Raw genomic sequence first — 57,671 nt, forward strand, 5'->3', positions numbered from 1 at the left:
TGGCACCTGGACCCTGGATGTCACCAAGACCGAACTGCCTGACGGTGACTACACCGTCACCGCCACCGTCACTGACCTGGCCGGCAACAGCGACTCGGCCAAGCAAGACATCGTTATCGATACAACCTACGGTAACGACGGTAACGATGACGGCGACACCATCACGGCGCCAACCGTCACCATCACTGACAGCACCACCGAGACGCCGGATAACGATGACCGCATCACCGGCACCGAGACCGCGACCCTCACCCTCAACCTGGGTGAAGGCGTCACCAACGGCCTGAACGCCGTGACCTCGCTGACCATTACTGACGGCAGCGGCAGCAACAGCCTCACCCTGACGCTGAGCCAGAGCGGCGGCGTTTGGACGGCGACTGACGGCACCAACACCTACACCGTGACCGGCACCGGCCCGTACACCATTGAAGGCGTCGATGTCAGCGGCCTGAACGACGGCACCCTCACCGTGAACGCGGACTTCACCGACCAGGACGGCAACACAGCGCAAGACAGCGATGACGTGGTCAAAGATACAACCTACGGAGATGGCGATTCTTCACCTGAAGTGATCATTACTGATACGACCAAAGAACCAGTCAATGACGACCTCATTACAGCAGGCGAACAAGCTGACATTCTTTTGAAGTTTGCTACTGGCGTGACAAATGGTTCTGTCACTGTTGTTATCAGTGATCAAGATGGCACCACTGACGATATAGTTTTCACTGTGACACTTGAAAATGGTGTGGCCAAATATGATGGTAATGTGTTGGATAACCACGGTGGCTACTTCAAGGTACCAAACTTTAATGTTTCATCGTTAACTAATGGCACTCTCACTGCTAATGCCACATTTGTCGACCAAGATAAAAATATGGAAAAAGACGATGATGACGTTCTTAAAAACGTACAAGTCGAAGTCCAACAGGAAGTCGTAAAACTCAGTGATGAAGGACTTGCGTCAGTAGAAACACAAGATGATGTTGCGTTGGGTGTTGTAGATGGCACTGATAATGGTAACGATATAACAATTAATGGCGTAATCGACCTGAATATTCCAGACACTACTGACTACACAGTTGAATTAACTAAAACAGATTCACAAGGCATCACATTTAAACTTGATGACAATGGGAACCTTACTGGGTATCAGGGTGATACTGCGGTTATTTCAATATCACTTGATGGTTTTAATTACACAATTACACTTCTCGCGCCGATCACACATATCAATCAAGGTGAGGATGTTTTAGAAAACATCCAGATCCCTATCAAATTGACTGGTCCTGATGGAAAAGAGATTGCGCAAGATAGTTCAGCCCACATCAACATCTCGATTGATGATGACATGGCCAAAATAACTGCTGACTCTGAGGCAGTTACGGCAGAAATCGTCAACCCAAACTCTACATTTACAGATGTAGTTGAACTCAAAAATAGTGGTCATAATGGTCAACTTCATTCCTCTTTAACAGTCTCAAGTGGTGATATCAATATCAGATTAACCGCGACTGACAAGTCAGGTTCAGAAGCAAATATCAAACTTACGGGGCAAGGCCTAGGAGTTATCTCAAATCATCAAACCCATGGTAATGACAATGAAATAGAGTCCGATGAAGGGCTATCTGAAACTGTCATTGGTAAATTAGATGAAACTGCTCACTCTATTACCTTGCAGCTTGGTGATTTTAACGATGGTGGTTCTCAAGACGATCCAGAGACGGGCGTTATAACGTTCTTCAAAAATGGCATTCCTGTCGCGTCTTATGCTTTTGAAGAAAACGATGATGGTGTCTTCCATTTTAATGTTCCCTCAGGCTTTGATGAGTTTCATCTAACTCCAACTGAAGTTTGCGACGACGACTCTGACTTTACTCTAGTCGGCATTGCTGTAGGTGACGAAGCTTTGGATGGTCTTGCCAATGCAAGCGGTAAGATTGATATTTCTTATGGCGCTGACGGAAAAGGCACTTCACCAGAAATTGAATCCATAGATCCTAATCCTAATTATGTATTTATCGAAAATACTGACGGCAGTTGGACAATTGCTCCGAAAGGATCTGATGCTTTATCGCCGCTGGAGTTGGGTAGCCTTACTCTTAATGAAGACGGAAGCTGGCAGTTTGTCCAATATGGGCCAATGAAGCATGATTTCGTATTCAATGTGAAAGCATCTGACGGTGATGGTGATGAAAGTACAATCAGCATCACTGTCACACCGGCTCACATTAACGGAAGTGTTATTATTGAAGGAGCTGGCGGCATTAACTCCGTCTATTTACCTAACGGATATGTAACTTCATCTGATGGTAGTACCACACCTGGTCTCCATACACCTAATAAAGAAACGCCATCTGTTATCGTAAATGGCAACATACTGGCTGGAGACAACAAACCTGTAACAGATGGAAATGACTTCGTTGCGACGGGTGGAGACAATGACCACGTAGAAGGTGGAGCAGGAAATGACACCATCTACCTAGGTAGAGGCTCACTTAATACAAACGACAACACCCCCAAACCTGACGCATCACAATTTGTCACTATATCCGAAGCAGAGTTGTTTCAAGGCGGCAATGAAAGCAATACGTTAAGTAAGTTCCAGTCTCCTGCTTGGGCAGATGCAGCACATGGAGGTGATGGCAATGATCGTATTTTTGGTCAAGAACACACAGACCTATTGTCCGGTGGCATGGGGAACGACCAATTATTTGGTGGTTCAGAGGAAGATTTCCTCCGGGGCGGTTCAGGTAACGACATCCTAGATGGTGGGACTGAAAATGACTGGTTAAGAGGGGAAGGAGGCAATGACACTTTAACGGGCGGCACAGGTAAAGATACTTATGTCTGGGGCAGCGGTGATGCAGATCTCGATGATACTTGGGTTGATACCATCACCGACTTCAACATTTCCGAAGGCGATACGCTAAACCTTGGCGATTTGTTGCAAGCCGATTCTATTGTTACTGCAACTGATCATAATGGCTCGATGGTTATCAGCATCGACATAGATGGGAATGGTGATATTGAACAACACATTGTTCTGGATGGTGTAACTGTCGACAACGGAAACATTGTTATCAATACAAGCAATGGTGATTTAACCATTACTGATTCTGATAGCACAGTTAACTCGACGAACTATACGATCGTTATGCCTGACGACCAGTAAAATCCCAAACGGGCCCAGCCTCCGCTAGGCCCGTTTTTTGCTTTTAATTTTTGCACGTTTATTTTTTGACTTTTTAAGAGAGAAATAGGTGACTGACGCAGCGATTGCCGAACGCAAGCCGCAGCAGTGGCGCATTAGTGCGTCTACTCAAGCGGTAGATGACCCGTTGTTAGATTGTTTGGTCTTTTTGACTGAGCACTATGGTTCGCCGTGCTCGGGGGATGCCTTAACAGCAGGTCTACCGATGACAGACGCCCTGCTGACACCGGATTTATTTCCTCAGGCTGCAGCCCGTGCAGGGCTGACGGCCAAACTTTCCCGCAGGCAATTAAAAGCACTACCAAAGCTTTTATTGCCCTGCATACTTCTTTTGACCGACAAAAAAGCGTGTATTCTTCGTGAGATAAATACCAAAGAAGGTACAGCGTTAATCCAAACTTCTGAAACTGGAGGCGAGGAAGAAATCTCCTTAGCAGATCTGGAAGCCATGTATACAGGCTATGCGTTTTTGGTTAAACGCCAGTACCGTGGTGACAACAGCATCGATCTGCACCTTCACGACACCAAAATCCATTGGTTCTGGCAGACCGTTAAGGATGCCTCGCCCATTTATCGCGATGCGCTGATTGCCTCTGTACTGGTCAATATTTTCGCGTTGGTTTCACCTCTGTTTGTTATGAATGTCTACGACAAAGTGGTACCTAACCTTGCGTTTGAATCACTTTGGGTACTGGCAACCGGTGCGCTGATAGCCTTTAGCTTTGACTTTCTAATGAAAAAGATGCGCTCTTACCTGATTGATATTGCAGGTAAGAAAGTCGATATCATTGTGTCTTCTCGTCTGTTCGCTCGCCTTATGGGGATCCCACTTGAGAAGCGAGCAAAAAGTGTCGGCGGTATGGCGAAGCAGCTTGGTGAATTTGACGGCATCAGAGATATGCTGACCTCTGCCACCATCACCACTTTAGTAGATTTGCCGTTCGCGCTCTTCTTCCTGTTTGTGATTTATATCTTCGCTGGTGATTTGGCAGCTGTCCCTATCGTCGCTGGCATTCTTATTATCGGCTATGCCCTGCTGGTTCAGCCAAAGCTCAAAGCCGCTATTGAAGAATCAAACAAATATGCCAGCCAAAAGCATGGCCATTTGATTGAAAGTCTCTCGGCACTGGAAGGCATCAAAGCCAATGTCGCGGAAGGCATAGTTCAAAAGAGCTGGCAACAGATGACCGCTCACACGGCAAACTGGAACCTCAAGGTGAAACAAATCACCAACTCAGTTTCCTACTTTGCCTCTTTTATTGTGCAGGTCACCTCTGTTGCGGTTGTTGTCCTCGGTGTTTATCGCGTCGCAGACGCGCAAATTACCATGGGTGGGATTATCGCAGCGGTCATGCTTTCAAGCCGAGCCGTGTCGCCAATGGCGCAACTGGCAGGTCTCATGAGCCGCTGGAATCAGACACAATCCGGTATGCGTCAGCTCAATGCCATGATGGATCAGGAAGATGAGTTTGCGGACAAGGGCCACTTGGTTAGCCGCAAGCGCCTCAAAGGTGATATCTACGCAGACAATATTGGTTTTAGCTACCCAGAGTCAGAAAAACCAACCCTCCACCCCACCAGCCTGACCATCAACGCTGGCGAGAAAATTGCCATTCTGGGTAAGAACGGCACAGGTAAAAGTACCCTTATCCGAATGCTATCAGGCCTTTATCAGCCAACGGCAGGTAGCTTGCGATTTGATGGTATCGATGCCAAGCAAATTCACCCAGCAGATCTGCGTCGCAATGTGGGCTATCTGGCGCAGGATGTAACGTTATTCCACGGTACGATACGTGAAAATATCATGTTTGGTACAAGACAGGTGACAGAACACCAGTTAATCCGTGCCACACAATTATCTGGTGTAGGGATATTTACCTCTCAGGACAGTGAAGGACTTGATAAGCAGGTGGGTGAACGTGGTGAAGCCCTCTCCCGTGGTCAGCGACAATCGGTCGCACTGGCTCGTGCTCTGCTCAATGACCCACCCCTACTCATCATGGACGAGCCAACCGCCAGCCTTGATGCCCATGCGGAAAACCAATTTATTCATGCCATGAAGTTCGCGTCGAAAGACCGCACTTTGGTCATGATCACCCACAAGATGGCGCTGCTTCAGTTGGTTGACCGTGTGATTGTGATGGACAAAGGCCGCATTGTCATGGATGGGCCAAGGGATAAAGTGCTTGAGCGTCTAAACGCCAACGGAGGAGGTCAAAATGACTAACGCACTAAAGCGTGATGACATTGAAATGACCGATGACGTCTATGGTGCCATGCTGACAGACGCGCCCGTGCGTTACCGTCTTGTTATCTGGGGCGTGTTTGCTTTCTTTGCTGCCATTATCGCCTGGGCGGCGTTTGCTTCTTTAGACCGTATCACCCGTGGTGAAGGCAAGGTTATTCCTTCCTCTCAGGTTCAGCTCATTCAAAGCTTGGATGGCGGTATTTTACAAGCCATGTATGTGCAAGAAGGGCAGTTAGTCAAACAAGGCGAGCCCCTAGCCCGCATTGACGATACCCGCTTCCGCTCTGACTTTGCGCAGCAAGAGGAAGAAGTCTCCAGCCTACGTGCCAACATCATCCGTATGCGCTCAGAGCTTCGCAGCATTGAGCTGTCTCCTACCGCGCCAAATTGGCGGGAACAAATTGCCATCACCCTGTCTCCGCTTGAGTTTCCTTCCGAGCTTAAAGAGTCAGAGCCTGCGCTTATTGAAGGGCAGCGTCAGGAATACGAAGGCCGTTTATTGGATCTGAAAAACCGCCTGGAGATTCTGGCTCGCCAAATTTTGCAAAAACAGCAAGAGAGTCAGGAGGTTGAATCCAAAATTCGCACATTGTCAGACAGTTTTGGCCTGATAAAGCGTGAACTCAAAATTACTATTCCTCTGGCGAAAAAAGGCATCGTTTCAGAAGTCGATTTGCTCAAACTTGAGCGCCAGGTCAATGATCTTAAAGGCGAGTTGGACTCCCTTCGCCTCATGCAGCCGAAAATCAAAGCGACGGTCGATGAAGCCATTTTGAAACGTCGTGAAGCGGTGCTTGCATTCAGCAATGAAACCCGCTCAAAGATGAGTGAGTTGGAAACCCGTCTTTCCCGCTTAAGCCAAGCCCAGGTAGGCGCACAGGATAAAGTAGACAAAGCGGTTATCACCGCGCCGGTTACCGGCACTATTAAAACCATTCATATCAATACCCTTGGCGGCGTCGTTCAGCCGGGTGTTGATTTGATAGAAATCGTCCCTGCCGAGGATCAGCTTCTCATCGAAGCCAAGATCGCACCGAAGGATATCGCGTTCCTGTACGCGGGCCTGCCTTCCGTTGTTAAGGTAACGGCATACGATTTCACGCGCTATGGCGGCCTCAACGGCACGTTAGAGCACATCAGCGCGGACACCACGCAGGACGAAGAAGGTAACAGTTTTTATTTGGTTAGGATCCGGACAGAGAAATCAAGTCTGGAGAAAAAGGATGGCAGTGAACTGCCGATCATTCCGGGCATGTTGACCTCTGTCGACATCATTACCGGTAAACGGACAGTTCTCGAGTATTTGCTGAATCCCATATTGAGAGCAAAAGAGTCAGCGCTCCGAGAGCGTTGATAATAATAACAAGGAGAGAGTAATGAAAAACAGTGTTGGCCATTCGCTCAGAAGAAGTGTCACCGCATTGGCAGTTGCGGCGACGTTACTTCCTGCAGCGGCTGCCGCTCAATCACTTGAGCAGGCAGTAGCAACAGCACTGGATACCAACCCGCAAATCAGGCAAGCATTTAATCGCTTTAAAGCAAGCGAAGAGCAAGTTAATCAAGCCAGTGCGGGCTACTATCCAACCATCGACTTTGATGCAGGTATTGGCCGTGAATGGACAGAAAGTCCATCGACTAGACGAGACTCTGTAATCTACGGGGTCGATGAAGAAGTCGAAATGACTCGACGGGAAATCGGTGTGTCGCTTCGTCAGGTGCTTTTCAGCGGCTTTCAAACAACAAACGAAGTCAAACGTACCGAATTTGAAGCCAGCGCTGAACAGTGGACCCTATACGCCACCGCAGAAGACTTAGCACTAGAAGTCTCGCGTGCTTATCTCGAGTTCTTACGCGCAGAGCAAATAGTAGGGCTCGCACAACATAACTTGGAAAGCCATCAGGTTATCTATGAGCAGGTCAAACAGAAAACAGATTCTGGTCTGGGCTCAACCGCGGACTTGTCTCAAGTCACCGGTCGACTGGCCCGCGCCCACTCGAACCTGATCTCAGCACAGAACAACCTCTCTGATGCCAGAATTTCTTACCAGCGCATCGTTAACCGCGCACCAGAAGACACTCGCATTCCCGTGCCGGATGCTGTGATGCTGCCAACCTCTTTGGAATCAGCAATGGAAATGGCGAAAGCTGCCCATCCAACATTAAAGGCTGCTGGCAACGACATCAATGCAGCGAAAGCGCAACGCGCCGCAGCGAAAGGGAATTACTATCCAGAAGTCACCTTTGACCTGTCGGCCAGCTGGGATGACAACTTAGATGGTAACGACGGTACTTCTTTAAGTGGTGGTCCTGATGTTGGTGGAAACAATGATGAAATTCTGGCCATGGTTCGCGTCAACTACAACCTGTTCTCTGGTGGCTCAGACAAAGCCCGTCAGCGTGAAGCGGCATACAACATCAATGAATCCAAAGCCGTTCAACTCAATGCCTATCGTGATATTGAAGAAGGCACCACCTTGGCTTGGAATGCCCGTGTTTTCCTGAAACAACAAATGCAATACCTCCGCCAGCACGTTGAAGCGGCAACTGAAACACGAAATGCCTATGAAGATCAGTTCAAACTGGGTCAACGCACACTGATTGATGTGTTGGACTCAGAAAACGAGTTGTTCCAGGCACGTCGTGAATACCTCACGGCAGAGTACGACGATCTCATTGCCCAATACAGACTACTGAACGCGACAGGGCAATTGTTGGCATCGCTACGTGTTACCACCCCTGAAGTTTGGAAAGGTGACGAAAGCTATGAAGGAGGGGTTCAGTAATGAAAAAGACACTCGCTATTCTTGCGGTGCTGCTTTTGGCAGGCTGCAGCTCAAAAGACATTGTGACCATGCAGGACGAATCACCACAAGTGAACGATCTTCGCGATCTTGACTATGACGGCGTGATCAAAGCCCGTGAAAAGTGCGATGAAACCTTACGTGGGGCAGCAGTTGATAACGATGGCTGCCCTCGCGATAAGACAGTCAAGCAAAGCTTTCGTCTGAATGTGACCTTCCCGAATGACTCTTCGGATTTGCGCCCAAGCAACTATGCCAAGCTAGAGCAGTTGGCGGATTTTCTGAATGATCAAAAAAATGCCACCGTCACCATTGAAGGTCATGCGAGTAAAGTTGGAAACCCAGCTTACAACCTAACGCTTTCTCAGCGTCGCGCAGATGCCGTTGCCAAAGCATTGGTCAACGACTTCGGCATCGATGCATCCCGTGTTGATGCCATTGGCTACGGTGACACAGTGCCATTGATCGATGAAGACTCTGAATATGCACATGATGTAAACCGACGTGTCATGGCCACCCTTTCAGGTAGCTACAGCACCACGGACATGCGCTGGACTATTTTCACAGCCAATTGATGGGTAAAGGCCGGCAGCCCATGCTGGCCTGCACTTACTGTGTATTAATTAGAGATTCACTATGTTTACACGACGCTCGCCACTGGTTGGGGTTTACCTGTCGGCCATTTTGTTGGTCTCACTGTCGCTACTCTCCATGCTGTCAAACGGCATTAGTCAACAACGACAACAGTTGACCCGATATGCTGATACTGTCGAAAGCCAGTTGACCCAGGTGCTGCCTACCTTGGTGGCTTATTACGACACAGATGCGATTTCTCGTATCACTGAGGCAACTCTTTCATCTGAATTGACCCAGATAACATTGACCGACCAGATCACCGCTGAACAAGGTCTTTGGTCCAGGGAAGACGCCGTTGTCCAAACTACCTTCTGGTTTGAAAAACTGGATTCAGTGCAGCCTATCAAGCGGGTTATTCAACTGCACCACGATGGTTCAGAAGTGGCGACATTAACCCTCTCGTTTTCCCCACACTTAGCCAATCAGCAAATTGCTCATGACTTCAATCAAAGCGCACTGACATTGAGTGCTGCGATTGCTGCATTGCTGGCCATTTTCACACTAGCGTTCAACCGTGGAAAGAGAGCCGTAGCATGCGTCACTAAAACACTGAATAGCCTGGCAGAACAAGACTTCACATCCTCTCAGTCAAAGCAACGCTCTGGCGTGAAGTCGTTGGATGCCGCACTGGATAACCTTTCTTCCCACATCCAGCGAATGATCCAATCTCTCCACAAAGAGCTGAAAACACTGAACAACAGCATGATGTATGATGCTGCTTCCGGCCTACCAAACCGTCAGTTTTTTATCCACCAGCTCAACAGCTGGATGGGTGATGATGAAAATGTACCAGGTGCTGTTGTGATCGCTAATATGGGTTGGCTGGACACCATCTATCGCCGCTATGGCTATGTCGCTCGCGATGAAACCTGGCGCCTGCTGTCCACTTCATTGCAATCAGCTTTCAGTGCCTTCCCCAATGTGTGCGTGGCACGCATCAGCGAAACGGAAATTGCACTGCTCCTTCCAGAGTGCAGCGAAGAGCAGAGCCGCAATAGTCTTCACATTCTTATCAGTACCCTCAACAACGAAGTGAATATGGCTGGGTTTGATACCAATGAGGGTTTCCACATTGGTGTGGTACATGGTCATGGTTTGCCAGGAGCGAAGCTGATGTCATTAGCTGACAACGCCCTGCAACGCGCTATCAAGCAACATGATGTGTTTGTGTTTAACCGTGGTTCAGAAGAGCAGGTTATTGACCGCGAAACCTGGCGTTCGTTGCTCAATGGGGCATTGAAAAATAAGGCTGTCCGCCTGTTATCCCAGCCCGTATATCGTTTTTCCGGTGACACAACAGAACCATTACACCAAGAAGTCTTTACTCAAGCGCACATTGAAGGAACCTGGCAATCTGGCGGAAGGCTGATGCCTTATATCCAGTTGTTTGAGAAAGGGGTTGAGTTTGATCGTGTGGTAGTGGAGCAGCTGGTCAAACTTCACAAGGAAGCACCCATTTCCCAACCTTTTGCCTTAAACCTGACAGATGAAAGTCTGAAAAACAGGCTGTTCATCAGTTGGCTTCAAGACTTGCTGAAAAGTGAACTGCCAGCCGATAAGATCTGTTTTGAGATCAGCGAAGCCAGTGCGAGGAATAATCTCACGGCTTGCATCAGCTTTAGCGAGGCAATGCGAAAAGGCGGTGCCACAATAGGCATCGATCACTTCGGGCGCTATTTGCAGGAGGTCGAATATCTGTCTGCATTGAAGCCAAGTTACGTGAAGCTGGACCAGGCATTCAGTCAGAACCAGAACGCACAGAACCGAGTATTTACCGAAACACTGGCTAACATTGCTGAATCAAAAAACATCATTGTGATTGCCACTGGCGTAAAAGACGATGAAAGCAAATCGAAGATAAATGCCGATTTCATCGATGCTTACCAAGGGTTTATTCACCCACCAGCGCCAATCAGCCAACCCGAACAAACCACATAAACAAGAAAACCCGCAATAGCGGGTTTTCTTTTAAGGGCGTCTGACCGATTTATTCAAACCAGTAGCTCATAATGAGTGCATCTTCTCTGCCAGATACTGTCGGGTAATAATCATAGCGGCGGTCAAACTCGTTAAAACCGAGTGCTTCATAAAGTCTGATGGCCGCTTGATTGCTCTCACGTACTTCCAACCAGGCTTCTTCCCCACCCGCTTCGCGCATGCAATCAAGAAATGCCTGAAGTAGATGCTTGCCATACCCCTTTCCCTGACATTCTGGAGAAACAGCAATATTTAACAAGGATGCTTCGCCTGCCACACATTGGGCAAAGAAGTAACCAATCAATTGATTATTAAGAACCAATACGCGGTTGCAGCCAAATTTGGTTTCGGGTTTTCTTAGCAGGCTTTCAGCCCAGGGGTGGCTATGAGCAGTTTGCTCAATACGCACGACTTCGTCCAGCCATTGGCCGTCCATCGGAAGAATTTCAGGATTCATATTGCTTTATCTGCTGCCAAAGCTGTTTTTTGGCGAGTTGATCATTATCGAGGGCGGACAATGAGGGAGAGATTAAACGTTTTACACCCTCAATTTCTGCTTCTTGGCTACCAGCAAACCAACACCACTCCAACTGGTGTTCACCAAGTAAATTAACTGCCTGCGGCGGAAGATAAAGTGCCTGCTCGACAGATAATTTCATGCTGGCAAGCACTTTACTGAATAGCCAGGCTTCCTGCTCAGTCGGCTTGGATTCACACACCAGTAACAGCTTACAATCATCAGGCAAAGAAACAGGCTGAGGAGACACTCCGGGATAACACTCGGGGCGTCTCACATCCCATACTGTGATCCCCATCTCCTTGAGCCTCTGTAAATCGTTCATGTCTGCCTCAATTACTCTGCTGTGTGAACAAATGCTATCAAAACTAAGGGAGAACAACACAAAGAAAAAGAGCTGCCGCTGCAACCCTTAACGCTTTGGGTTGGATCAAAATGACTTACAGCGCATCAAACTCTGGGCAGTAAGCCACTTCATCACTGGCTTGCTCGAATGCACCTTGAGCAAATTCAAACGCCATGAAGGCTTCTGCCGGTACATCCCATTTGCAACGAAGACCGAAGTCGGCTGCTGGCTTAAAGCCAAATCGGCTGTAGTAAGCTGGGTCACCCAGCACCACACAAGCGGGATAACCAAATTCGTTCAGTGTATCAAAGCCTTCACGAACCAGCTGAGCCGCAATGCCCTGTTGGCGATAATCAGGGTGCACACACAACGGAGCTAAACCCTGAACGCCAGTATCAGTCTCTCCGACTTGTACAGGGCTGAACATAAGGTGTCCCACCACTTCACCGTCATCGTTACAGGCAACCAGTGACAAGGTGTTATGACCATTCTCACGCAGCGCACGCACCAAAGCCGCTTCCGCTTCAGTCGGGAATACGTTTTTCAGCAATCTATCGATGGCCAGCTGATCAGCCAGCGCTTCAGATCTTATGAGCATATTGGGCCTCGTTGACATTGGGTGTCGATTGTAGCCCTTTTTGTACGAAGTCTGCCAATGTAAATAGAGCCTGGCGCAATGCAGAAGGCAGTGAATCCAAGTCGACGCTGTCCATCAGGTTTTTCACTTCCAGACCCAGCTCAGTGTCACCCTCGATCAGTAATCGACGTTGGAAGAACAGAGTATCTGGATCTTCCTTTCGAGCGGCAATCAGGATCAGGTCGTTAATATCGCCACTAAAACGCACATCGGCATTTTCAATGTCACTGCGCACCACCAGCTTGTCATCGGCAAAACTGATGAAGCTCTTCAAATCAATGTCGCGCACATGCACTTCAAGCCAGCGGTTTTCAAGAAACTCGAATTCACCATCATCCAGAGCTTCGTGAAAAACACGCTTCAGGGTTTCGAGCATGACTTTTTGCTGAACCGAAGCAGGAACAAGCTTTACAGGAAAGCGCAGAAATCCAGGTGCCTGTTGCACCAGCGTTGAATGGAGTTTGTCGAACAAAGTGATGTTCCAATATGAATGGGCCGAAAGTATTCGCCATTGTATGACACTGCTCGCGTGTTTTTTCATGCCTTGAGTCAAAAAAACAAAGCTCTTCCCCATAAAGGTTTAACGTTGAGCTCTCACATTATATAGTGTTGTCTCAATAATGGAGTTGAATTTGGATATAGCTTCACTAGCTACGATGTATGGTGCCTAAATGCCCGTTGAGCAGTTGACCTATTGGTTTTCACGTCTTACTCAAAACAGTCCGTTTCTCTTTGCCGTTCTCGATAAACATCACCAATACCTCTGGGTGAGCCAGCGCTATTGTGAAATCAGCGGACTGGATCAGGACGAGCTGGTAGGAAAACAGGATCGCGAAATCCTTGGCGCCAGTTTTTATGATGCGCTAAAGCCTCACTACGAACGTGCCTTCGGCGGCGAAGCCTCTGAAGGAGAAATCGTCCTGAACGATGGCATTCATGACTCCAGCTTTCATTTCAGCGTGACGCCCCTCACCAACAGCGAGTGGGCAGACGGCGCAGTCATTTTCCATGCGGCAGACACCTCGGAAAGACAGGTTTTGACCAGCGCGCTCGAATCTTCAGAAAGCCGATTCAATAACCTTTGCCAACTCGTTGGTGAAGGTTGCTGTGTACTGGACGACGGTGTGGTTCTGAGCGCCAATCAGCATGCAGTGAAACTGCTTGGCTTTGACAACCAGAACGAGATTCTTGGTGAAGACATCGAAAACCTGCTGGTGCCACCGGTGAAAGGCCAATCTGTCGTCGCCTCCCTGACCTCGCTGAAATCGGGGCAACAACTGGTATGCCAGACTAAAGGAACCGGCGACAGTCAAACCATCAATGTGTCTTATGGCTCAGTGAGTCTGCTGGGGGGCAGCGGTGCGATCATTACGCTTTCCCGCACCACAGCCGTCTCTGACCACAAACAGACGATTGAGAAGCTGGCACAATTTGACGCCTTAACGGGTCTTTACAACCGTCACGGTTTCTCTCGACGTCTGGAACAGCTCATCAAAAGCACTACGCCGCTTTTGATGTTTTACCTTGATGTCGACAACTTCAAAAACATCAATGACTCTCTTGGTCATCATATTGGCGATCGCGTGTTGCAGGACATTGCACAACGTCTTCGTAAGCAACTACCGGCCGATACCATTCTTGGACACCTTGGTGGTGATGAATTCGCCATTTTGCTTCCAGAACAAAGCAGCGATGAAGTGGCTGAAGAGCTTTCGCAGAAAGTGGTCGACGTGATCAGTCAGCCGTTCGACCTCTACCATTCAGCAAGTACCTCGCCTGCTCTATCGGCATGGTGAAATTCCCTGGTGACGGTAAAGATGCCCGCAGCTTGCTCCAGAACGCAGACACTGCGATGTACGAGGCAAAAGAGCAAGGTCGCAACCGTGTGGTGACTTACAACCAGCACATGAACAAAGAAGCGCGCATGCGTCTTTGGCTGGAAATAGAACTTCAAAAAGCGCTACAAAACAATGGACTGGAAGTCTGGTATCAACCTAAGGTGAACGCCAAAGACTACACCATTAATGGAGCAGAAGCGCTGGTGCGTTGGAAGCACCCGGTGGAAGGGTACATCAGTCCAGGGCGCTTTATTCCGGTTGCTGAACGCTCTGGCATGATTGAACTGCTGGGTCGCAATGTGATGCGCGAAGTGTTCCAGACTGTCCGCCGCTGGCAGAACATGAAAGTACTGCCGGGCCGAGTGGCCATTAACCTGTCACCTCAGCAGTTCCGTAACCCGAACCTGACCTCGCACATGAAAAAGCTGCAGGCCGCGACCCAAACCGATCCGTCGCTCATAACCTTTGAGCTAACAGAGAGTGCGGTGATGAATGACGGTGAGCACGCTATCCAGATGCTCAACGCCATCAAAGATCTCGGCTTCTCACTGTCGATTGACGATTTTGGTACCGGTTACTCATCGCTGTCTTATCTCGCCAAGTTCCCATTGGATGAGATTAAGATTGACCGCGCCTTTATCTGCGACATGGAGACCTTCCCCAAGCAGGTCACCTTGATTGAGAACATCATCAATCTTGGCCGCTCGCTAAATATGTCCGTAGTGGCTGAAGGTGTCGAATCCGGTAAGCAAGCCAGCGTGCTTGCAAACCTGAAGTGCGACACGATTCAAGGGTTCCATTTCTACAAGCCCATGCCTCGGGCTGAGTTTGAAGCTTTATTGATCAACAACCGAAAAGCAAAAATTGCTTCGTGACGAATGAGTAAGAGGTGCCATCGGCACCTCTTTTCTTTCCCTCTTATCCGTTTGTTGGCACTAACCTGCCTTATATCAAAATCCCACTCCCCAACTCTCCCTACAATTCAGGGTTTATCGAAATACGAATAACCAGCCTGATGCTGACCACGCGATGTGGGGAGAAATATGGAATTGCTTTGCCCGGCAGGTAACCTTCCTGCCCTGAAAACCGCCATCGATAATGGTGCGGATGCGGTATATATTGGCTTTAAAGATGGTACCAATGCCCGTCACTTTGCCGGTCTGAACTTTGATGGTAAGAAGCTGGAAAAAGCCGTTTCTTACGTTCATGACCGACAGAAACATATCCATGTTGCGTTGAATACTTTCGCGCACCCAGATGGCTTCCAACGCTGGACAGACGCCGTAGATGCGGCCGTGGATCTGGGCGTTGACGCGCTGATCATCGCCGACCTCGCCGTGCTTGATTACGCCGCCACTAAACACCCTGATATGGAAATCCATCTCTCGGTGCAAGCGTCAGCCACCAATAGTGCCGCCATCCAGTTCTATAAAGATCATTTCAATGTGAAGCGCGTTGTGCTGCCACGCGTGCTGTCCATGCATCAGGTGAAGCAGTTGGCTCGCACCACAGACGTGGATTTGGAAGTGTTTGCCTTCGGTAGCCTTTGCATCATGTCAGAAGGTCGCTGCTACCTGTCGTCATACCTGACCGGTGAATCGCCTAACACTGTTGGTGCATGCTCACCGGCCAAATACGTCCGCTGGCAAGAAACCACAGAAGGCCTAGAATCACGCCTGAATGACATTTTGATCGATCGCTATAAAGCGGGCGAAAACGCAGGTTATCCGACGCTGTGTAAAGGCCGCTTCGTCACTGACGGTGAGCCTTTCCATGCATTGGAAGAACCCACCAGCCTCAACACCCTATCGATTCTGCCTGAACTGTTTGAAGCGAATATCGCGTCAGTGAAAATCGAAGGTCGTCAGCGCAGCCCTGCCTATGTTGAGCAGGTGACCCGCACATGGCGTCAGGCAATCGACAGCTATCAACGCAATCCGGACAGTTATCAGGTGCTGCCTCAATGGAATCAGTGCCTGGACAGTGTTTCAGAAGGTGCGCAAACCACCCTTGGCGCTTATCACCGTAAATGGCAGTAAAGGAGACTCCTATGAAATACTCACTTGGCCCACTCCTCTACTTCTGGCCAAAAAGCGATGTAGAAACCTTCTATCAAAAAGCGGTGAGCAGTGATGCGGATATCGTCTATCTCGGTGAAACCGTGTGCTCCAAGCGACGTGAGATGCGTCCTGCAGACTGGATGAACTTGGGCCGTGAACTGGCAACCAGTGGCAAACAAGTCGTGCTTTCTACTATGGCGCTGCTTGAAGCACCAAGCGAAGTGAAAGTAATGCAGACCTATATCGACAATGGCGAATTCATTGTTGAAGCCAATGATGTCTCCGCCATCCAACTGGCGCACGAAAAAGGCATCCCTTTTGTCGCGGGTCCGGCACTTAACCTTTACAACGCGCAAGCACTTCAAGTGATGCTGAAAAAAGGTATGACCCGCTGGTGTATGCCTGTTGAGTTGTCACGAGAATGGCTGCACAAAGTGCTGACAGAAGCCGAAGCAATGGGCATTCGCAATCAGTTTGAAGTGGAAGTCTTCTCTTACGGCAACCTGCCTCTGGCCTATTCCGCACGCTGCTTCAGCGCACGTGCTGAGAACCGTCCAAAGGATAAATGCGAAACCTGCTGCATCAACTATCCGCAAGGTCTTGAAGTAAAAAGTCAGGAAGGCCAGTCTGTGTTCACCCTAAACGGTATCCAAACTCAATCTGGCTACTGTTATGACCTAAGTGCAGATATGGCTTCGATGGAAGGCCTGGTGGATGTTGTACGTATCAGTCCGCAAAACGACGCAACGCTTGATGTGCTTGCCGGCTTTAAACGTGGCGAGTCAGGCTTTGCACCGAAAAGTCATTTCTGCAATGGCTACTGGCACAGCATTGAAGGGATGGCGACACAACCTTAAGCCGCCTGAAAAACGAAAAAAGCCGCTAAAGCGGCTTTTTCTTTGTCTAAAACCCATCATGAAGATGGCGGATGACTCAGATCGTAAGCGATACGGCTCAACTCCAACATGGAGTAGCGGTGTTCAACGAAGTCATACACATTGCCAGACATTGCCAGCTTATAAAGGGCCACAGCGGAATTAATATCACCCTGCGCCTGATAGCGTTTGGCAAGATAGAAGTAACCTTCGCAGAGTCGTTCTGCAAGCTGAGCATTATCCGTACTGGTGTTCATCACCTCACGGAAGAAAGCTTCTTCACTGATATCATTTAGGTACATTCTTGCCAGCAACCAGCCCCAATCAAGCTTATCTGATCGGTCATAGCGCGCTCTCAGACCCTGCTGCGCTTTTTCCGGGCCATCTTTTTCTAGCTCAGCAAGATACAGCCACAATGCGCGGTAGGCGTCATTCTCGTTATCGTTGTAGTGCTTGAGTAGATCGCGGACAGCCAGTTCGTAACGGCCGCCGTAATACAAAGCAATACCGCGGTTTCGCTCAGCAAACTGGTGCTGCTCGTTCAGTTCAAGGCTGGAGTCGAAAGCTTCATAGGCGGCGTCATACATACCACTTTGGGTAAAGTAGACACCCAGAATGTTAAATACATCCGGCTGAGCAGGGTTATAGGAAAGTGAACGGTTAAAATCCAGACGAGCCAAGTCTCGAAGACCCAGACTGTCATTAATCAGGCCACGCTCGTAGAAAAGCTGCGCCCTGTCTTTTTCGGTTAAGTCATCACGCAGTAAAATTTGGTCGATACGCGCCAGCTGCACTTCCTGCTGCGTGGTTGGCTGCAGTGGCACCGCCATTGGCAGCATATGCCAAGGCTGGCTGTTGTTCACTGAGTTGCCCGAAGTCACACAGCCTGATAACAGCAGTGCAGAGCCTAGAACCGTCAGTGGCAGCCAGTTAAGTTTTCGCATTAGCGCTTCTCTCCTGAAAAACAAAAAGGGGGCATTGCCCCCTTTGTTATACCGTGTTTCACGCTAAAGCGTAAACCGTTATGCGTCAGCTTCTGGTTGTGCGTCAGTTTCTGAAGCTTCCGGCGCTTGCTCTACCGCTTCTTTCATTGACAGGCGGATACGACCCTGACGGTCGATTTCCAGAACCTTAACCTGTACTTCCTGACCCATTTCAACGTAGTCAGACACCTTCTCGATGCGCTTATCAGCAACTTGAGAAATGTGTACCAGGCCTTCTTTGGTGCCGATAACAGACACGAAGCAACCGAAGTCTACGATACGGGTAACTTTACCAGTGTAGATACGACCTACTTCCACTTCTGCAGTCAGCGCTTCGATACGCGCGATAGCCGCTTTCGCTTTCTCGCCGTCGGTTGCTGCGATCTTCACAGTACCGTCGTCTTCAATTTCGATAGTGGTTTCAGTTTCTTCAGTCAGCGCACGGATAACCGCACCGCCTTTACCGATAACATCTTTGATCTTCTCTGGGTTGATCTTGATGGTATGGATACGTGGTGCGAACTCAGAGATATCATCACGTGCAGAAGAGATAGCCTGATCCATTACGCTCAGGATGTGCAGACGCGCACCTTTTGCTTGATTCAGAGCGATCTGCATGATCTCTTTGGTGATACCTTCGATCTTGATGTCCATCTGCAGTGCAGTCACACCGTCGTCAGTACCCGCAACTTTGAAATCCATGTCGCCCAGGTGGTCTTCGTCACCCAGGATGTCAGACAGAACAACAAAATCTTCGCCTTCTTTCACAAGACCCATCGCGATACCCGCAACAGATTTCTTGATTGGCACACCTGCGTCCATCAGCGCCAGCGATGAACCACAAACAGAAGCCATTGAAGAAGAACCGTTAGATTCAGTGATTTCAGATACTACGCGAACTGTGTACGGGAACTCTTCCTGAGATGGCATCACTGACTGGATACCACGCTTCGCCAGTTTACCGTGGCCGATTTCGCGACGCTTAGGAGAGCCAACAAAGCCGGTCTCACCTACACAGTATGGAGGGAAGTTGTAATGGAACAGGAAGTTATCCGTTGTTTCACCAGTGATTGAGTCGATGATTTGCGCATCGCGCTGAGTACCCAGAGTTGCCGTTACCAGCGCCTGAGTTTCACCACGGGTGAACAGTGAAGAACCGTGGGTACGCGGCAGAACGCCAGTACGAACGTCCAGCGCACGAACCATGTCTTTCTCACGGCCGTCGATACGTGGTTCACCAGCAATGATGCGGCTACGTACTACGTTCTTCTCAAGGCTGTAAAGCATGCCTTGGATTTCGCGTGCGTCCAGCGTCTCGTCTTGCTCAAGCAGTTGCTCTTTTACGCTTGACTTGATTTCGCCAACACGGTCGTAACGCGCCATTTTCTCAGTGATTTGGTACGCTTCGATGAATTGTGCCTCAGCCAGTTCAGCAACACGCGCTTTCAGCTCAGTGTTTACTTCCGGAGCAGTCCAATCCCAAGCTGGAGTAGCAACTTCTGCTGCGAACTCGTTGATAGCTTGAATAACCACTTGCTGTTGATCGTGACCGAACACAACCGCTTGCAGCATTTGCTCTTCAGACAGACGGTCAGCTTCTGATTCAACCATCAGAACTGCGCCTTCAGTACCAGCAACAACCAGATCCAGACGGCTGTTCTCAAGCTCAGTGTTGCTTGGGTTCAGTACCAACTCATCGTTGATGAAACCAACGCGTGCAGCACCGATTGGGCCGTTGAATGGGATGCCAGAAATCGCCAGCGCCGCAGAAGTACCAATCATGGTCACGATGTCTGGGCTAACGTTCGGGTTTACAGAAACCACAGTCGCGATAACCTGCACTTCGTTTTTGAAGTTGTCAGGGAACAGCGGACGGATTGGACGGTCGATCAGACGCGCAGTCAGGGTCTCACCTTCAGAAGGACGACCTTCGCGCTTGAAGAAACCACCTGGGATTTTACCTGCCGCGTAAGTACGCTCTTGGTAGTTAACAGTCAGTGGGAAGAAGTCTTGACCTTCAACCGCTTCTTTTTTACCAACAACAGAAACGAATACCGAAGTATCGTCCATGCTAACCATAACTGCAGCAGTCGCCTGGCGAGCCATTACGCCAGTTTCCAAAGTCACGGTGTGGTTACCGTACTGGAACGTTTTTACGATTGGATTCACGAGAGATTCCTTGTAGTTGTGCGCGAATACGCGCGGTTTTACTTTTCTTTCAAAGGTCTCACCAATCGCGACTAATGAGAAAGTTTTCGCCTTGGCTGGAAAGCTTTCTCAATAGTCGCGACCTGATGGTCGACTTCGTTGACTGTGAGTCCGATGAAAGCGCCAACATTATACACGGCTACACGATGAACGGTAACGTGAGACCGTAAGTTTCGTGCGTAAATGCCACAAAAATCTACGGATGTTGAAGGTTTATCCACAATTGCCCTTTTAAGCATTGTGAGGGAAGCGCACCGAAGGCTAAGCCTAGTCGAAGGGAGGAGGTTTCGGGGAGCAAAAACGAGAAAAGGAGCCACAAGGGCTCCTTTTCGGAATGCGATACTTAAAAGCCAGAGGCTTATTAGCGGCGCAGACCCAGACGCTTGATCAGATCCAGGTAACGGTCAGCATCTTTACCTTTCAGGTAGTCAAGAAGCTTACGACGGCGAGAAACCATGCGCAGCAGACCGCGACGGCTGTGGTGGTCACCTTTGTGCTCAGCGAAGTGGCCTTGCAGGTGGTTGATAGAAGCAGTCAGCAGAGCTACTTGTACTTCTGGAGAACCAGTGTCGTTTGCGCCTTGCGCGTATTCAGCAACGATTGCTGCTTTAGTTTCTGCATTCAGAGACATAGTCTTTTCCTAAATGTAAAAGGTTTTAATTTGTGTCAGCCAATCTCTGATTCAGCCGACACCCGAGGCGGCGAATTCTACAGCGATTCCCAACATAAGGCAACCGCTGCAGGCTTCATCACGCCATAAATTTATACGTCGTGCGTACGCACCAAACGGCGCGGCTTCAACATGCCTTCAGCATCGATTTCACCGACACCGATAAAGGTATTGTCTTCACCCATGGTCACACGGACGACTTCGCCTTCAGCTGGCGCATTGGGGATTTGAACCGCCTGACCTTGCAGTGCGTAACTCGCCACCACTGGCAGCAGGTTCACTTCACGCAAATCCTGTACAGCAGTATCCAATGGCAGAAGCAGTGGATCCAGCAGCTCACGCGGCTGAATGTCTTGCTCGCGCGCTTGTTCAAGCAGTGCTTCCAGCTGCTCAAGCGTCACCATTTTCTCATATGGATAGCCTGAAACGCCGGTACGGCGCAGCATAGTCACGTGCGCACCACAGCCCAGCATCTCGCCCAGATCGTCAACGATAGTGCGGATGTAAGTGCCCTTCGAGCAATGGACTTCCATCTCGACTTCCTGGCCTTCAAAGCGCAGCAGCGAGATTTCGTACACAGTGATCTTACGGGCTTCACGCGGTACTTCAATGCCTTTGCGTGCGTATTCGTACAGCGGCTTACCCTCGTACTTCAATGCCGAAAACATAGAAGGAACCTGCATGGTTTCACCGCGGAACGACGCAATGCTGCGCTCCAGATCACCCATGTTCACTTTCACTTCACGGGTTTCAACCACTTCACCGTCAGAGTCTGAGGTGTTCGTGCGCTCGCCAAGCTTGGCAATCACACGGTAGCGCTTGTCAGAATCGAGAAGGAACTGCGAGAACTTGGTCGCTTCACCGAAGCAAATTGGCAGCATACCGGTTGCCAATGGATCCAACGCACCGGTATGGCCTGCTTTTTCAGCGAAGTAGATGTTTTTTACTTTCTGTAGTGCGGAGTTCGATGTAATGCCTGTCGGCTTATCCAGCAGGATAATGCCGTCGACAGGGCGTCCGCGACGACGAGGACGGCGACCCATTACTCTTCTTCTCCGTTTTCATCCACACGGCGCTCTTCGTCTGATTTCACGGCTTGAGAAACCAAGTTGGAGATACGCATACCTTCGGTCAGTGATTCATCAAAGAAGAAAGTAATTTCAGGAGTGACACGCAGACGAATCGCTTTGCCCAGCAGGCTTCGGATGTAGCCAGTTGCTTCTTGAAGCGCTTCCAGACCGCCTTGCGGGGTTTGCTCACCCATCGTCAGGAAAGTCACGAATACTTTTGCGTAAGCCAGGTCCCGGGACACTTCGACGCCGGAAACTGTGACCATACCAATGCGTGGGTCTTTAATTTCGCGTTGCAGGATCAGGGCAATTTCTTTTTGCAGCTGCTGCGACACGCGTTGAGTGCGGCTAAATTCTTTTGCCATAACGCTCTTCTCTCATAAGAAATGGGGGGAAAGCGCTGAGCACTTCCCCCCATGGTGTTTATAAACAACCTGTTACAGTCGGTTATTATTCGATAGTACGTTTCACTTCGACGATTTCGAACACTTCGATTTGGTCGCCTACACGTACATCGTTGTAGTTCTTAACGCCGATACCACACTCGTAACCTTTCGCCACTTCTTGTACGTCGTCTTTGAAGCGACGCAGTGACTCAAGTTCACCTTCGTAGATAACCACGTTATCGCGCAGTACGCGGATTGGGTTGTTACGCTTGATGGTACCTTCAGTAACCATACAGCCTGCAATTGCGCCCAGTTTCGGTGATTTAAACACGTCACGTACTTCTGCCAGACCCATGATTTCTTGTTTGAACTCAGGTGCCAGCATGCCGCTCATCGCTTGTTTAACTTCGTCAATCAGTGCATAAATCACTAGTAGTAACGAAGATCCAGGCTTTCAGTGTCGATGGTCTTACGTGCAGATGCATCAGCACGTACGTTAAAGCCAACCAGAATCGCGTTCGATGCTGCTGCCAGTACTGCGTCAGTTTCAGTGATTGCGCCCACACCAGAGCCAACAATCTTCACTTTCACTTCGTCAGTAGACAGTTTCACCAGTGAGTCAGCAATCGCTTCAACCGAACCTTGTACGTCTGCTTTCAGAACGATGTTCAGTTCAGACACTTCGCCTTCAGCCATGTTAGAGAACATGTTCTCCAGCTTCGCTTTCTGCTGGCGAGCCAGTTTCACGTCGCGGAACTTGCCTTGGCGGTACAGTGCAACTTCACGTGCTTTACGCTCGTCACGTACAACAGTTGCTTCGTCACCCGCTTGAGGAACACCTGACAGACCCAGTATCTCCACAGGGATAGAAGGACCTGCTTCTTCAATCTCTTTACCGTTCTCGTCGCGCATCGCACGAACACGACCATATTCCAGGCCACACAGAACGATATCGCCACGCTTCAGTGTACCTTCCTGAACCAGAACAGTTGCTACCGGACCACGGCCTTTATCCAGACGTGATTCAACAACCACACCACTCGCCATGCCGTCGCGTACTGCTTCAAGTTCCAGAACTTCTGATTGCAGCAGGATAGCTTCCAGCAGCGCATCAATGTTCAGACCTTGCTTCGCAGAAACGTGAACAAACATGTTCTCGCCGCCCCAGTCTTCCGGGATAACGTTGTGCTGTGCCAGCTCATTCTTCACTTGATCTGGGTTAGCCGCTTCTTTATCGATCTTGTTCACTGCAACAATCAGAGGAACTTCAGCCGCTTTCGCGTGCTGGATTGCCTCGATAGTCTGTGGCATTACGCCATCGTCTGCAGCAACAACAAGAACAACGATGTCCGTTGCTTTCGCACCACGAGCACGCATAGACGTAAACGCTGCGTGTCCAGGAGTATCCAGGAAGGTGATCATGCCATTGTCGGTTTCAACGTGGTATGCACCAATGTGCTGGGTAATACCACCCGCTTCGCCCGATGCAACGTGCGCTTTACGGATGTAGTCCAGCAGCGACGTCTTACCGTGGTCAACGTGACCCATGATAGTAACAACTGGCGCGCGTGGTTCACGAACCGCATCACCGTCACGATCTGACAGTACTGCTTCTTCCAGCTCGTTTTCTTTGCGAAGAACAACCTTATGGCCCATTTCTTCAGCAACCAGTTGTGCGGTTTCCTGATCAATAACCTGGTTGATGGTTGCCATAGCACCCATCTTCATCATGGCCTTGATCACTTCCGTCGCTTTAACCGCCATCTTGTTAGCCAGTTCAGCAACAGTGATGGTTTCACCGATTTCTACGTCACGGTTAACTTTCTGCGCAGGTCGTTGGAAGCCGTGCTGCATAGAGGTTGGCTTAGCCATACGGCCTTTGATCTTTCCACCCTTACCACCGCGTGGACGAGAAGATGAAGAGTCATCTTTCTCTTGTGCAGACTTTTTCTTCTTACGACGACGTGGTGCAGCTTCTTGACGGCGATCTGCCTCATCTTCTGCTTCACGTGCGTATTTCGACGTCGTGGTGTGGTGATCAGCTGTTTCCATTACTTCAACAGCAGCTGCGTCTTGTTGACTCCAGCGCTCTTCGTTCAATTCTGCCATTTTGCGTGCCTCTTCTAGCTGGCGCTGACTTTCTTCTTCAGCTTTACGCTTGGCTTCCTCTTCCTGGCGACGCTTGAGTTCATCAGCTTCTTTCTTTGCTTGCGCCTCAGCTGCTTCACGAGCTGCGGTTTCTTCCGCAGTTTCGTTCGAAGCTTTTGCTTTCTCAGCCGCAATACGTGCTTTTTCTTCTGCTTCGCGCTTGGCCTTCTCTTTAGCCTCACGTTTCGCTTTCTCTTCAGCTTCACGTTTCGCTACTTCTTCAGCTTCACGACGTGCCTTTTCCTCGGCTTCGCGTTGTGCTGCTTCTTCAGCTTCACGTTGTGCAGCTTCCTGAGCTACACGCTGTTCTTCCAGTTCACTGCGCTTCACGTAGGTGCGCTTTTTGCGCACTTCTACCTGAACATCCTTACTCTTTCCGCCAGCACCTGAAACACTCAATGTGCTGCGTTTTTTGCGCTGTAACGTCAGTCGAGTTGGAGCGCTACCATCATCACCATGCTCACGCTTAAGGTGAGACAGTAAGGTTTGTTTCTCATCTTGGCTTACATTGTCGTCTGCCGATTTCTGAATGCCTGCATCTTGAAATTGCTTCAGCAAACGTTCTACCGGCGTGTCAATTTCGCTCGCCAGTGCTTTAACTGTAACCTCTGACATTCTGCTCCTCCTTTGCTGCGCTTAAGCTTCGTCGCTGAACCAGCAAATATTGCGCGCAGCCATAATCAGCTCGCCCGCTTTAACTTCATCCATTCCCTCGATATCCAGAAGATCATCTGTGCCTTGGTCAGCCAGATCTTCCAGAGTGCAAACGCCTTTCGACGCCAGGCGGAACGCCATTTCACGCTCCAAACCTTCCAGACCAAGCAAGTCTTCTGCCGGTTCTGCACCATCAAGGATTTCTTCTTTTGCCAACGCAATAGTGGTCAGTGCTTCTTTCGCACGGTTACGCAATTCATCAACGGTGTCTTCATCCAGACCATTGATTTCCAGTAGCTCTGCTGCTGGTACGTAAGCCACTTCTTCCAGCGTCGTGAAACCTTCTTCAACCAGCACTGCAGCGAAGTCTTCATCGATGTCCAGATGTTTGCTGAACAGTTCGATAGACTGACCTGCTTCTTCCTGGTGTTTCTTCTGAAGATCTTCCACGGTCATTACGTTCAATTCCCAGCCTGTCAGCTGAGACGCCAAACGTACGTTTTGACCGTTACGGCCGATAGCCTGTGCCAGATTGTCAGCTTCAACAGCGATATCCATCGTGTGGGTGTCTTCATCCACAATGATGGAAGCAACGTCTGCTGGTGCCATTGCGTTGATAACGAATTGCGCTGGGTTATCGTCCCACAGCACGATGTCGATACGTTCGCCGCCCAACTCACCAGATACTGCCTGTACACGCGCACCACGCATACCCACACACGCACCTACTGGGTCGATACGCTTGTCGTTGGTTTTCACCGCGATTTTTGCACGAGAGCCCGGGTCACGAGCCGCGCCCATCACTTCGATCATCTCTTCGCCGATTTCTGGCACTTCAATGCGGAACAGTTCGATCAGCATTTCTGGCTTTGAACGGGTCATGAAAAGCTGGAAACCGCGCGCTTCTGGGCGTACAGCATACAGCAAACCACGAACGCGGTCGCCTGGGCGGAAGTTTTCACGTGGCAGTTGATCGTCACGCTGGATTGCCGCTTCTGCGTTGTTACCCAGGTCAACGATAATCACATCGCGGTTAACTTTCTTAACCACACCGGTGATCAGCTCACCTTCGTTGTCCATGAACTGCTCAACCACTTGAGCACGCTCTGCTTCACGTACTTTCTGCACGATCACTTGCTTAGCAGTTTGGGTTGTGATGCGGTCGAACGTCACTGATTCGATTTCATCTTCAACGAAACCACCCAGATCCAGTGTCTCATCTTCAAATTGTGCCGCTTCCAACGTGATTTCACGGGTCGGTAGCGCCACTTCTTCTACCACCAACCAGCGGCGGAAGGTGTCAAACTCACCAGTTTTACGATCGATAGCAACACGTACATCGATGTCAGCTTCGTATTTTTTCTTTGTAGCTGTAGCCAGCGCCGTTTCCAGTGCTTCAAAAATGCGCTCACGTGGAACTGCTTTTTCGTTGGATACCGCTTCTACGACAGCCAAGATTTCTTTGTTCATGAACTAATGCCTCATTTAACCTTAAAATGAAGGAACCAGGTTGGCCTTGGCGATATTGCTCAGGGCGAACGCTTCTTCGTTGCCATCGACCTTGATGGTGACGGTTTCGCCTTCGACAGAAAGAATTTCACCTTTCCACTTGCGGCGGTTCTGCATGGCCATCTTCAGCACAATGTTCACTTCGTGGCCAACAAAGCGCTGATAATGTTCTGCTTTAAACAGTGGTCGCTCCAAGCCAGGAGACGACACTTCCAGGTTGTAAGCCACTGTAATTGGATCTTCGACGTCCATTACTGCACTAACCTGGCGGCTAACTTCAGCACAGTCTTCAACTGTGATGCCGTTTTCGTGATCAATATAGATACGAAGGGTGGAGTGTTGTCCCGCACGAACAAACTCGAGCCCGACCAGTTCGTAATCTAATGCCTCTACAGGCGCTTCAAGCAAGGCGTGAAGCTGTTTCTCTAGTCCGGTCATACAAACCCCAGAAATAAAAAAAGGGCCTAAAAGCCCAGTTATCCATCCGAATGGTCATCTTCAGATAACAAAAACCCCGAATGTCGGGGTTTAATGTAACTGGACCCTGATGTCATGATTTCTCATGACCAGTGACTGTTTTGGTCTCTATAAACAATCACCTCAAAGTGGTTGCGGGGGCCGGATTTGAACCGACGACCTTCGGGTTATGAGCCCGACGAGCTACCAAGCTGCTCCACCCCGCGTCCGAACGGCGCACATTATATCGTCGCCTCATGCACTAATTCAAGTGCGATGGCCTTATTCAGGACTTTTAAATTGGTGCTGAGAGCGGGACTTGAACCCGCACGCCTGTTAAGGCACTGCCCCCTCAAGACAGCGTGTCTACCAATTCCACCACCTCAGCGAAAGGTATTAGTTCGGGATGTCGCTGTTGTTACCAGCAGCTGGCACATCACCTGACTGGATCTGTTCCACTGGAACACTCAAGTCATCATATTCTCCGCCGGCATTGGTCTGCTTTGCAGTCAGATTACCTAGTACTAGGCTGAGAATAAAAAATATCGTCGCGAAGATCGCGGTCATTCGGGTGAGGAAGTTTCCAGAGCCGCCAGAGCCAAACACAGTGTTTGATGCCCCAGCCCCAAATGAGGCTCCCATATCTGCGCCTTTACCTTGTTGAACCAGAACCAGGCCAATAACAGCAAGTGCGGCCAACAGATAAATCACAAGTAGAATTTCGTACATGGGTTCCACCTATGTTCCAAATTGTTGAGCCAGATGACCATTTCAAGCTCACCAGCGCAACTCCCATCATTGGGAGCGGGAGAATACTAACGAATGCCAGCAGGTGAAACAAGTGAAAAATGCAAAAAAACAGCACTTTTCATTTCGTTTGCACATCTTGTAACCAACCGGACACTCCCGCCCCATAACTATCCTTGTAAGGACTTTGAAATTAGCAGTTTGCTTTCACTGCATCTGCAATTTCTAATGCGTAGGCTTTTACGTCTTCCGCATTTTCGCCTTCCACCATAACGCGGATCAGCGGTTCAGTACCAGACTTACGCAACAACACGCGACCTGTCTCGCCAAGTTTGGCTTCTACAGACGCTTTCGCTGACAGCACGGCGTCGGACTCCAGAGGATCGCTGTCACCACTAAAACGCACGTTTTCTAGTACTTGTGGGAACATGCTCATGCCATCGCACAACTCTTTCAGCGACATGCCAGTACCGACAACACTTGCCAACACTTGCAACGCCGCAACAATCGCATCTCCGGTCGTCACTTTATCCAGCAAAATAACATGACCTGAGTTTTCCGCACCGATCGTCCATCCGTTTTCCAACAGCTTTTCCATCACATAGCGGTCGCCCACTTTGGCTCGGGTAAATGGAATGCCAAGATTTTTCAGTGCCACTTCCATGCCCATGTTGGTCATCAACGTGCCCACTACCCCGCCTTTCAGTTCACCGCGGCGCAGTGACTCTCGGGCGATGATATAAGCGATCTGATCACCATCAACTTTGTTACCCTCATGGTCAACCATGATGACTCGGTCACCGTCACCATCGAAGGCGATACCCAGCATAGCTTGCTCTTCTACTACACGAGCCTGAAGCGCACGTACATCAGTTGCACCTACTTTATCGTTGATATTGGTACCATTCGGCTCAACACCCATTGCGATGACATCTGCACCCAGCTCTTTAAACACGGAGGGTGCAATGTGGTAGGTCGCACCGTGGGCACAATCGATAACAATCTTCATACCCTTAAGGTTCATCTCGGAAGGGAAAGTGCCTTTACAGAATTCGATATAACGGCCTGCAGCATCGACAATACGTTTCGCCTTACCCAACTGCGCCGACTCTACACAGGTCAGTGGCTTTTCAAGCTCGGCTTCAATCGCAAGCTCGATTGCATCCGGCAGTTTGGTTCCTTCTGAAGAGAAGAACTTGATGCCGTTATCGTAATAAGGGTTGTGTGAAGCTGAAATCACAATCCCCGCTTCAGCGCGAAACGTTTGCGTTAGGTAGGCAATGGCAGGAGTTGGCATTGGCCCTGTAAAAGCAGCCTGCAGTCCCGCAGCTGAGAGTCCTGCTTCCAACGCTGATTCCAGCATGTAGCCAGAAATACGCGTGTCTTTACCAATCAGTACTTTCTTGGTGCCCTGCTGGCTCAGTACGCGACCCGCCGCCCAGCCAAGCTTAAGGATGAAATCAGGCGTGATTGGGAATTGGCCCACTTTACCGCGGACACCGTCAGTGCCGAAGTACTTACGTTCTGTCATTGTGTATCTCCAAATAAACCAGCTGCTTCTCGCATTGTATTCACAACACGGACGACATCAGAGGTTTCAGCCACGTCATGAACGCGGATGATTTGAGCCCCTTTCATCGCAGCTATGGTGGCGCAAGCTAAGCTCCCCCCGAGAATCTCGGTCGGGGATTTTTCTAATAATTTAAAAATCATAGACTTTCGTGACATTCCCGCCAGAACTGGCAGGCCAAATTGATGAAAGTCATCCAGCTTTGCTAGGAGCTGGTAGTTATGTGTCAGTGTTTTCCCGAAGCCAAATCCGGGGTCGAGAATGATTTTTTCCCGCGCGATCCCAACATGTTCACAGGCCGAAATACGACCTTCAAAGAAGGTGAAAATATCGCCAAGCAGATCATCATAGGTAGGATTGGTTTGCATGGTGCGCGGTTGCCCCTGCATGTGCATCAAACAAACTGGTACGTTGGCTTTAGCCGCTTCTTCCAAAGCCAGCGGCTCTTGAAGTGCACGGACGTCGTTGATGATATCAGCACCGGAGGCTACTGCTTCACGCATGACTGCTGCTTTACTGGTATCTATGGATATACAGCAGTCAAAGCGAGAACGAATAGCTTCAATAGCAGGAATCACACGTTCCAACTCGTCCTCCAAGGAAACGTCTGCGGCCCCAGGACGGGTCGATTCACCACCGATATCGAGTATGGTTGCACCCGCTTTCAACATAGCTTCTGCATGCTTTAGCGCTGTATCCAGTCGATTGAATTTTCCACCGTCAGAAAACGAATCCGGTGTCACATTGAGGATTCCCATTACCTGTGGTGAAGACAGATCGAGAGTTTTGTTTTTGCTGACGAGTTTCATATGAAGGCTTTGTTCGGGAAGATAATTTTCTACAGATAAAAGAAAAACCCCGAGTTATCCCGGGGTTTTGTCGGTATGAGTCACCAATTACGCTTCCGACTTGCCGTCTGGGTCGACTGACTTATTGCCAGACTCGACATCATCAGAGGAAGGAGGAACGTCAGATGTTTTCGCTTCAGCACTTGGCTTGGTCGGTGTATTGTCTGAACTGTCGTCAGCTGACCAGCCCGCTGGCTCTCGCACTGGGCGACGCGCCATCAGGTCATCAATTTGCGCCGCATCAATAGTTTCGTACTTCATCAGCGCATCTTTCATGGCATGCATGATGTCCATGTTTTCTTCGATGATCTTACGGGCACGCAGGTAGTTGCGGTCAATCAGTTCACGAATTTCACCATCGATAAGACGAGCTGTCTCATCAGACATGTGCTTGCTCTGTGTCACTGAGCGACCCAGGAACACTTCACCTTCGTCTTCTGCATACAGCAGTGGACCTAATTTCTCAGAGAAGCCCCATTGAGTCACCATCTTACGGGCGATATCTGTCGCTCGCTCGATGTCGTTAGATGCACCGGTAGACACTTTGTCTACACCGTAAATGAGCTCTTCAGCCAGTCGGCCACCGTACAGGCTTGAAATCATCGACTCCAAGTGTTGACGGGACATACTGACACGGTCTTGCTCGGGCAGGTACATGGTTACACCCAGCGCACGTCCACGTGGGATGATAGAGACCTTGTACACAGGATCGTGCTCAGGCACCAGACGACCAACAACAGCGTGACCCGCTTCGTGGTATGCCGTTGATTCTTTGGTCTCTTCAGACATCACCATAGACTTGCGCTCTGCGCCCATCATAATTTTGTCTTTCGCCAGTTCAAACTCAACCATTGAAACAACGCGCTTGTTACCACGCGCAGCAAACAGTGCTGCTTCGTTGACAAGATTAGCCAGATCTGCACCCGAGAAACCTGGGGTACCACGAGCAATCAGTGAAGCTTCAACATCACTGCCCAATGGCACTTTACGCATGTGAACTTTCAGGATCTGCTCACGACCACGAACATCTGGCAAACCAACAACAACTTGGCGGTCGAAACGGCCAGGACGCAACAATGCAGGGTCAAGAACGTCTGGACGGTTAGTCGCTGCAATAACAATGATGCCTTCGTTACCTTCAAAGCCATCCATTTCAACCAGCATTTGGTTCAGGGTTTGCTCACGCTCATCGTGACCACCGCCCAAACCAGCACCACGCTGGCGACCGACTGCGTCGATCTCATCAATGAAGATGATACATGGTGATGCCTTCTTCGCTTGTTCGAACATGTCACGCACACGCGATGCACCCACACCCACGAACATTTCAACGAAGTCAGAACCAGAAATGGTGAAGAAAGGTACTTTTGCCTCACCGGCAATAGCTTTTGCCAGCAGAGTTTTACCTGTACCTGGAGGACCAACCATCAGGACACCGGTCGGAATCTTACCGCCCAGCTTCTGGAAACGGCTTGGGTCGCGCAGGTAATCAACCAGCTCTTTGACGTCTTCTTTTGCTTCGTCACAACCAGCAACGTCTGCGAAAGTCGTTTTGATTTGCTCTTCGCTCATCATGCGCGCTTTTGACTTACCAAAAGACATCGCACCTTTGCCACCGCCGCCTTGCATCTGGCGCATGAAGAAAATCCACACCCCGATAAGCAGCAGCATTGGGAACCAAGAGATGAAGATAGACGCAAGAATGCTTGGTTCTTCAGGCGGTGTACCACGTACCTGAACTTTCGCGTTGATCAGATCGTCAAGAAGCTTAGGGTCTTGAAGTACAGGCATATACGTGACATAGCCAGTGCCATCACGACGTGTCACTTTCAGTTCGCGGTTATCGAACTGTACATCCTGTATTTTATCCTGTCCTATCTCTTGGACGAACGTTGTGTAGTCGACTTGACGGCCAGCACTGTCGCCTGGTCCAAAACTTTGGAACACAGACATCAATACAACAGCGATAACCAGCCATAAAATCAAGTTTTTTGCCATGTCACTCAAGGTGTTAGCCCCGCAAAAACTATATTAATAATGGTAGAGTACTACAGTTTATACCCTGTAGCCACAATGTAGACCTCACGCGAGCGCGCACGGGAGGAATCAGGTTTGCGGATTTTCACCGCTTTAAACATCTTACGCACTTCGGCCAAGTACTGATCAAAGCCTTCACCTTGGAAAACCTTAACAATAAATGAACCATTCGGTGCCAAGACTTCACGACACATATCCAATGCAAGCTCAACAAGATACATGGCTCGTGGTTGGTCAGACGCTAAATTACCGCTCATGTTAGGTGCCATGTCTGACATCACCACATCCACCATGTCCGGTTGGATACGGTCAAGTAACGCATTCAGCACCGCTTCTTCACGGAAATCGCCTTGCAAGAAGGCCACGCCTGGAAGCGAGTCCATAGGCAGAATATCACAGGCAATCACCTGTCCACTATCACCGACTTGCTCTACTGCGTATTGAGACCAACCGCCAGGAGCGGCACCCAAATCCACAATCGTCATGCCCGGTTTTAGCAGTTTATCCTTACCCTGGATTTCATCGAGCTTAAAAATGGCTCGGGAACGAAAGCCTTTTTTCTGGGCCTCTTGAACATATTTATCATCAAAATGTTCTTTCAACCAGCGACCAGAGCTCGCTGAGTGTTTCTTTTTGCTCATGTTTTACCTAGCCCACAATACTGCCACAAATTTCTTGCGGTCGATTCAGGGGGATATTTGTTCAGTTTGGATAGAGATGGCGGTAGAATGTCACGTTTTCAACCCCGATAAAACAATAAATCGAGTCATCAATGAATCTAAGCACAAAACAAAAACAGTATCTGAAAGGTCTTGCACACAACCTGAAGCCGGTTGTACTCATGGGTGCGAATGGCCTGACAGAAGCCGTGCTTGCTGAGATTGAAATCGCTCTCGATCATCACGAATTGATCAAGGTGAAAGTGGCATCAGAAGATCGCGACACTAAGAACCTGATTGTAGACGCAATCGTTCGTGAAACTAAAGCAGAGAAAGTACAGGTTATCGGTAAAGTTCTGGTTCTGTACCGTCAAAGCGAAGAGCGCAAGATCGAATTGCCACGCAAATAAAAAAGGCCGCTTAGCGGCCTTTTTTACGTATAGTGCCTGTAACAATCGCTAACATTTTTATCGACGGCAGGCATCCAACCTTTAAACGTATTCTACGCTATCAATCTCAAACTCTTTCACACCGCCCGGCACAGTGATTGACACTTCATCACCTTCTTCTTTACCGATAAGGCCACGTGCAATTGGTGAGTTGATAGAAATCAGGTTCTGCTTGATGTCCGCCTCGTCGTCACCCACGATTTGGTAAGTCACCTCATCATCAGTGTTGCAGTCAATCAGCGTTACAGTAGAACCGAAGATAACTTTGCCGTTGTTTGGCATCTTCGCAATGTCGATCACCTGAGCGACAGAAAGCTTGTACTCGATATCACGGATTTGTGCTTCACAAATGCCTTGCTCTTCGCGAGCCGCGTGGTACTCCGCATTCTCTTTCAGGTCACCAAGTTCGCGAGCTTCTGCAATCGCTTGAGTAATAAGCGGACGGCGTTTCAACAGGCGATCCAGCTCTTCTCTCAATTGCTGTTCGCCACGCACAGTCATTGGTACTTTATCCATAAATGACATTACCTCTGTGACCAAAACCATATGTTTTGGCAAAAACAAAGCCACGCCCAGACGGAGTTTGAGCGCAGCCAACGAATTACTTTCATCTCAGTGTAAACAAGTTATCTGTTCAGGTCACCAACGATTTGAAAGCCTAGCTTCCCAAAATCGTGAGCGGAAAAGCTGAAACATACTTTAGAGCGCAATTCCCAAACGCATGTCACATATTAAACCAACAACTTAGAGATTTATTTCGCAATTAAATATAAAAAATTCTAAATCACCCAGCACCCAATGAACTTTACGAAGAAGCCATAAACAACTGTTATTAAAGATATTTCCAATCCATACTCACATAAAAAACAGTGTTTTCTATTTGTTTTTTGATTGTTTTACTAACAGTCCCAAATCGGGAGCGGTTACAAACAAGGCATCGCGACGTTTGGAGATAACGTCACGAAAATCAAATTCATATAAAGGACAACGTAATGAACAAAAAGTTGATTGCTCTTGCTGTAGCTGCTGTAGCTTCTACCTCTGTTTCTGCTGCTGAAATTTTTAACGACGGCACTTCTTCTATGGCTATCGGCGGCCGTGCGGAAGCTCGTGCAGCTATCAAAGATGGCGACATGACTGACAACAGCCGCGTACGTATCAACGTTCTGGGTACTACTCAAATCGCTGAAGGTGCATACGGTGTTGGTTTCTTCGAGCGTGAGTTCAAGTCTAACGAATCTAAAGATGAAAACCGCTACATTTACGCTGGTATCGGTACTGAGTTCGGCCTGGTAACTTACGGCCTGAATGACGGCTCTTTGGGCATGATCACAGACTTCACTGATATCATGTCTTACCACGGCGCTGGTGCGAGCTCTAAAATCGACGTTGCTGACCGTACAGACAACAACATTGCATATGTTGGTGAGTTTGGTGGTCTGACTGTTAAAGCTAACTACGTTGGCGAAAACGACTCTGTAGAGAAAGGTTACTCTCTGGGTGCGGTTTACGCGATGGACAACGGTCTGGCAATGGGTCTGGGTTATGCTGACCAAGACACCAATGCTAAGCTGACTGAAAGCCAAATCGAAGCAGCTATCTCTTACTCAATCAACAACATCTACGTTGCAGCGCTGTACAAAGATGGCGAAGAGAAACTGTCTGGCGCAAAAACTGACCTGACTGGTTACGAACTGGCTGCTGCTTACAAAATGGGTAACACCAAGTTCACTACGACTTACAACAACGCTGAATCTAAAGCTGGCTCAACTAAGTCAGACACTTACGACTCTATCGCTGTTGACGCAACTCACTACTTCAACGACAACTTCCGCACTTACGTTTCTTACAACTTCAATCTACTGAATGAAAACGAAGTTGATACTAAGAAAGATGCAGAAGACGAGCTGGTATTCGGCCTGCGTTACGACTTCTAATTCTCTGTTAAGTTAAAGACTTAATATTGAATATCAAAACGCCTACCTACGTGTAGGCGTTTTTTGTACCATACTGGATCTGCCTTCCTTGCCGGAGAATTCATGGTGCGCCTTCTTACTCTGCTATTTTTCATCTCGCTTTCTTTCTCAACTCAAGCCGTTCCGCTCAATAAAATTCAGGCAATGCTCCCCGCAGGTAGCCAATTGGCACTCTCTGTCCATGATGCCAATTCAGGCTCTGAAATTGTGTCAGTTGACGACGACATCCTTCTACCACCAGCCAGTACCCAGAAGGTGGTCACTGCGCTTGCAGCCAGCCTCTACCTCCCTAAAGACTTTGCCTTTGAAACCAAAGTTGAACAGGCTGGCAATGACGTCGTATTTACCTTTTCAGGTGATCCCACTTTAACGCGAAAAGACCTCCAGCTTATGGTTAGCGCCCTCAAAGCAAAAGGCGTGAAGCGGATCAGAGGCGATGTCTGGCTGGATGGGACTGTGTTTGCTGGCTACGAGCGAGCAGTAGGATGGCCGTGGGATATTCTGGGCGTTTGTTATAGTGCCCCTTCCAGCGCAGTTGCTTTGGAGAGAAACTGTGTTCAAGGCTCGATATACAGTGAAAAAAATCAAAAAGTCACCCGGGTCTTTGTCCCTGAACACCAGCCTGTACAAGTCAAGACTGACGCGCTCGCCGTGACCAAAAGCGAGCAGGAAGCCAATCTATGTGATTTGGAACTTCATTACGACAATAACAACCAGTACTTGCTGAGTGGATGCTTACAACATCGCTCTAACCCACTCCCCCTCAAATTTGCCGTTCAGAATCCACAAAAATATGTCGAAGATGTATTGGCTTCAGAGCTGAAAAGCGCCGCTATCAAATTGGATGGAAAGATTCGACTGGGCGCAATCAAGGGTAACCGCACTTTGCTAGCAAGACACACGTCGGATTCGCGGGATGCTCTCCTAAAAGTCATGCTGAAGCGCTCTGATAACTTGTTGGCCGACAACCTTTTAAAAACCATGGGGCACCGTTATTACGGTCAACCTGGCACCTTTGCAAACGGCGCAGCAGCGGTGAAAGCGATTTTGCAGGAGGAGGCAGGGCTGGATTTAACCCATGCAGTGATAGTTGATGGTTCTGGTTTGTCACGTAACAACCGCATGACGGCTTCTCAGCTGATGAACGTCATGCATTACGTTTATGAAAACCCGAGTCTCGGCGTGCTTTCCATGCTGCCTGTTTCAGGCGTCGATGGCACGCTAAAATACCGCTCCAGCGTACGCCATGCTCCCTTAAAGCAAAGACTCTCAGCAAAAACAGGCTCGTTATATGGCAGTTATAACCTCGCTGGCGTGCTTAAAAACGAGCAAGGTAAAGATATCTTGGTCGTGCAATTAGTGACGAACTATCACATCCCAAAATCGGATGACAGGCCAGCCAATGTCGCCAGCCCGATCACTCAATTTGAACGGGAACTTTATCAGGCTCTTCTTACGTCAAGCCTAACCACGCGTTAACAGTAACGAAATAGATTGCCATCCCACTGATATCGACCACAGAGGCTAGCACAGGGCTGACCAACACTGCAGGATCAAGCTTGAGCTTTCTTGCTACCAAAGGCAGCACTCCACCAAGGGTGGTCGAAATTGTTACTTGAATGCTCAATGCCAGGCCTATGGCTATGGCGATATCAATTAAGGTCATGCCTGCTGGCAGCGCCCTGTCATCACTGAATAACATGACCCTTGCCATGATGACGACCGCCAATGCGATAGCGATGATCGCCGCGATCCTCACTTCTTTCCACATCACGAGCAGCCATTGTCCCGGCCTGACTTCATTCATCGCCAACGCCCTCACCACCAGCGTCGCAGCTTGAGAACCAGCATTACCACCGGCAGCGGCAATGACGGGCATATAGATAGCCAGTAACACAAGCTGGCTCAATGTATCCTCGTAGTGCGAGATGATAAGTCCCGAAACAATACCAAGCAGTGCTAATCCGACAATCCAACCAATCCGTTGACGGACATGGCTCAATACCGAGTTAGTCAAGTAGTTGCCATCAGGCTCTGCTTCTGAACTGATAAGCCCAAGTCCAGTGGCAATTTGCCTCACACGCACTACCTCCCCAGTTTCAGCCAAGTCATCAAGTAGCTGTCGAACCAACGCCAGCGGACACTGATTTAATACTGCAATTGCTCACTGACAGGCATTACAGAGAGCAAGCGAACACGCTCATTGTTTTCATAGAAATAAAAAGCGCTTCTTGCTGCTTCAATTTCTCTCGCAGCAAAAGTGCTTGGCTGGTTTCCCAGCGAAGTAGCGTTCATTACCGCCATAGCGAACCTCCCGATTGGCTAGGTGTAACGACCATAGAGAAGCGACTGATTTAATTCGAAAACGTGCAGAAGCCTTTTAAAGACATACGAATACAGTCAGCTTTCTCACTCAGAATTGTCGGGAAGCACAGGGAATAAAAAGGAGCTTTAAAACGGAGCATTCCAACCGGACGGTCGAAACGCGAAATGATCACGAATGTTACCGTCTGGGAATACAGGCTTCCCTTGCAACTCGGAGGCTGGTCGATAACGTTCATGGTTTTCTCCAATTCAGTCGCAGCATTGCGACCCGTAAATTCTAAGTGGAACGCACACGAACTCAACTAAAAACAAGGCAAAAAATATCAAGGGCAAAAAACTAAAAACATAAAAAAGCCCGCCATTAAGGCGGGCAAGGAGGTTATCGTAACGGTCGGCTTACTGCCGACTCATTAGTCGCCCCTCACAACTCAAAGCGCTAGCTCCGAATCGTTCGGGGCCGTTTTGTTAATTATTTACCGTACTTTTCTGCCACGCGTGCGTGCAGTTCTTGTACTGAGTTCACCTTCGACAGGTCAGCTGCAGCGTGCGCCATGCAGGTTGCGAATGCCGCATTTAGCGTAGTGGTGTAGTTCACCTTCTCTGCCAGTGCACCGCGACGCAATACCTTCGAGTCTTCAATCGCTTGACGACCTTCGGTGGTATTGATGATGTAGCTGTACTCACCGTTCTTGATACGGTCAAGAATGTGAGGACGACCTTCGTGTACTTTGTTCACCAGGCGTGGGTTGATGCCCGCTTCGCCAAGAACAACCGCAGTACCGTGAGTCGCATCCAGCTCGAAGCCCAGCTTGATCAGCTTGGCTGCCAGGTCAACAACACGTTGTTTGTCGTTGTTACGAACAGACAGCAGTGCGCGACCTTGCTCAGTGTAAGTTTTGCCACAGCCAAGATCTGCTTTCGCAAACGCTTCTGCAAACGTGTCGCCCACACCCATGACTTCACCGGTTGAACGCATTTCAGGGCCAAGCAGTGGGTCAACGCCAGGGAACTTGTTGAATGGCAGAACCACTTCTTTCACTGAATAGTAAGGAGGAATGATTTCCTGAGTGAAACCCTGTGACTCCAGAGACTGACCCGCCATCACACGAGCAGCAATCTTCGCCAGTGGTGCGCCGGTCGCTTTTGATACGAAAGGTACCGTACGTGCTGCACGTGGGTTTACCTCAATCAGGTAAACTTCGCCCTCTTTCACTGCAAACTGAGTGTTCATCAGGCCACGAACGCCCAGCTCAAAGGCCAGCTTCTCAACCTGACGGCGCATCTCGTCCTGAATATCTTGGCTCAGGGTGTAAGCAGGCAATGAACATGCCGAGTCACCAGAGTGAACACCCGCTTGTTCGATGTGCTCCATGATACCACCGATAACCACGCGCTCGCCGTCGCAAATCGCATCGATATCAACTTCCGTTGCGTCATCCAGGAAACGATCCAGCAATACTGGTGATTCGTTAGATACGCTTACCGCTTCATTGAAGTAACGGCGCAGGTCGCTTTCGTCGTAAACGATCTCCATTGCGCGGCCGCCCAGTACATAAGAAGGGCGAACCACCAGCGGATAACCGATTTCACGGGATTTCTCGACCGCTTGCTCGATAGTTGTCACAGTCGCATTTTCAGGTTGCTTCAGACCCAAGCGCTCAACCGCCGCTTGGAAGCGCTCACGGTCTTCCGCACGGTCGATAGCATCAGGGCTGGTACCGATGATTGGCACACCTGCTGCTTCCAGCGCACGTGCCAGTTTCAGAGGCGTTTGGCCACCGTACTGAACGATAACGCCTTTTGGCTTTTCAACACGCGCAATGGCCAGTACGTCTTCCAGTGTTACCGGCTCAAAGTACAGACGGTCTGAGGTGTCATAGTCAGTCGAAACCGTCTCAGGGTTACAGTTAACCATGATGGTTTCGTAGCCATCTTCACGCAGTGCCAATGACGCGTGTACACAGCAGTAGTCGAATTCGATACCCTGACCGATACGGTTTGGACCGCCGCCCAGAACCATGATCTTGTCTTTGTCTGAAGGGTTCGCTTCACACTCTTCATCGTAAGATGAGTACATGTACGCCGTGTCAGAAGAAAATTCTGCTGCACAGGTATCAACACGCTTGTAAACAGGGTGAATGTCATACTGGTCGCGCAGTTTGCGGATTTCGCTTTCACTCACACCCAGCAGTTTGCTCAGGCGCGCATCAGAGAAACCTTTGCGCTTCAGCTTGCGCAGCACTTTCGCATTCAAGCCAGCAAAGCCGCCTTCTTTGATTTCTGCTTCCAGCTTCACAATCTCTTCGATTTGAACCAGGAACCAGCGATCGATGTTTGTGAGTTTGAATACGCCGTCTACGGACATGCCCGCACGGAATGCATCTGCGATATACCAAATACGTTCTGCGCCTGCATCTTTCAGCTCGTGGCGGATTTTGGTCAGTGCATCTGGCTCATCCAGGTCAACCATTTCGTCGAAACCGGTCGCACCAACTTCCAGGCCACGCAGCGCTTTGTGCAGTGACTCCTGTTGGTTACGGCCGATAGCCATGACTTCACCCACAGATTTCATCTGGGTAGTCAGGCGGTCATTTGCGCCCGCAAATTTTTCGAAGTTGAAGCGTGGGATCTTGGTAACCACATAGTCGATGGTCGGTTCGAAAGACGCTGGCGTTGCACCGCCAGTGATGTCGTTCATCAGCTCATCAAGGGTGAAACCCACTGCCAGTTTTGCTGCTACTTTTGCAATCGGGAAACCCGTTGCTTTCGATGCCAGTGCAGAAGAACGCGATACGCGTGGGTTCATCTCGATGATAACCATACGGCCATCTTTCGGGTTGATACCGAACTGAACGTTAGAGCCACCGGTTTCAACGCCGATTTCACGCAGAACCGCCAGCGATGCATTACGCATCAGTTGGTATTCTTTGTCAGTCAGGGTTTGCGCAGGAGCCACCGTGATAGAGTCACCGGTGTGGATGCCCATGGCATCGAAGTTCTCGATAGAGCACACGATGATGCAGTTGTCCGCTTTGTCGCGAACCACTTCCATTTCGTACTCTTTCCAACCGATCAGCGATTCATCAATCAGCAGTTCGTTGGTTGGCGATAGGTCCAGACCACGGCGACAGATTTCGTCGAACTCTTCTTTGTTATACGCGATACCGCCACCGGTACCACCCATAGTGAACGACGGACGGATGATACATGGGAAGCCCACCATATCGAGGACTTTGTAAGCCTCTTCCATGCTCTTCGCCGTATCAGCGCGTGGACATTCCAGGCCGATAGACTTCATGGCTTTGTCGAAGCGTGAACGGTCTTCCGCTTTATCAATCGCGTCCGCCGTTGCACCAATCATCTCCACGCCAAACTCAGCCAGTACGCCGTGTTTTTCCAGATCCAGTGCACAGTTCAGTGCTGTCTGGCCCCCCATGGTAGGCAGAACTGCATCTGGGCGCTCTTTAGCAATGATGTTGCGCACCACTTCCCACTGGATTGGCTCGATGTAAGTCGCATCAGCCATTTCTGGGTCGGTCATGATGGTGGCTGGGTTAGAGTTCACCAGAATGACGCGGTAGCCTTCTTCACGCAGCGCTTTACACGCCTGTGCACCTGAATAGTCGAACTCACACGCCTGACCGATAACAATCGGGCCTGCGCCAAGGATAAGAATACTTTGAATATCTGTACGTTTTGGCATTCTCTGCTACTCCGGATTACGCGCTGTGTTGCTTGATCAGTTCAATAAAGTGGTCGAAAAGCGGTGCCGCATCATGCGGACCTGGGCTCGCTTCAGGGTGACCCTGGAAGCTGAATGCTGGCTTATCCGTGCGGTGGATGCCTTGCAGTGAGCCGTCGAACAGAGATTTGTGCGTCGCGCGCAGGTTAGCTGGCAGCGTCTCTTCGTCTGCTGCAAAGCCGTGGTTCTGGCTGGTGATCATCACGACATTGCGGTCCAAGTCTTTAACCGGGTGGTTCGCGCCATGGTGACCAAACTTCATTTTCACAGTTTGTGCACCTGATGCCAGAGCAAGGATTTGGTGGCCCAGACAGATACCGAAAATTGGCAAGCCTTTGTCCAGGAACGCTTTAGTCGCTTCAATCGCGTACTCACATGGTGCCGGGTCACCAGGGCCGTTTGACAAGAACACACCGTCTGGATTCATTGCCAGCACGTCTTCTGCTGATGTCTGAGCTGGAACCACAGTCAAGCGGCAGCCGCGGTCAACCAACATACGCAGAATGTTACGTTTCGCACCGAAGTCGTAAGCCACTACGTGATAAGGCAGTTCGCTGTCATCTTTCGCTTCTGGTAGACCACCTTCCAGCGTCCATGAGCCTTGTTTCCACTCGTACGCTTCAGCTGTCGTCACTTCTTTCGCCAAATCCATGCCTTTCAGACCAGGGAATTCTTTGGCTTTTGCCAGTGCCAGCGCTTCATCGATGTTGTCGCCCGCAACGATGCAGCCATTCTGAGCGCCTTTTTCACGCAGCAAACGGGTCAGTTTACGGGTGTCGATGTCAGCGATGCCAACGATGTTTTGGGATTTCAGATAATCAGAAAGGGATTGCTGATTACGGAAGTTAGAAGCGATAAGAGGGAGGTCGCGGATTACCAGGCCTTGAGCATGGATTTTTGAGGATTCTTCGTCTTCGGTATTAGTACCGGTATTGCCAATGTGGGGATAAGTGAGAGTAACGATTTGCTGGGAATAGGAAGGGTCGGTGAGAATTTCTTGGTACCCCGTCATCGAGGTATTGAAAACAACTTCACCAACAGCGGTTCCATCAGCACCAATGGATTCACCGTGGAATACAGTCCCGTCTTCCAGGACTAAGAGCGCAGACTTGCTCAAGACAACCTCCAAATCAATAAAGATGCAGAAAAACTATATAATCTTGCATCAAAGCATTCCATACAAGTGCCAAAAATCACTAAAGCTGAATTTTGACAAATTGCGCGCATTCTAGAGATCGATTCACAAGCTGTCAATAAGTGGCAAAAAAAAGAATATTACTTATGGTCTATAACTGAGGTTTTGACTACCAAGCAGTTAAAAGTGAGGGTTATCTGAGGATTTCACGCAAAATTATGTAGAACAGGTTAACACTTTCTCTGCGGCGTAGCATTTGAGGCAAATAAAGCAGTCAGGTCGAGACGCAACCGTTTTTATCAGCAAGGTTTAGATAGTATTTTATAGGCTTAATAAAGAAAACAAGAATAACATCAAATTAAAAGCAGTTAAGTGACGGGAATTTTGTAATCTGCGACCATTTAAATAAAATCGTCGTTTATTAAGAAAAACTATGCAGCATACAGAGAGACACTGCATAGTTATATGAATACGTATTGACTGGAAAAACGAGTGATTTACAGGGTGTCCAGCTCAAGCACGTCTTGCATGGTGTAGAAACCCGCATCTTTTGCTGCCAGCCATACCGCTGCGCGAACCGCTCCATTGGCGAAGGTCATACGGTTAGATGCTTTATGGGTAATTTCCACACGCTCACCAATGTCTGCAAACATCGCAGTATGCTCACCAACAATGTCACCCGCACGGATAGTCGCAAACCCAATCTCATCCCGGGTACGCTCACCAGTGATACCTTCACGGGCATACACAGCAACATCACTCAGCTTATTACCCATGGCACCCGCGATGGCTTCACCCATACCAATAGCGGTTCCTGATGGAGCATCCACTTTATGTCTGTGGTGCGCTTCAACGATTTCAATGTCACAGTAACCGCCCATCACCTTGGCGGCTTTCTCGAGCAGCTTGAAAACCAGGTTCACACCCACGCTGTAGTTTGGCGCCATGACGATACCAACATCGGTCGCCGCATCAATCTGTGCGCGCTGCTCTTCGCTAAAGCCAGTCGTACCAATCACCAGTCGCTTACCATGAGCGCGGCAAAGCTCAATGTTTGCCAACGTCGCTACTGGTGCGGTGAAGTCAATGATGACATCAAATTGATCGGCCACTTTCGCCAAATCATCAACGATTGCTACATCGCGCTTACCAATACCTGCCAGTTCACCTGCGTCGGTACCAATCAAGCTCGACTCAGGACGCTCACTTGCTGCAGCCAGAACCGCGCCTTCCATCGCGTCAGTCGCTTGAATAAGCTGTCGGCCCATGCGTCCGGCAGCGCCCGCAATTGCAATGCGAACCATCTGTTTCCCCTTTTAACTTCCTGTCATCACGCCATTTTGTGCGCGTTATGTTCGTAACTGGATAACCACTCTACCCTTTTCGCCGCGTGATGTGAATCAACCTCTGCGCGGTCAATCGCGGGAATGGCGGCGTAAAAAAGGGAGCCTTCGCTCCCTTCTGGTCATATCGATCAATGCACTTCTTTTACTTGAAGCTCTCGTGGCACTTCAAAGAACATGTTCTCTTCACGACCATTGAGTTCTTCCACCGAAGTACCGCCCAACTCTTCAATACGGGCGATAATGAGGTTCACTAACTCTTCCGGCGCGGAAGCACCAGCCGTAATTCCGACTTTGGATTTTCCGTCAAACCATTCCGCTTTCACGTCTTCAGCGCAATCGGTGAGATAACCAGGAGTCCCCAGTTTCTCACTCAGTTCACGCAGACGGTTTGAGTTCGAGCTGTTCTTCGAGCCCACAACGACTAGGACGTCACACTGGGTCGCGAGATCGCGAACGGCATCCTGGCGGTTTTGCGTTGCGTAACAGATGTCATCTTTACGTGGGCCCTGAATGTCCGGGAAGACTTTGCGCAACGTCTCAATGACTTCTGCTGTCTCATCCACAGACAAGGTCGTTTGGCTGACGAAATGAAGGTTTGATGGATCTTTCACGTCCAGCTTGTAAACATCTTCCGGCTTCTCCACCAGATACATGCCTCCAGTTTCGCTGGCGTACTGTCCCATAGTACCTTCCACTTCTGGATGACCGGCATGGCCAATCAACACCACTTCCATATTACGGCGGCTAGCACGTGCCACTTCCATATGAACTTTGGTCACCAATGGGCAAGTTGCATCAAACACGGTCAACGCACGGGCTTTCGCTTCATTTCGCACTGCCTGAGACACACCGTGCGCAGAGAAAATCACAATGCTGTCGTCTGGCACTTCACTGAGTTCTTCAACAAATACCGCACCGCGTGCTTTCAAGCCTTCCACGACAAAGCGGTTGTGTACCACTTCATGACGCACATAAATCGGTGGCTGGTAGAGTTCAAGAGCACGTTCAACGATGCTGATCGCGCGATCAACACCGGCACAAAAACCACGAGGGTTAGCTAGCATGACTTTCATGGAATAGCCTTTTTAAGCAACACTGACAATTTCAACGTCAAAGATAACACGGTGTCCCGCCAGTGGGTGATTGAAATCCACTGTCACAGATTCACCCGCCACTTCTGTGATTAAACCCGGGATCTCCTGACCGCCTGGGCCTGAGAAGGCGATGATGGTGCCTTCTTCTGCTGGTGCATCACCCGCAAACAAGCTTCTGTCCATGTGCTGGACGTTGTCTGGGTTTGGTTGACCAAAGGCATCTTCAGGTTCAAGCGTGAAGCTTGCAGACTCACCTTCAGTTAATCCCAACAGACATTTTTCGAAGTTCTCCGTCAGACTGCCATCGCCCATCACCAGTTTGGCTGGCTTACCAGAGGTTTTCGTGCTGTCGGCCACAGAGCCATCTTCGAGTTTGATAGTGAAGTGCATGATGACTTCACTGTTTGCAATAATTTGCGCCATTAACTCACATCCTTTGTTGGCGGGCAATTTACCAAAAGCAACAGAGCCCTTAAATCCCCAATTTAACTTGGGTTATCAAGGTATTTATACGACTTGGCGCCGACCACAGAGCAGTCAGCGCCAATGATTATCTCTTCGTCGCATAGCGCGAAGGTTATTCAGCTTCAGCTTGAGGCTTTTTTGATGCGATGATGCTATCCAGCACAATCAGAACCGCACCAATCACAATCCCCGTATCAGCAAGGTTGAACGCTGGCCAGTGGTAGTTGCCGACGTAGAAATCAAGAAAGTCGACCACATAGCCATGTACCAATCGGTCAAACAAGTTACCGATAGCGCCGCCAATGACCAAAGCATACGCAACATTCAGTATACGGTTCGTCGAGGGTGTTTGGCGCATCCAGTAAACCAGCATGCCGGAGACACCCAATGCGATGGCAGCAAAAAACCAACGTTGCCAGCCACCTGCATCGCTCAGAAAGCTGAACGCGGCGCCGTAGTTATGAACATAAAGCAGGTTAAAAAATGGCAGTACCTCGATGCGGTTCGACCAGCCGTAACCCATGGTATTCATCACCAGCAATTTGCTGCCGATATCCAGAACGAACACCAGCAGCGCCAGCCATAGCCAGCGCAGTCCTGATTGTTTCGCTGTCAGATCTTTCATCCAGCTTTCCTATCGTTGCCTGTTACGCGAACTGGCGCTTTTCGCCTTCGCCATCGATGTTGCTCACACAACGGCCACAAATCGCTTCATGACCTTCGATGGTGCCAACATCCGCAACATGGTGCCAGCAACGATCGCACTTCTCTGCGTCAGATTTAGCAACAGCAACAGACAGACCTTCAACGTCAGTCGCTACCGCCGCTTCTGGTGCTGCATCAGTAGCAACGACCTCAGCTTTTGAAGTCAGCAGCACGAAGCGCAGTTCATCGCCCATTGCCTGCAGCTTGGCTGCAAACTCAGGTTTCGCGTAAAGCGTCACTTCTGCTTCCAGAGAACCACCGATCGTTTTCTCGTTACGAGCAGCTTCCAGAACCTTATTCACTGCGCCGCGCACGCGAAGCAGTTCAGCCCAGAATGCGTTGTTCAGTTGCTCGTCTTCACCCAGACCGAACAGACCGTCATACCATACTTCGGTGAAAACGAACTTGTTACGGTTGCCTGGCATCTCGTTCCAGATTTCATCTGCGGTGAACGACATGATTGGCGCCATCCAACGAACCAGTGCTTCCACGATATGGAACAGCGCAGTTTGACAGCTGCGGTGTGCGTGACCACCTGCTTTCGCGGTGTACTGACGGTCTTTAATGATGTCCAGATAGAATGAGCCCATCTCAACCGAACAGAACTGCATCAGACGTTGCGTAACAGCGTGGAAGTTACACTCTTCAAACGCTTTCACGATCTCTTCCTGAGCTTCCAGTGCTTTGCCCACTGCCCAGCGGTCTGCAACCACCAGATCTTCCGCTGCCACCATATCTGTTTCAGGGTTGAAGCCGTTCAGGTTCGCCAGCAGGAAGCGCGCAGTGTTACGGATACGACGGTATGCGTCTGCACTGCGCTTCAGGATTTCGTCAGAAACTGTCATCTCACCGGTGTAGTCAGTCGATGCCACCCACAGACGCAGGATGTCGCCACCCAGCTTGTTCATCACGTCCTGAGGGGAAACCACGTTACCGATAGACTTCGACATCTTGCGGCCTTGGCCGTCAACAGTGAAGCCGTGCGTCAGAACCTGCTTGTAAGGGGCGTGGTTCTTGATCGCTACAGAGGTCATCAGTGAAGACTGGAACCAACCACGGTGTTGGTCAGAACCTTCCAGATACATATCTGCTTCATGGCCTGCAAACTCTTCACGCTGGTTAACCACTGCATAGTGCGTCGCACCTGAGTCGAACCATACGTCCAGAGTATCCAGCACTTTCTCGTAGTTTGCCGCTTCTGCGCCAAGCAGTTCTTCAGCGTCTAGATCCCACCATGCCTGGATGCCAGACTGCTCAACTTTCTGAGCCACTTGCTCAATCAGCTCAACGGTGTTCGGGTGAAGCTCTGCCGTTTCTTTGTGAACGAACAGGGCAATTGGGACACCCCAGGTACGCTGACGTGAAATACACCAGTCAGGACGACCTTCTACCATTGACTCAATACGGTTCTGGCCCCACTCAGGGATCCACTGTACGTTTTTGATCTCTTCCAGCGCTTTTGCGCGTAGGCCCGCTTTCTCCATAGAGATAAACCACTGAGGCGTCGCACGGAAGATAATTGGCGTTTTGTGGCGCCAGCAGTGTGGGTAGCTGTGCTCGTACGCATGGTGATGCAGCAGCGCACCGTGCTCTTTCAGCACTTCAACCACATTGTCGTTCGCTTTCAATACGTGCTGACCTGCAAACAACTCGGTGTCTGGCAGGTAAACACCGTTGCTACCTACTGGGTTAGCCACTTCAAGGTTGTACTTTTGACCAACCGCGAAGTCTTCCTGGCCATGGCCAGGCGCGGTGTGAACTACACCGGTACCTGATTCAGTCGTTACGTGATCACCCAGGATCACAGGAACATCGAAGCTGTAGAACGGGTGGTTAAAGCGCAGCAGTTCCAGCGCATCACCTTTACAGAAGCCCAGATTGTGGAAGTGCTCGATACCAGCACGGTCCATCACATCTTTCGCAAGCTCTGCTGCCATGATCAGACGACGTGGCGTTTCGCCTTCCACCTGAACCAGCACGTATTCCAGCGCATCAGAAACTGCAACTGCACGGTTCGCTGGCAGAGTCCAAGGTGTGGTGGTCCAGATAACGATAGACACATCACCTTGACCGGCATGACCTTCGTTCAGGTTGAACTTAGACAGCACTGCTGCTTCATCGACAGCACCGAACATGACATCGATTGAAGGAGAAACTTTGTTGTAGTACTCGACTTCAGCTTCTGCCAATGCAGAACCACAGTCAGTACACCAGTGAACAGGTTTGAAACCTTTGTGCAAGTGACCGTTACCGGCGATTTTACCCAGCGCACGGATGATGTTTGCTTCGGTATCAAAATCCATGGTCAGGTATGGTTTGTCCCACTCACCCAACACACCCAGACGTTTGAAATCAGCCTTCTGGCCTTCAACTTGCTTCGCAGCATACTCACGACACTTCTGACGGAATTCAGCAGCAGACACTTTCTGGCCTGGCTTGCCGACTTTCTTCTCAACCATCAGTTCAATAGGCAGGCCGTGACAGTCCCAACCTGGTACGTAAGGTGCGTCGAAGTCCGAAAGGGTTTTGGACTTAATAATAATGTCTTTAAGAATTTTGTTTACGGAGTGACCAATGTGAATATTGCCGTTCGCATACGGAGGGCCGTCATGCAAAATGAAAGATTTTTTGCCTTTCTTCGCTTTACGGATTTCACCGTAAAGATCTTCGTCATACCAGCGCTTGAGCATCTGTGGCTCGCGCTGTGCAAGATTACCTCGCATCGGAAACGCAGTTTCCGGCAGGTTTAAGGTATCTTTAAAGTCACTCATTGATTGTTCATTCCGTATATGGACGTTTAGACATTATTTCTCATCATGCTCAGCCAGCCACGCACGCGCTGTCTGGGCATCAATTCCGATTTGGGCTTTCAACTCATCGAGCGAGCCAAATTTCATCTCGTCACGCAGTTTATGTAACAGCTGCACTTCGATTTGAAGACCATAGAGATCACGCTCCAGGTCAAAAAGGTGTACTTCCAGTTGTTGGCGCACACCGTTGACAGTAGGCCGTGTACCGACATTCGCTACACCACCCAGCCATTGTTCTTCTTCAATTCCACCAACACGCACCACATAGACACCGGAAACCGGAGATACACGACGCTTGAGCGGAACATTTGCCGTCGGGAAGCCGATGGTTCGACCCAACTTTTTACCGTGGGAAACACGACCGCTGATGCTGTAAGGGCGACCAAGCATAGCTTCTGCTTCACTCTGATGCCCTGCAGCCAATTCATTACGAATGGCTGTACTGCTGACACGTTGCTCAGAGACAGTAAAGCTGTCAGTGCTTACCACTTCAAAGCCAGCCGTTGTCGCTTCGTTTTGCAGATAACAAAAATCGCCCTGACGCTTAGCGCCAAAGCGAAAATCATCACCAACCACGAGAAACTTAACACCCAATTGTTCAGCCAACAAGCGATGAACGAAGTCATGCGGCGTGATAGAGGCGAATTTGGCGTTGAAGTTAACCATGACGAGACGCTCAACACCCAATTTGGCGAGTTGAACATACTTATCGCGAAGTCGGGTGAGTCGTGCCGGGGCATTTTCTCCTGAAAATAGCTCTCGCGGTTGAGGCTCAAACAGCATTACCGTTGAAGGCAATCCAAGCTCACGCGCTTTTTCCACCACGCGGCGCAGCACTTCCTGATGACCCAAATGGACACCGTCAAAGTTACCGATTGTCAGCACGCAACCACGATGTCTGTCGCGGATGTTATGGATACCCCGAATTAATTCCATAGCGGTAAAACAGCTTTCCCCTTAAAAAACCGACGGATTATATACTAATCAGAAGCCGCAATCAGCCTTCCGCGCGAAGTTGATGCGGTCGCAGGCCCAAAATAACCAACGAGACTACGTAAGTGATTGCGCCCGCAGCAATTAAGCCGGTCAGCGTATAAACTCTTTGCCACAAATCCATCACCAGCCACTGCTCAAATACTGGCATAAAGTGATAAACCACCGCGCCCATGAGCACCACACCGACGATAAGGCGCAGGGTGAAAATCACCGTATCTCTGCTTACTCGGTAAACCTGTTGTTTGTGGAGACCACGATACAGCAAGCCTGCATTGACTAAAGCAGATAGCGCCGTCGCGATCGCCAAGCCTACATAACCGTAGAAATAGGCAAAAATCAGATTGAATACCATATTGCTTGCCATGGCGATAATGCCATATCGCACGGGTGTTTTTGTGTCCTGCCGGGCGTAGTAGCCAGGTGCCAACACCTTGATCAGCATAAAGTTAAGCAGACCTGACGAATAAGCGATAAGTGACATGGCTGCCGCATTAACATCATCAGCACCGAACTCTCCGCGCATGAAAAGCACCATCAACATAGGCTTGGCAAGCACAATCATACCCACCATCGCTGGAACACCAAGCAACAACACCATGCGTACCCCCCAATCCATGGTGGACGCAAAATGTCCTGAAGACTGCTCCACATGTTTTTTGGAAAGCGCCGGAAGAATCACTGTCGCGATGGCAATCCCGAACAAACCTAATGGGAACTCTAGCAAGCGATCTGAGTAGTAAAGCCAACTGATAGAACCTGTTGCCAGGAAACTCGCAATGAAGGTATCAAGCAAGAGGTTAATCTGACTAACTGAAACCCCAAACAATGCAGGAATCATCAGGGTTCGAATTTTTGCCACGCCTGGATGCGACCAGCCCCATTTAGGGCAAACCAGCATCCCTTCGCGATAAAGGAACGGGATTTGGAAACCGAACTGGATCAGGCCACCAAGAAAGACACCAATACCCAAACCTATCTCTGGCTGGTCCATATTCGGTGATATCCAAATCGCCGCCGAAATCATCGCGATATTCAGGAATACCGGCGTAAAAGAGGACACCGCAAACCGACCCAAGGTGTTTAATATTGACCCAGCCAGCGCCACAAAAGTGATAAACCAAAGATATGGGAAGGTGATCTTGAGGATCAGAGAGGCCAATTCAAATTTGTGGGCAGAATGACCATCGTTTACCCAATCGAGGAACCACCCCATCCCGAACAATGCCGTGATAACGGGTGAGGCAATCACCCCGATCAAGGTGACTATCGTTACCAACAGACCTAGTGTGCCCGACACATAGGCAATCAGTTCGCGGGTTTTGGTTTTATCGTCACTGGCTTGGTATTCGGCTAACACCGGAACAAATGCCTGCGAAAAAGCCCCCTCTGCAAAAAGGCGTCTCAGGAAGTTGGGGATTTTATTAGCAAAGAAGAAAACATCCGCTGCAGCGCCTGCCCCCATTAAATTCGCGATAACCACATCACGCACGAGACCCAATACACGCGAAATCATGGTCATTGAACTGACAATCAATCCAGAGCGAAGTAATCGCTTTGACACCTATATCCCCTTAAAAAACAAAAGGAAGTAAACCTGCCTGCCTGTCGCCCGCGCCTCCTGTAGTTATAAATAGAAAGAAGGCAACTTGAATAGCACGAAAAGCACAGATAAAAGGCTTACTTCAAGTAAAGAATGCTGGTAGAATCTGCCGCCATATTAACCGCGATGTTCGCAGCACGCCAATCTTAAGGTGAGTGCGGCGGATATTTGCACAAATGAATTGACAACTCGGGTAAAACGAGGCATATTCCTCGGCCTTAAATTGTCACCGAATATAAGATTTGGGAGTTAGACCCTTGGCGAATATCAAATCTGCTAAGAAGCGTGCAATCCAATCTGAGAAGCGTCGCCAGCACAATGCAAGCCGTCGCTCAATGATGCGCACTTACATGAAAAAAACTATCGCAGCTATCGCAGCAGGCGATAAAGAAGCGGCTACTAAAGCATTTGCTGAAGCGCAACCTATCCTGGACCGCATGGCTACTAAAGGCCTGATCCACAAGAACAAGGCTGCTCGTCATAAAGCTGCTCTGGCTGCTCAAATCAAAGCTCTGTAATAGCGCTCCGATTTGAAATAAAAAAACCGGCTCATGGCCGGTTTTTTTATTTGTTCAACGTTTTACTTCGCGCAATACAACTGGTGCAGTGTAGTCATGATGGTTTGCACTTCGACACTCTTCAGCGAATAGTAGACGGTCTGCGCTTCTTTTCTTGTTGCTACCAGACCATCGCGTCTCAACCAAGCCAAGTGCTGAGATAATGCAGACTGACTGAGCTGGAGCTTCTCACTCAGCGTACCAACAGACATTTCCCCTTCCAGCAGATAACAAAGTATGAAGAGTCTGCGCTCGTTTGCCATTGCTTTTAGCAACTGCACTGCCTTTGGCCCAGCTTCTTGCATTTTTTCTAGTTCCATACTTACTGCCTGCAAAAATTACATCTAAAGGTTTGTTTGTGTTTGACTTAAGTTTAACACTGTTCAGGTCAGTAACAACGGTTCGCAATTAAGAATGCCATATAGAAGTTGAGAATTAGTGAAACAACTTGCTGAAATCAGCTTCACATATGCGTTTTACTGCAGGGTGCTGGATCATACGCTCAGCGAAAATTACGTAGTATTCCTCTTTCAGCGCTTCAACTTTCGCCACTTCCATCACATTCGGTAATTCCAGCACATCTGAAGAGTAAAATGTCGGCGCAACAAACATGGCTTTATGATTCGAGCCAAACGCTTTCATCAATGCCGCATCATCAAACTCACCCAGAATGGTGGGCGTGATACCCTGGCTATCAAACCAATGCATTAACTTTCGCCCCATGGCCGTGCGTGTACTGGGAATTAACAATTTATGCTCTTCAATGACAGCAGGAAAACGCTTCTTGGAGATATCACCAGCCCCGAAAAAGCTCATCATACTTTCACCAATCTTCACGCTAAAAAGACCAGGGCTTTGCGTTGAGTCTACCGGGCAGTCAGACAGGATCATATCCAGCTTATGCTGACTAAGCTGCTCCAACAGCAACTCATGGGTCGATTCAAAGCAGCGTAGATGAATGCCATCATCTTCCGGCAATGCTTTTAGCAACACACGACTCACCAGACTTTTCGAAAGTGCGTCTGCCACCCCAACATCAAACAGCTGATGCTCACGTTGACTGTAATTCACGATATCGAGCATTTCATAGCTCAGGCCAAACATCTTATCCGCATACTTAAATACGAGCTGCCCAAGTTCTGTGGGCTCAATGTTTCTTCCTGCACGTTTGGTCAGCTTGCCTTTGAGCCGCTCTTCAAGCGCCCTGATTTGCCCTGTAACGGTCTGTGGCGTCAGAAACAAAGCATCAGCCGCCTTGGACACTGAACCTTGCTTACAGACCATCCAGAAGTAATAGAGGTGGTTATAATTTAAATGTGACATGTGTTCTCAAAGCAAAAACGCCAGGCGCGTTATCCGCGACTGGCGTTTTGAACTGGTAGCTTATCCTTTCTTGGCAATGGTGGAGGTCTTGTAGCGACCTCCGGCGCGCTGTTCCAGCGCTCTGCCTAATAGGGTGTCTTTGTCGACGCTTGGCGTTGTTGTTAGTGATGCTTTTTCAACAACCTCAGGTTGGGTTGTTTCCAGCCCGGCTAAGAACGCTTTACATACCTCTGTCGAATTATCATCGAAACAGTGCGAGTAATTGTTCGTAGCCAAGGCCGGTGTAGCGAAAAGCACACCGCTAATAATCAATGCTAACTTTTTTCTCATCGCTATCTTCCTCCACCTCACTCGATTTCGGCAATACAGCATTCAGCAGGGCGTAACCTGCCACAGCCGAGATAGTTGAACCAATCAAAATGCCCAGTCGTGAGAAGGTAATGTAGCTTTCATCGACACCAACAAACGCCAGAGACGAAATGAAGATGGACATGGTAAAGCCGATACCACACAACAATGACACGGCAAAGATTTGCTTAAAGTTTACGTTTTCAGGTAGGCGAGCAATACCCAGTTTTACTGACGCCCAGCTCAGGGTAAAGATACCCAGAGGCTTACCAATCAACAGACCCAGTGCAATCCCTAATGGAAGTGTATTGGTCAGACTTTCTATTGATACGCCTTCCAGTGACACACCAGCATTTGCGAACGCAAAGATAGGCAGAATTAAGAAAGCAGCGTACGGGTGAATCGCATGTTCGAGCGCTTTCAGTGGTGATTTACCGTCCTTTCCACCCTCAAGCGGAATAACAAAGCCCAGCACCACACCCGCCAGTGTAGCGTGAACACCTGACTTCAAAACGCTGACCCAGAGAATCGCCCCCACGAGTAAGTACCACCGGGTCTGAGTGACACCTTTGGCATTCATCAGGAAGAGTGCTGCTGTAGCCAGGAAGGCAACTGTCAGTGCTGTAATGGAGAGATCACTACTATAGAACAAAGCAATAATCACGATAACGCCAAGGTCATCTATAATCGCCAACGCGAGCAGGAAGACTTTTAGCGCAAGCGGAACACGCTTGCCCAGCAGCGCCATCACACCCAGTGCGAATGCAATGTCCGTCGCAGCTGGAATTGCCCAACCCGCTTGGGTGACAGGGTCGCCAGCATTAAATGCCAGATATACCGCGGCAGGTGCTACCATACCGCCGACAGCAGCAATAGCAGGGAAGATGGCTTTTTCTTTGGTATTCAGAGCGCCTTCAATCAGCTCCCTTTTAACCTCAAGTCCAATCAGTAAGAAAAAGATGGCCATGAGGCCGTCATTAATCCAATGTGCAACAGACAAACCTGCTATGTAGCTATGAAGCGCACCGTCATACAGTGGTTGCAAAGGCGAGTTGGCAATAATGATCGCCAGAATCGCAGCAACGATCAGCACTAAACCACCAGCTGATTCCATCTTCATAAACTGACGAATCGCATCAGTCATTAAAAGCACTCCGTTAAATTAGTTAATCTCTACTAGTCTAGGCGCCGATCATCGATAAAGAAAAATCGGTTCTTCGGAGATTAAACATCGAAATATCCGAAGTATCCAATCAAAATTGTTACTTTTTTCGCAAAGAAAATCGGTGACTCTGTAATAAACGTTCCAGCCCAGCCTGCATCAAGCCTTAAAACGGTTCAAGTGCCTATTTTTTATACTGCGATTTCACCCCTCACAAAAATAACTTATCTTCATGTTTTTTATGGAAATATTGACACATGACACAAAGTCTTTACACCCTTTCTTATCAATGGCTGATACACCACCTTATAACTGTCATATTAGTGAAATATTTCGTACCTAATATCCGCGCCAGATTCTTTCATTGACACAAATCTGACATTTAACTGTCACGGAGATTTCTCTTATGACCTCCCAAGCTTCTACTGCTGCACCGATTAACAGCTCTAAGAATTGGGTACGTTGGGCCAACCTGGCACTTATGCTTTATGTACTGCTTCTGGCAGTTTCCATGGTTGGAAGTGGTTTTAAATGGGCTGCGGGTGACGAGGCGAGAACCTTGTTTGAATTCGCATCTCATCCCGTTGCGGGTCTGATGATTGGTATCGTAGCGACAGCGCTCATCCAGTCTTCCAGTACTGTAACTTCTATTATTGTTGGTCTTGTCGCTGGCGGTCTGCCAGTTGAAACAGCCATCCCTATGGTGATGGGTGCAAACATCGGTACTACCGTGACCAACACGCTGGTAAGCCTGGGTCACGCGCGCTGCAAAGACGAATTCCGCCGTGCATTTACCTGTGCAACTGTTCACGACTTCTTTAACCTGATTGCTGTAGCTATCTTCCTGCCGCTGGAAATGATGTTCGGCCTGCTGGACAAGATCTCAAGCTGGTTGGTAGCGCCTTTCATGTTTGAAGGCAGCCTGAGCATGAAAGGTCTGGACTTTATGGGTCCAATCACTAAGCCTCTGGTTAATGGCACTAAAGATATGCTGTCTACACTGCCAGGTAGCTGGGGCGGTATCGTACTGGCTCTGCTGGGTATTGCACTGATCTTCGCTTCTATCACCATGATGGGCAAACTGATGCGCTCTCTGATGGTAGGCCGTGCAAAAGAAATGCTGCACAAAGCGATTGGTCGCGGTCCTATCCACGGCATTATGTCAGGTACTTTGGTTACCATTCTGGTTCAGTCTTCTTCTACGACGACCAGCCTGATGGTTCCACTGGTTGGTACCAACGTACTAAAAGTACGCGACGTGTATCCGTTTACTCTGGGTGCGAACATCGGTACCTGTATCACTGCTCTGCTGGCAGCAACGGCAGTGACTGGTCCCAACGCAGTGTTTGCCCTGCAGATCGCTCTGGTACACCTGGCGTTCAACATCATGGCAACCTTGCTGATCTTCGGTACACCATTCCTGCGTGAAATCCCACTGAAGTGTGCGGAAATGCTGGGTAACGCTGCAGCGAAGAACAAGATGGCTGTCGTGGCTTACTTAGGTCTGGTGTTCATTGCGATTCCTTCGCTGGTGATGCTGGTAACCCAATAAGCAATACTGACAAACTGATTTGAAAACGCCCGCTGATGCGGGCGTTTTTTTTATTTAGCGTTCAGCAGGAACAATATCAACTATTCCAGACAACAAAAAAAGCGGAGCTGATACTCATCAGCTACCGCTCTTTTCTTTCCTAGGACCTTATCTTCCTAGGATCTGCTCTTCCTAGCTTTTAACCCTTAAACCGCAATCGGCGCTTTAATCGATGGCTGCGCTTCGTAACCTTCAATCTCAAAGTCTTCTAGTTTGTAGTCGAAGATGGAGTCAGGCTTACGTTTGATAGTCAGGGTTGGTCGATTACCCGGCTCACGTTTTAACTGCTCGTAGACGATATCATCGGTCAGGTGATTGTGATAAAGGTGAACATCACCGAAGGTATGAACGAAATCACCCACTTTCAAATCGCACTGCTGCGCAATCATATGGGTGAACAGCGCGTAACTCGCAATGTTGAACGGCACACCCAGGAAGTAATCGGCGCTGCGCTGATAAAGCTGACAAGACAGCTTGCCATCTGCTACGTAGAACTGAAACAAACAGTGGCAAGGAGCCAGCGCCATTTTGCCTTGCTCTGCATTTGCTTGCGGGCTGATAGTCTCGTCAGGCAGGTCAGCAGGGTTCCACGCTGTAATGATATGGCGGCGCGAATTTGGTTTAGTTTTGATCTGTTCAATCAGCTCGGCAATCTGGTCGACCGTTGAACCATCCGGACATGCCCATGAACGCCATTGCGCGCCATAAACCGGCCCCAGATCGCCCTCTTCTGTTGCCCACTCGTCCCAGATTGTCACGTTATTGTCTTGCAGATACTTAATGTTGGTATCGCCATTGAGGAACCACAGCAGCTCATGAATGATGGCACGTGTGTAAAGCTTCTTGGTGGTCAGCAGCGGAAAGCCTTCACTGAGATCAAAACGCATCTGACGCCCAAAAACTGAACGTGTACCTACACCAGTGCGGTCGCCACGGTCGGTGCCGTTTTCAAT

General features: G+C 49.4%; 45 protein-coding genes, 2 tRNA genes and 3 pseudogenes (1 of these 50 running past the window's edge). 15 read left to right on the forward strand and 35 right to left on the reverse strand.

Annotated features, from left to right (window positions below; genetic code table 11):
- The first annotated feature begins 469 nt into the window (after window positions 1-469).
- From G5S52_RS24380 to G5S52_RS17780, 6 genes are all read left to right on the forward strand, one after another.
- The gene (locus G5S52_RS24380) at window positions 470-3,175 is read left to right on the forward strand and encodes a type I secretion C-terminal target domain-containing protein (protein WP_165016931.1); all 2,706 of its coding nucleotides are present in this window, start codon (window positions 470-472) and stop codon (window positions 3,173-3,175) included.
- Between the two features lie 88 nt (window positions 3,176-3,263).
- Complete coding sequence (locus G5S52_RS17760) at window positions 3,264-5,441, forward strand: type I secretion system permease/ATPase (RefSeq protein ID WP_165016934.1); 2,178 nt, start codon at window positions 3,264-3,266, stop codon at window positions 5,439-5,441.
- Window positions 5,434-6,816, forward strand: coding sequence for an HlyD family type I secretion periplasmic adaptor subunit (locus G5S52_RS17765; protein WP_165016937.1), 1,383 nt, complete (start codon window positions 5,434-5,436; stop codon window positions 6,814-6,816). Before G5S52_RS17760 ends, G5S52_RS17765 begins: the two co-directional genes overlap by 8 nt.
- 22 nt (window positions 6,817-6,838) lie before the next feature.
- Entirely contained in the window at window positions 6,839-8,245 is a 1,407-nt protein-coding gene (locus G5S52_RS17770; protein WP_165016940.1) for a TolC family outer membrane protein, read from the forward strand.
- Entirely contained in the window at window positions 8,245-8,838 is a 594-nt protein-coding gene (locus G5S52_RS17775; protein ID WP_165016943.1) for an OmpA family protein, read from the forward strand. Before G5S52_RS17770 ends, G5S52_RS17775 begins: the two co-directional genes overlap by 1 nt.
- A 61-nt stretch (window positions 8,839-8,899) precedes the next feature.
- Window positions 8,900-10,837, forward strand: coding sequence for an EAL domain-containing protein (locus tag G5S52_RS17780; RefSeq protein ID WP_165016946.1), 1,938 nt, complete (start codon window positions 8,900-8,902; stop codon window positions 10,835-10,837).
- A 49-nt stretch (window positions 10,838-10,886) separates the two neighbouring features.
- Here the strand turns inward: G5S52_RS17780 and rimI are convergent, their stop codons facing one another.
- The 4 genes from rimI to ubiT all read right to left on the reverse strand — a co-directional run bounded on the left by rimI (window position 10,887) and on the right by ubiT (window position 12,848).
- On the reverse strand, window positions 10,887-11,333 hold the full coding sequence (rimI, locus tag G5S52_RS17785; RefSeq protein ID WP_165016949.1) for a ribosomal protein S18-alanine N-acetyltransferase: 447 nt from the start codon (window positions 11,331-11,333) through the stop codon (window positions 10,887-10,889).
- A complete protein-coding gene (locus G5S52_RS17790; RefSeq protein ID WP_165016952.1) occupies window positions 11,323-11,718 on the reverse strand; it encodes a DNA polymerase III subunit psi in 396 nt (131 codons plus the stop codon). The genes rimI and G5S52_RS17790 overlap by 11 nt, the downstream gene beginning before the upstream one ends.
- Window positions 11,719-11,833: 115 nt before the next feature.
- Entirely contained in the window at window positions 11,834-12,337 is a 504-nt protein-coding gene (locus tag G5S52_RS17795) for a GNAT family N-acetyltransferase (RefSeq protein WP_165016955.1), read from the reverse strand.
- Window positions 12,321-12,848, reverse strand: a complete 528-nt coding sequence (gene ubiT, locus G5S52_RS17800) for a ubiquinone anaerobic biosynthesis accessory factor UbiT (RefSeq protein WP_165016958.1) — start codon at window positions 12,846-12,848, stop codon at window positions 12,321-12,323. Before ubiT ends, G5S52_RS17795 begins: the two co-directional genes overlap by 17 nt.
- A 199-nt stretch (window positions 12,849-13,047) precedes the next feature.
- On the opposite strand from ubiT, the pseudogene G5S52_RS17805 reads away from it, so the two are divergent.
- The 3 genes and pseudogenes from G5S52_RS17805 (at window position 13,048) to G5S52_RS17815 (ending at window position 17,131) form a co-directional block, all read left to right on the forward strand.
- A pseudogene (locus G5S52_RS17805) lies at window positions 13,048-15,089 on the forward strand (sensor domain-containing protein).
- Between the two features lie 168 nt (window positions 15,090-15,257).
- Window positions 15,258-16,253, forward strand: a complete 996-nt coding sequence (gene ubiU, locus G5S52_RS17810) for a ubiquinone anaerobic biosynthesis protein UbiU (RefSeq protein WP_165016961.1) — start codon at window positions 15,258-15,260, stop codon at window positions 16,251-16,253.
- Between the two features lie 11 nt (window positions 16,254-16,264).
- On the forward strand, window positions 16,265-17,131 hold the full coding sequence (locus tag G5S52_RS17815) for a U32 family peptidase (protein WP_165016964.1): 867 nt from the start codon (window positions 16,265-16,267) through the stop codon (window positions 17,129-17,131).
- 56 nt (window positions 17,132-17,187) lie between these two features.
- Here G5S52_RS17815 and nlpI read toward each other — a convergent pair whose 3' ends face one another.
- On the reverse strand, window positions 17,188-18,093 hold the full coding sequence (gene nlpI, locus G5S52_RS17820; protein ID WP_165016967.1) for a lipoprotein NlpI: 906 nt from the start codon (window positions 18,091-18,093) through the stop codon (window positions 17,188-17,190).
- Window positions 18,094-18,171: 78 nt separating this feature from the next.
- On the reverse strand, window positions 18,172-20,301 hold the full coding sequence (pnp, locus tag G5S52_RS17825) for a polyribonucleotide nucleotidyltransferase (RefSeq protein ID WP_165016970.1): 2,130 nt from the start codon (window positions 20,299-20,301) through the stop codon (window positions 18,172-18,174).
- A 74-nt stretch (window positions 20,302-20,375) separates the two neighbouring features.
- Here pnp and G5S52_RS24240 point away from each other — a divergent pair, with 74 nt between their 5' ends.
- Window positions 20,376-20,510, forward strand: coding sequence for a hypothetical protein (locus G5S52_RS24240; protein ID WP_256481771.1), 135 nt, complete (start codon window positions 20,376-20,378; stop codon window positions 20,508-20,510).
- A gap of 191 nt (window positions 20,511-20,701) precedes the next feature.
- Here G5S52_RS24240 and rpsO read toward each other — a convergent pair whose 3' ends face one another.
- From rpsO to rlmE, 13 genes and pseudogenes are all read right to left on the reverse strand, one after another.
- On the reverse strand, window positions 20,702-20,971 hold the full coding sequence (rpsO, locus tag G5S52_RS17830) for a 30S ribosomal protein S15 (RefSeq protein ID WP_165016974.1): 270 nt from the start codon (window positions 20,969-20,971) through the stop codon (window positions 20,702-20,704).
- A gap of 131 nt (window positions 20,972-21,102) precedes the next feature.
- Window positions 21,103-22,053 carry a tRNA pseudouridine(55) synthase TruB gene (truB, locus tag G5S52_RS17835; RefSeq protein WP_165016977.1) on the reverse strand — a complete coding sequence of 317 codons (951 nt, stop codon included), beginning with the start codon at window positions 22,051-22,053 and terminating at the stop codon, window positions 21,103-21,105.
- Window positions 22,053-22,445, reverse strand: a complete 393-nt coding sequence (gene rbfA, locus G5S52_RS17840; protein WP_002540323.1) for a 30S ribosome-binding factor RbfA — start codon at window positions 22,443-22,445, stop codon at window positions 22,053-22,055. Before rbfA ends, truB begins: the two co-directional genes overlap by 1 nt.
- 85 nt (window positions 22,446-22,530) lie before the next feature.
- Window positions 22,531-25,229: pseudogene (infB, locus tag G5S52_RS17845) on the reverse strand (translation initiation factor IF-2).
- 21 nt (window positions 25,230-25,250) lie between these two features.
- Window positions 25,251-26,738, reverse strand: a complete 1,488-nt coding sequence (gene nusA, locus G5S52_RS17850; protein WP_165016980.1) for a transcription termination factor NusA — start codon at window positions 26,736-26,738, stop codon at window positions 25,251-25,253.
- Between the two features lie 21 nt (window positions 26,739-26,759).
- Entirely contained in the window at window positions 26,760-27,215 is a 456-nt protein-coding gene (gene rimP, locus G5S52_RS17855) for a ribosome maturation factor RimP (RefSeq protein WP_002540328.1), read from the reverse strand.
- A gap of 168 nt (window positions 27,216-27,383) precedes the next feature.
- A tRNA-Met gene (locus tag G5S52_RS17860) sits at window positions 27,384-27,460 on the reverse strand.
- 74 nt (window positions 27,461-27,534) lie between these two features.
- Window positions 27,535-27,621 (reverse strand) — tRNA-Leu (locus tag G5S52_RS17865).
- A gap of 8 nt (window positions 27,622-27,629) precedes the next feature.
- A complete protein-coding gene (secG, locus tag G5S52_RS17870; RefSeq protein WP_002540329.1) occupies window positions 27,630-27,962 on the reverse strand; it encodes a preprotein translocase subunit SecG in 333 nt (110 codons plus the stop codon).
- 211 nt (window positions 27,963-28,173) lie between these two features.
- The gene (glmM, locus tag G5S52_RS17875) at window positions 28,174-29,511 is read right to left on the reverse strand and encodes a phosphoglucosamine mutase (protein WP_165016996.1); all 1,338 of its coding nucleotides are present in this window, start codon (window positions 29,509-29,511) and stop codon (window positions 28,174-28,176) included.
- Complete coding sequence (gene folP, locus G5S52_RS17880; RefSeq protein WP_165016999.1) at window positions 29,508-30,359, reverse strand: dihydropteroate synthase; 852 nt, start codon at window positions 30,357-30,359, stop codon at window positions 29,508-29,510. The genes glmM and folP overlap by 4 nt, the downstream gene beginning before the upstream one ends.
- 87 nt (window positions 30,360-30,446) lie before the next feature.
- Window positions 30,447-32,396, reverse strand: coding sequence for an ATP-dependent zinc metalloprotease FtsH (gene ftsH, locus G5S52_RS17885; protein ID WP_165017002.1), 1,950 nt, complete (start codon window positions 32,394-32,396; stop codon window positions 30,447-30,449).
- A gap of 50 nt (window positions 32,397-32,446) precedes the next feature.
- Window positions 32,447-33,076 (reverse strand): 23S rRNA (uridine(2552)-2'-O)-methyltransferase RlmE, encoded by a 630-nt coding sequence (gene rlmE / locus G5S52_RS17890; protein ID WP_002540334.1) that lies wholly within the window; start codon window positions 33,074-33,076, stop codon window positions 32,447-32,449.
- Between the two features lie 131 nt (window positions 33,077-33,207).
- Here rlmE and yhbY point away from each other — a divergent pair, with 131 nt between their 5' ends.
- Window positions 33,208-33,504: a ribosome assembly RNA-binding protein YhbY gene (yhbY, locus tag G5S52_RS17895; protein WP_002540335.1), complete on the forward strand. Its 297-nt coding sequence runs from the start codon at window positions 33,208-33,210 to the stop codon at window positions 33,502-33,504.
- 81 nt (window positions 33,505-33,585) lie between these two features.
- On the opposite strand, the gene greA is transcribed toward yhbY, so the two are convergent.
- Window positions 33,586-34,059 (reverse strand): transcription elongation factor GreA, encoded by a 474-nt coding sequence (greA, locus tag G5S52_RS17900; protein WP_197475417.1) that lies wholly within the window; start codon window positions 34,057-34,059, stop codon window positions 33,586-33,588.
- Between the two features lie 476 nt (window positions 34,060-34,535).
- Here greA and G5S52_RS17905 point away from each other — a divergent pair, with 476 nt between their 5' ends.
- The gene (locus G5S52_RS17905; RefSeq protein ID WP_165017005.1) at window positions 34,536-35,480 is read left to right on the forward strand and encodes a porin; all 945 of its coding nucleotides are present in this window, start codon (window positions 34,536-34,538) and stop codon (window positions 35,478-35,480) included.
- A gap of 102 nt (window positions 35,481-35,582) precedes the next feature.
- The gene (gene dacB / locus G5S52_RS17910; RefSeq protein ID WP_165017008.1) at window positions 35,583-36,998 is read left to right on the forward strand and encodes a serine-type D-Ala-D-Ala carboxypeptidase; all 1,416 of its coding nucleotides are present in this window, start codon (window positions 35,583-35,585) and stop codon (window positions 36,996-36,998) included.
- On the opposite strand, the pseudogene G5S52_RS17915 reads toward dacB, so the two are convergent.
- From G5S52_RS17915 to murJ, 10 genes and pseudogenes are all read right to left on the reverse strand, one after another.
- Window positions 36,973-37,823 (reverse strand): annotated as a pseudogene (locus tag G5S52_RS17915) (magnesium transporter). The gene dacB and the pseudogene G5S52_RS17915 sit on opposite strands and share 26 nt — an antisense overlap.
- Before the next feature lie 490 nt (window positions 37,824-38,313).
- The gene (gene carB / locus G5S52_RS17920; RefSeq protein WP_165017011.1) at window positions 38,314-41,547 is read right to left on the reverse strand and encodes a carbamoyl-phosphate synthase large subunit; all 3,234 of its coding nucleotides are present in this window, start codon (window positions 41,545-41,547) and stop codon (window positions 38,314-38,316) included.
- 16 nt (window positions 41,548-41,563) lie between these two features.
- Window positions 41,564-42,703 carry a glutamine-hydrolyzing carbamoyl-phosphate synthase small subunit gene (carA, locus tag G5S52_RS17925; RefSeq protein WP_165017014.1) on the reverse strand — a complete coding sequence of 380 codons (1,140 nt, stop codon included), beginning with the start codon at window positions 42,701-42,703 and terminating at the stop codon, window positions 41,564-41,566.
- A 515-nt stretch (window positions 42,704-43,218) separates the two neighbouring features.
- The gene (gene dapB, locus G5S52_RS17930; protein ID WP_165017017.1) at window positions 43,219-44,025 is read right to left on the reverse strand and encodes a 4-hydroxy-tetrahydrodipicolinate reductase; all 807 of its coding nucleotides are present in this window, start codon (window positions 44,023-44,025) and stop codon (window positions 43,219-43,221) included.
- 170 nt (window positions 44,026-44,195) lie between these two features.
- Window positions 44,196-45,140 (reverse strand): 4-hydroxy-3-methylbut-2-enyl diphosphate reductase, encoded by a 945-nt coding sequence (gene ispH / locus G5S52_RS17935; RefSeq protein WP_165017021.1) that lies wholly within the window; start codon window positions 45,138-45,140, stop codon window positions 44,196-44,198.
- 12 nt (window positions 45,141-45,152) lie between these two features.
- The gene (gene fkpB / locus G5S52_RS17940; protein ID WP_046304412.1) at window positions 45,153-45,584 is read right to left on the reverse strand and encodes an FKBP-type peptidyl-prolyl cis-trans isomerase; all 432 of its coding nucleotides are present in this window, start codon (window positions 45,582-45,584) and stop codon (window positions 45,153-45,155) included.
- 154 nt (window positions 45,585-45,738) lie between these two features.
- Complete coding sequence (gene lspA, locus G5S52_RS17945; protein WP_002540350.1) at window positions 45,739-46,251, reverse strand: signal peptidase II; 513 nt, start codon at window positions 46,249-46,251, stop codon at window positions 45,739-45,741.
- Between the two features lie 22 nt (window positions 46,252-46,273).
- Window positions 46,274-49,102, reverse strand: coding sequence for an isoleucine--tRNA ligase (gene ileS, locus G5S52_RS17950; protein WP_165017024.1), 2,829 nt, complete (start codon window positions 49,100-49,102; stop codon window positions 46,274-46,276).
- 33 nt (window positions 49,103-49,135) lie between these two features.
- Entirely contained in the window at window positions 49,136-50,077 is a 942-nt protein-coding gene (gene ribF, locus G5S52_RS17955; protein ID WP_046304414.1) for a bifunctional riboflavin kinase/FAD synthetase, read from the reverse strand.
- A 61-nt stretch (window positions 50,078-50,138) separates the two neighbouring features.
- Complete coding sequence (gene murJ, locus G5S52_RS17960; RefSeq protein WP_165017029.1) at window positions 50,139-51,698, reverse strand: murein biosynthesis integral membrane protein MurJ; 1,560 nt, start codon at window positions 51,696-51,698, stop codon at window positions 50,139-50,141.
- 296 nt (window positions 51,699-51,994) lie between these two features.
- On the opposite strand from murJ, the gene rpsT reads away from it, so the two are divergent.
- On the forward strand, window positions 51,995-52,255 hold the full coding sequence (gene rpsT / locus G5S52_RS17965; protein WP_002540356.1) for a 30S ribosomal protein S20: 261 nt from the start codon (window positions 51,995-51,997) through the stop codon (window positions 52,253-52,255).
- Window positions 52,256-52,317: 62 nt separating this feature from the next.
- On the opposite strand, the gene G5S52_RS17970 is transcribed toward rpsT, so the two are convergent.
- The 4 genes from G5S52_RS17970 to nhaA form a co-directional block, all read right to left on the reverse strand.
- The gene (locus G5S52_RS17970; protein ID WP_039850263.1) at window positions 52,318-52,614 is read right to left on the reverse strand and encodes an ArsR/SmtB family transcription factor; all 297 of its coding nucleotides are present in this window, start codon (window positions 52,612-52,614) and stop codon (window positions 52,318-52,320) included.
- Between the two features lie 115 nt (window positions 52,615-52,729).
- Window positions 52,730-53,617 (reverse strand): transcriptional activator NhaR, encoded by an 888-nt coding sequence (gene nhaR, locus G5S52_RS17975; RefSeq protein WP_165017032.1) that lies wholly within the window; start codon window positions 53,615-53,617, stop codon window positions 52,730-52,732.
- Window positions 53,618-53,677: 60 nt separating this feature from the next.
- On the reverse strand, window positions 53,678-53,947 hold the full coding sequence (locus G5S52_RS17980) for a hypothetical protein (RefSeq protein WP_165017035.1): 270 nt from the start codon (window positions 53,945-53,947) through the stop codon (window positions 53,678-53,680).
- Window positions 53,919-55,109 carry a Na+/H+ antiporter NhaA gene (gene nhaA / locus G5S52_RS17985; RefSeq protein ID WP_165017038.1) on the reverse strand — a complete coding sequence of 397 codons (1,191 nt, stop codon included), beginning with the start codon at window positions 55,107-55,109 and terminating at the stop codon, window positions 53,919-53,921. Before nhaA ends, G5S52_RS17980 begins: the two co-directional genes overlap by 29 nt.
- A 424-nt stretch (window positions 55,110-55,533) precedes the next feature.
- Here nhaA and G5S52_RS17990 point away from each other — a divergent pair, with 424 nt between their 5' ends.
- Window positions 55,534-56,679, forward strand: a complete 1,146-nt coding sequence (locus G5S52_RS17990; RefSeq protein ID WP_165017041.1) for a Na/Pi symporter — start codon at window positions 55,534-55,536, stop codon at window positions 56,677-56,679.
- A 185-nt stretch (window positions 56,680-56,864) separates the two neighbouring features.
- Here the strand turns inward: G5S52_RS17990 and G5S52_RS17995 are convergent, their stop codons facing one another.
- Window positions 56,865-57,671, reverse strand: the 3' portion of a protein-coding gene (locus G5S52_RS17995; RefSeq protein WP_165017044.1) for a thymidylate synthase. It continues 33 nt past the right edge of the window; only the last 807 of its 840 coding nucleotides appear in the window; the start codon falls outside the window, past its right edge — the gene reads right to left on this strand; the stop codon is at window positions 56,865-56,867.

The sequence above is a fragment of the Grimontia sedimenti genome (assembly GCF_011045095.1).
GTDB classification, from domain to species: Bacteria; Pseudomonadota; Gammaproteobacteria; order Enterobacterales; family Vibrionaceae; genus Enterovibrio; species Enterovibrio sedimenti.

What these genes read in the sequence shown, in the direction of transcription:
- fkpB (WP_046304412.1), bottom strand. Translation starts at nt 45,584, where the DNA reads ATGGCGCAAATTATTGCAAACAGTGAAGTCATCATGCACTTCACTATC.
- rimI (WP_165016949.1), bottom strand. Translation starts at nt 11,333, where the DNA reads ATGAATCCTGAAATTCTTCCGATGGACGGCCAATGGCTGGACGAAGTC.
- nlpI (WP_165016967.1), bottom strand. Translation starts at nt 18,093, where the DNA reads ATGCGAAAACTTAACTGGCTGCCACTGACGGTTCTAGGCTCTGCACTG.
- rpsO (WP_165016974.1), bottom strand. Translation starts at nt 20,971, where the DNA reads ATGTCTCTGAATGCAGAAACTAAAGCAGCAATCGTTGCTGAATACGCG.
- rimP (WP_002540328.1), bottom strand. Translation starts at nt 27,215, where the DNA reads ATGACCGGACTAGAGAAACAGCTTCACGCCTTGCTTGAAGCGCCTGTA.
- G5S52_RS17775 (WP_165016943.1), top strand. Translation starts at nt 8,245, where the DNA reads ATGAAAAAGACACTCGCTATTCTTGCGGTGCTGCTTTTGGCAGGCTGC.
- folP (WP_165016999.1), bottom strand. Translation starts at nt 30,359, where the DNA reads ATGAAACTCGTCAGCAAAAACAAAACTCTCGATCTGTCTTCACCACAG.
- G5S52_RS17980 (WP_165017035.1), bottom strand. Translation starts at nt 53,947, where the DNA reads ATGAGAAAAAAGTTAGCATTGATTATTAGCGGTGTGCTTTTCGCTACA.
- G5S52_RS17790 (WP_165016952.1), bottom strand. Translation starts at nt 11,718, where the DNA reads ATGAACGATTTACAGAGGCTCAAGGAGATGGGGATCACAGTATGGGAT.
- glmM (WP_165016996.1), bottom strand. Translation starts at nt 29,511, where the DNA reads ATGACAGAACGTAAGTACTTCGGCACTGACGGTGTCCGCGGTAAAGTG.
- dapB (WP_165017017.1), bottom strand. Translation starts at nt 44,025, where the DNA reads ATGGTTCGCATTGCAATTGCGGGCGCTGCCGGACGCATGGGCCGACAG.
- yhbY (WP_002540335.1), top strand. Translation starts at nt 33,208, where the DNA reads ATGAATCTAAGCACAAAACAAAAACAGTATCTGAAAGGTCTTGCACAC.
- ubiU (WP_165016961.1), top strand. Translation starts at nt 15,258, where the DNA reads ATGGAATTGCTTTGCCCGGCAGGTAACCTTCCTGCCCTGAAAACCGCC.
- dacB (WP_165017008.1), top strand. Translation starts at nt 35,583, where the DNA reads ATGGTGCGCCTTCTTACTCTGCTATTTTTCATCTCGCTTTCTTTCTCA.
- G5S52_RS17765 (WP_165016937.1), top strand. Translation starts at nt 5,434, where the DNA reads ATGACTAACGCACTAAAGCGTGATGACATTGAAATGACCGATGACGTC.
- ribF (WP_046304414.1), bottom strand. Translation starts at nt 50,077, where the DNA reads ATGGAATTAATTCGGGGTATCCATAACATCCGCGACAGACATCGTGGT.
- carB (WP_165017011.1), bottom strand. Translation starts at nt 41,547, where the DNA reads ATGCCAAAACGTACAGATATTCAAAGTATTCTTATCCTTGGCGCAGGC.
- G5S52_RS17795 (WP_165016955.1), bottom strand. Translation starts at nt 12,337, where the DNA reads ATGCTCATAAGATCTGAAGCGCTGGCTGATCAGCTGGCCATCGATAGA.
- nhaR (WP_165017032.1), bottom strand. Translation starts at nt 53,617, where the DNA reads ATGTCACATTTAAATTATAACCACCTCTATTACTTCTGGATGGTCTGT.
- G5S52_RS24240 (WP_256481771.1), top strand. Translation starts at nt 20,376, where the DNA reads ATGAGAAAGTTTTCGCCTTGGCTGGAAAGCTTTCTCAATAGTCGCGAC.
- rbfA (WP_002540323.1), bottom strand. Translation starts at nt 22,445, where the DNA reads ATGGCAAAAGAATTTAGCCGCACTCAACGCGTGTCGCAGCAGCTGCAA.
- G5S52_RS17990 (WP_165017041.1), top strand. Translation starts at nt 55,534, where the DNA reads ATGACCTCCCAAGCTTCTACTGCTGCACCGATTAACAGCTCTAAGAAT.
- nhaA (WP_165017038.1), bottom strand. Translation starts at nt 55,109, where the DNA reads ATGACTGATGCGATTCGTCAGTTTATGAAGATGGAATCAGCTGGTGGT.
- G5S52_RS17815 (WP_165016964.1), top strand. Translation starts at nt 16,265, where the DNA reads ATGAAATACTCACTTGGCCCACTCCTCTACTTCTGGCCAAAAAGCGAT.
- ftsH (WP_165017002.1), bottom strand. Translation starts at nt 32,396, where the DNA reads ATGGCAAAAAACTTGATTTTATGGCTGGTTATCGCTGTTGTATTGATG.
- lspA (WP_002540350.1), bottom strand. Translation starts at nt 46,251, where the DNA reads ATGAAAGATCTGACAGCGAAACAATCAGGACTGCGCTGGCTATGGCTG.
- ispH (WP_165017021.1), bottom strand. Translation starts at nt 45,140, where the DNA reads ATGAAAGTCATGCTAGCTAACCCTCGTGGTTTTTGTGCCGGTGTTGAT.
- G5S52_RS17970 (WP_039850263.1), bottom strand. Translation starts at nt 52,614, where the DNA reads ATGGAACTAGAAAAAATGCAAGAAGCTGGGCCAAAGGCAGTGCAGTTG.
- G5S52_RS17780 (WP_165016946.1), top strand. Translation starts at nt 8,900, where the DNA reads ATGTTTACACGACGCTCGCCACTGGTTGGGGTTTACCTGTCGGCCATT.
- greA (WP_197475417.1), bottom strand. Translation starts at nt 34,059, where the DNA reads ATGGATAAAGTACCAATGACTGTGCGTGGCGAACAGCAATTGAGAGAA.
- nusA (WP_165016980.1), bottom strand. Translation starts at nt 26,738, where the DNA reads ATGAACAAAGAAATCTTGGCTGTCGTAGAAGCGGTATCCAACGAAAAA.
- G5S52_RS17770 (WP_165016940.1), top strand. Translation starts at nt 6,839, where the DNA reads ATGAAAAACAGTGTTGGCCATTCGCTCAGAAGAAGTGTCACCGCATTG.
- G5S52_RS17905 (WP_165017005.1), top strand. Translation starts at nt 34,536, where the DNA reads ATGAACAAAAAGTTGATTGCTCTTGCTGTAGCTGCTGTAGCTTCTACC.
- secG (WP_002540329.1), bottom strand. Translation starts at nt 27,962, where the DNA reads ATGTACGAAATTCTACTTGTGATTTATCTGTTGGCCGCACTTGCTGTT.
- truB (WP_165016977.1), bottom strand. Translation starts at nt 22,053, where the DNA reads ATGGGTCGCCGTCCTCGTCGTCGCGGACGCCCTGTCGACGGCATTATC.
- ileS (WP_165017024.1), bottom strand. Translation starts at nt 49,102, where the DNA reads ATGAGTGACTTTAAAGATACCTTAAACCTGCCGGAAACTGCGTTTCCG.
- rlmE (WP_002540334.1), bottom strand. Translation starts at nt 33,076, where the DNA reads ATGAGCAAAAAGAAACACTCAGCGAGCTCTGGTCGCTGGTTGAAAGAA.